The organism is Flavobacterium sp. Root901 (assembly GCF_001429765.1).
In the GTDB taxonomy this organism is placed as follows: Bacteria; Bacteroidota; Bacteroidia; order Flavobacteriales; family Flavobacteriaceae; genus Flavobacterium.
Map to the genome: position 1 here is coordinate 230,686 of NZ_LMJB01000001.1, position 57,671 is coordinate 288,356.

Here is a 57,671-nt window from a genome sequence, read left to right on the forward strand (position 1 = left end):
AACCTTGTATTCGTCTTCTAAGATTTGTTTTAAACGTTCAGCTAAAAAAATACCGCGAGGCTGAATTCCCACTAAAATAGTATTCGAAAAATCTAAGTGTTTCTCAATTAACTGACAAGCCAAACGATGGAGTATGATAGTAACTTCTTTTGAATTAAGTAATACTTTTTGGCTCATAATTTACTGACTTATTTAGTTGGGCAAATATACGGAATTGGAATTTATTTGTTGGGGTGTTAGATGGGGAAATATTATTTTGAAAAATTAACATTTAAAAAACTACATTTAAAAACATTAAATGAGAAATTTCAAGTTTATAATTTACATTACTAAAAATTAAAATATCTTACGTATAATTGTAGTATTAAATAAAAAATATGAACATTTTAGATTGGGTTAACTTTGGAAAAGTCTCAGCTGAGAGAGATGAAAATCTTGCTGAATATTTTTATGATAATGGTGTATTGAAAAATATAATTTCAAGTCCACTCTCATTTTTAATTTTGGGAAGAAAAGGTGCAGGTAAAACTGCAGTTTTTAAATATTTAACTGAGAAAAAAGAAGATTTTCTTTCAGAAAAAGACTTGTTAGTTTCCTTATCATTTGATGATTACAATTGGAATATACATTCGTTACTTCAAAATAATGAAAAAGCAGATTCTCTCTCATATAGACAATCTTGGAAATTCATAATCCTAATAGAAACAATTAAGGCAATTAGAAATTGGTACATTAAAAATAATAAATCTGCTCCAAAAGAAATTGAAAAAGCACATAAGCTTCTTGAAAAACTGTTTGATTCCCCTGTCCCATCAATTTATCAGATTATTGGAAACAAATTGCTTTCATTATCAGGATTAAAACTTCCTAAAGCTGGTCTTGATTTAGAGGATGGCTCATTTGATTCTATAGAATTAAATGGCGGGGAAGTTTCTTTTGAAGACGTAAAAAAGAATGAAACTCTTCAACAACACCTTTCGGAAAACATTCAAAATATTATAAATAGCTTAGAAAAAGCATTACAATCACAAAAAGAAAGTGATCTAAAAGTTTTTATTTGTTTTGATAGAGTTGACGAAGCTTGGGATGATGTTTCATTTGATAGTTCACGAAGAGTTATTGCTGGACTCATAAGTGCATGCGATGCTTTAACAAGTCAATATAAAGGTTTTGTACGTCCAATAGTTTTCCTACGCGAAGATATTTTTGAAGTTTTAAGTTTAAATGATTCAAATAAATTGAGAGAAGATTGTGGTCAATTACTTCATTGGAATAAAATATCTATTCAAAAGATGGTTCTTTCTCGAGTAAATTACTTTGCTACTACTAATCAAGAAAATACATATAGTAGCTTAGAGGAGATTTTTGAAAACAGAGAAATGCGTCAACGTGCCAAGCCATTAAACTATATTATAAAAAGAACTATGATGCGTCCACGAGACCTTATAGCTTTTTTAAATCAGATAATTAGCTCAATGCGAGATAAGCAAGAAGATCCTTTTTCAGATACCGAGTATACTTCCGAAGTGATAGATTCTGAATGCATATATGAAGCAGAGCCTGGTTATTCCGATTACTTAAAGAAAGAAATTATTGACGAATGGGGTGTTCAAAATCCAATGATTACTGATTTATTAAATAGTTTACAGAATAATTCATCAACTAATTTTACTCAAGATGACTTGTACAACGAATTAAAAAAGTTGAAGCCCGAATTAACTGAAACAGAAATGATTGAACATTTACGTTTTTTATTTGAAAATTCAATTATCGGATTTAAATTAGGACAATCTACAGAATGGAAATTCAAATGTTTTTACCCTGCACAGGGATTTATTAGTTCACCTGAATATCGAGTACACGAGGGACTTGTAAGAGGATTAAATCTAAAAGAAAACAGAGAATAAAAATCCAAATCCTAAAACATTTCCAAAAAATTCTATAACACATTTTCCTGATTCGTGAAGTAATTTTATTATGGAAATTTAAAAACTCAGAATCATGCAAAATAAAATTACAAGATTGTTAATGGTATTCGTAATACTGTTTTCATTTACAAGCTGTGAAGTTATAGGAGACATTTTTAAAGCCGGAATGGGATTCGGGATATTTATCGTAATCTTTATTATTGCGATTGTAATCTGGATCTTTGCCAAAATGTTCGGCAGTAAATAGTTATCAATTATCAATAAAAAAAATCCCAAATTCCAATTAAACTTGGAGTTTGGGATTTTTTTATGGATGTGAAAAACTTTGTCAAAATTGTAAAGTCAAAGATTGTAAATTGGAATTTGGAATTTCAATTATTGGAATTTAAAATATTAAAGATTATACATCTTCTTTCTTTGTTCCTGAATCTTTTCATCATCAAGATATTCGTCAAATGTCATGTAACGGTCGATTACTCCGTTTGGCGTCAACTCTACAATTCGGTTACCTACGGTTTGTGCAAACTCGTGGTCATGCGTTGTGAAAATTACAGAACCTTTAAAGTTTTTCAACGAGTTATTAAAAGCTGTAATAGACTCCAAATCTAAGTGGTTTGTTGGTTCGTCCAGCATTAAAACGTTTGCACGCTCCATCATCATTCTGGAAAGCATACAACGTACTTTTTCTCCTCCAGATAAAACTCTAGATGTTTTTAAAGCTTCTTCTCCTGAGAAAATCATTTTCCCTAAGAAACCTCTAATGAAAACCTCGTCACGCTCTTCTTCCGTTTTAGCATACTGACGCAGCCAGTCAACTAAAGTTAAATCATTTTCAAAGAAAGAATGGTTTTCAGCAGGAAGATAAGCCTGGTTCGTTGTAATTCCCCAGTCAAAATTTCCTGAATCTGCTTTTTGATTTCCATTTAAAATTTCGTAGAAAGCTGTTGTAGCACGAGAATCTTTAGAGAAAAGAACGATTTTGTCGCCTTTTGCCATATTCAAATCTACATCTTTAAACAGAACTTCACCATCTACAGAAGCAGATAAGTTTTCTACATTTAAGATCTGATCTCCTGCTTCACGATCCTGATCGAAGATGATTGCAGGATAACGACGGCTGGAAGGTTTGATTTCGGCAATATTCAATTTCGAAATCATTTTTTTACGGGAAGTTGCCTGTTTCGATTTCGCTACGTTTGCGCTAAAACGACGAATAAATTCTTCAAGCTCCTGTTTCTTCTCTTCTGCTTTTTTGTTTTGCTGTGCACGCTGTTTCGCCGCTAATTGGCTGGACTCGTACCAGAAAGTATAGTTTCCTGAATAGTGATTGATTTTTCCGAAATCAATATCAGAAATATGTGTACAAACCGCATCTAAAAAGTGACGGTCGTGAGATACCACGATTACCGTATTTTCATAGTTTGCCAGGAAATTTTCTAACCAGGCAATGGTTTCAAAATCCAAATCGTTGGTAGGCTCATCCATAATCAATACATCAGGATTTCCGAAAAGTGCCTGCGCCAAAAGCACACGTACTTTCATTTTTCCTTCCATATCACCCATCAAAGTATAGTGCTGGTCTTCGTTGATTCCTAAGTTAGACAACATTGCAGCAGCATCAGAATCGGCATTCCATCCGTTCATTTCTTCAAACTGAACCTGAAGCTCCCCTATTCTGTCCGCATTTTTGTCGTTGTAGTCTAAATAAAGTTCATCCATCTCTTTTTTAACAGCATACAAAACTTTATTTCCCATCAAAACGGTTTCCAAAACGGTATGCTCGTCAAACATATTATGGTTCTGGTTTAAAACCGACATACGTTTTCCCGGCTCCAAATGAATGTGGCCAGAAGTTGGGTCCATATCGCCCGAAATGATTTTTAAAAAAGTTGATTTTCCAGCACCATTGGCTCCAATAACGCCGTAAATATTTCCGTGAGTGAATGTGGTATTTACTTCGTCAAACAAAATTCGTTTGCCAAATTGAACTGATAAATTATTGACTGTTAACATGAATGTCTTTTTAATTAATTTGGTGCAAAAGTAGTGAAAAAGGTTCAGAGTTGCAAAGATGCTGAGGCGCTAAGTTTTTTTGGAGTTTTGTTTTACGCAGATGATTATTACGGCTTAGTGACTTTGCGAGATTAATTCAACTACAACTTACTTTCTTTAGCCAGCGCTACTTCTAAGCTTTCGAAATTTGGCAGGACTTTAGAAATTAATCCTTCTTTATTTAAAATAAAATGTGTTGGGAATGAATTTAACTGCAAAGATTCATTCATATATGCTTTCATATCCGGAATTACAGAATATGATAAAGGTTTTCGGGCTAAAAATGCTTTTAATTGATCTGATGAATCTTCTGCCAAACTTATAAAAACAATATCTTTCCTGTCTTTGTATTCGTCCGTTAGTTTATTTACCTGCGGAAATTCTCTTATGCATGGCGTACAATGTATATACCAGCATTTTATCACGATTATTTTTCCTTTCATTGATTCGTTTGTAACCAGATTTCCATCTAAATCTTTAAATGAAAAAGGAGGAAAAACAGTTCCTTCCATCTTATAATTTTTAAAAGCATCGAAACCAATTTGATTGATTGTTGCTTTTATACTGGTATCGGTTTTTGGTTGAATTTTGAAGAGTTTATAACCATAAATTCCATCCTCAGATTTTAATCTAATTGGAATAAAGTTTCCGTTTGCCAGCTGATCTAAAAAAGTTTCTTTTGAGATTTCTTTTGAAAAAACATCTAATGCCGTAAAATCTCTGGAAAGCATAATATTTTTACTTTGATAAGAAGACCAGCCGTCAAAAGTTTTTTGAATCTGAATTGGATCTACTTCCGGATCTCCAAATTTATTTTGGGCCGAACTTATCAAAAAAGTGAAAAGAAATACAATAAGACTGAAAGTTTTCTGCATGGAATCTGAAACAATTTTTATTTGATTCCAAAAGTAGTGAAAGTTTTTTTTCATTTCTCCTTTCGCCGAAATGAAAAACTTTATAAATAAAAAAACCTGATAATAAAATTACCAGGTTCATAATGCGATCCTCAAGGAGAAAACCAAATAACAAATCTCCTTAATTCAATGCATTTATTCGAAATAAAAATAGATTAAAAAATAAATAACCAAACTCAATTTTAACCGTCCCAATTTTTTTATTTCTAATTTTCAATTTCTTTATTCTAGTTTAAAAAGTTCATTACTTTAAAAGATTTTTTGTTTCCTGATTTGTCTGTTACCACCACTAAAAACAATTGTTTAGTTGAGAAACTCTGACTCTGAAGCAATACTTCTTTATTGTTCTGAACATTTTTATGACTTACTAAATTTTGTCCTAATATGTTGAATACATCAACCTGAGCAATGTCTTCGTTTTCATTTGAAACGGATAGTGCATTGTTTTTAAAATACGCTATTGTTGCATTGCTTTTTGCCGAAATATCACCAAGAGCCAATGTTTTTGATGCTGACTGAGATGCAAAATAAGCTGCATACGCTTTCGACAATTCAGATGAATTACCACAAGAAGAAGCATCCCAGTTTACAGACCAGGTCATTAAACCTCTCAAAGCAGGATAAGGTCCTCCAGGCTGCATCGTGTACGTTCTTCCTGAAAAAGTAGTTCCTGTTCTTAAATAATTCAAAGCACTAATTCCTTCAGCCGGAGTAATATAACCACTACCCGCAGCACTTGGACAAGCAGGTAATCCTATTAGGATTTTTGATGGCGGTAAACCATCAAAATGCATTCCGGTTGTACCAATGTTATACCCTTTTACAAGCATATCTGTTAAAGCAGTCACCATATTTGCTCTCTTAGCTGAACCATAATACTGACCATCCAATGCGTTTTCTCCACCTGTATTATACAATTGCACCGCTAACAAATCCAATTCATTACGTAAGTTTTGAATGATTGGCAGGAAGGAACCAAAAGTATCTGTATAGGTTGAATATCCACCTTGTACATATTGTGTTTCCGGAGCCGCAGTTAATAAAAATCCGGTTCCGTAATATGTTTTTAATTCTTTACAGGCATCTACTATGTTTTTTAATCTTGGATAAGCAGAGATTCCCGTATAAGAAATATCCCTTAAATTTCCTGCGTTAAAATTCATCGACCCGCCTTCAAAATCTAAATCAACTCCATCAAACTGATACTCGTCAATGATTGCTTTCAGACCGTTAACAAAAATATTTTTCTGAGTTACATTGTCTAAAACAACATGTCCATTTTGTCCCCCAATAGAGACAATAACAGGAACGCCGCTGTCTCTTAAGGATTTAATATCATTTTTCAATAACTGCTTATTGAAAACGCCATTAGTCAAATACCTTGTATCGTTTGTAGTTAATACAGGTGTATAACCGTCACGATTAACTGTTTCTATAAAAGCATAATCAACTACGTTAAATTTGCTGCCAACTATTTGAGAAAAATATAAAAATGGAGCAGAAGAATTTTCCCAAGAGTGAGCATATCCTAAAATTACTTTTGAAGGAAGTGGAATAAACCTATTATTGCTGATTGGAGCAATTTTAATGGTATTGTTTAATGTCGTCACAGCAGATTTATTATCGGTTGCCTTGATAACAACTGGATAATCCTGATAAGCAGATGGTGTAAAATTATACGTATAAGTATTATTTGTACCTGCTGTCATATTAAATGTGCCTCCATTAATTGTAATTGTAACACCAGAAACAGATCCGTCACTATCAACAGCTGTAACTGAAATTGGCACAACCTGGAAAGAACTTTGGTTCACAGTAGTATTCGATGGTGAATTCCAAGTAATTACAGGCAGTGAATTAGGGCAGTTTGCACCTGAACAAGTTAATGTAAAACTATATGTTTTTGAATCTGTTGTTCCGTTTGATGCAGTAGCCGTAACGGTTAATGTATGAGAAAGCGAAAACTGATTTGCTGCCGGTGTCCAAACCGCTGTGTAAGTTCCCGAAGAATTTGAAGCACTAATGCTTTGTCCATCTAAACTAAATACAACAGATGATATTGTAGTAGCATCAGCAGCACTTAATCCAACAGTTGCAACAAAATTAATTGATGATCCTAAATTTATAGCAATCGCCGAAGCTGTTGGCGCTGTAATAGCAACCACCGGCTTAGTGGCCACTACCGCCTGTCTATTGAAATTATAAACGGTTGGAGTTGTTGGAACTGCAAAGTTGGCTAAGTTATTTGGATAATAAGTCACTTCTCCATTTTCCCATGTATTTAATTTCAAACTCAAAATTTGTGTATAACCTGCTACAACTGAATTATCAAAAGTATAATTTCCTGATGCATCTGTTGTCGCTAAAACACTTTTCCAGTTATGTGTATTATCTGTCCATGGTAAAACTATCTCTACTTTTGCACCAGCAACCGGAGTGGTTCCGTTTTTAACTGTTCCGCTGATTAGGTTTGCCAGAACTTGTGCTGATTTTGCTGTAGAACTTGTATTGAAATTATAAACCGTTGGGTTTGCAGGAACTGGGAAGTTTGCCAGATTATTTGGAAAATAAGCTGTTTCACCGTTTTCCCAAGAGTTTAATTTTAAACTTGTAACTGTTGTATAACCTGCTACAACTGAATTATCAAAGCTGTATTTTCCTTGCGAATCTGTTGTTGCCAAGACACTTTTCCAGTTGTGTGTATTATCTGTCCATGGTAAAACTATCTCTACTTTTGCACCAGCAACCGGCGTTGTTCCGTTTTTAACTGTTCCGCTGATTTTATTTGAAGTTGATACAACATCCTGAGCAAAGTTTAATGTTTTATTGGCATTCAAATTAGAATAAACCGTTGACGCCGGAGTAAAAGTTTGTCCAGTTAAGGCAGCTGTTACGGTATAATTTCCGCCAGAAGCCAAAGTCAAAGTATATGCTCCGCTTGAATTAGTCGTTGCAGTAACATTTCCTGCTGTAGAAGCTGCTGTAATTGTTACGCCAGAAACTGCAGTACTTCCGTTAAGAACTGTTCCGCTTACTGTGTAAGTTACAACTGCTGCTCCCTGGCTAAAATTCAATGTTTTGTTTGAATCTATTGCATTGTAAACTGTAGAAGCCGGCGTGTATGAAAATCCAGTTTTTGCAGCAGTAACTGTATAATTTAATCCAGCTGTTAAACCTGCAATGCTGTAAACTCCGCTTGCGTTTGAAACTGCTGTTAATGTTGAACTTCCTGAAACTGCAGAAACTGTAACACCAGAAACTCCTGTACTTCCGTTAAGAACTGTTCCGCTTACTGTGTAAGTTGGCTGTGTTCCGTTAATGACAACTCCTGTTTGGTTCACTACAACATTGGTCAAAGTTACCGGAGTAAAAGTATAAGTCGCTTTTAAAGCTGAAACTGTATAGTTTTGTCCAGAAGTTAAGCTGTTGAATGTGAAATTTCCTGTAGCAGAAACTATTGTTTGAATTACGACATTACTTGCATTACGTAATTCAACTGTAACATCTGTAACTAAAGCTGATCCGTTTTTTGCAGAACCGGAAATACTTACTGTTCCCGGAACAACGCTTCCGAAAGAAGTATCAACCTGAGTTAATAATGAATTCGGGATAGAGCCTCTTGTATCCTGAGATAATTCCCAAATCATACCTCCGGCCAGATTTTTTGATTTTATATATTGTACTTTTAAATCCATGGATTGTTTATCTTCATAAGAGATAAACTCTTTTGTTGTAGCATTATATAAATAAGGAACTTTTGTGGTATTGTCAAAATATCTTACCCATCCGGCTGAAGCTGCAGATGGCGTTACTAACATCGTATTTGGATCTAAATAAGCATGTGAATTTGTAACCGGATTTCCGACTAAATCGCAAATTTCGATACTTCCAGATTTTTCACAAGCTCCAGAACCATCCCATGTTCCTGTTGGGTTTTGCGGATTGGTGCATCCCGGAACTATATCTCTTGGCGCTGCAACAAATAATCCGTTTGTTGAATTAGTTGCAACATGATCGAATTTTTTTCCGTAGAAAGGTAATCCCATGATTAGTTTATTTGCAGGGAAGCCAATTACGTTTAAATATTGATTTGTTAATTCATCTAATGATTCAGACTGTGTTGCGCCATATAACGGATCATTTGGATTTCCGCTTGCATATAAAGGAGCATTGTAGCATGTTTTATCATACCAGTTTCCACCAAAATCATATCCAAAATACGTGATATAATCACAATAAGTAGAAATGTCTTCTGTCATTCCGTATTGAGATCTGTTGTTTGGTCCAAGATATTGCTGAGCCACTTTTCTAACATTGTTTCCGGCTGCAATAGTGATTAATTTATTTGGCATAGCCTGACGCATTGCTTTCAATAAAAGCACTAAATTTTTGTTGTCGTCCGGGCTGTATTTTTGCGGAGGAACAGGCGAACCGTTAACGATTTCTGTACCATCAGTTCCGCCGGAAAGAGGATATTCCCAATCGATATCAAAACCATCAATAAAAGGATAAGTTACAATGAAGTTTGCCATATCTGCAGCCAATGCGGCTCTTGCTACACTACTCGCAGCAATTGGAGATAAATCCTGGCCTTTTGTCCAGCCTCCTACAGAAATTAAAACTTTTAAATGAGGATACTTTTCCTTTAACTTTTTCAAGTCATAAAAGTTTCCTTTTACCGGAGCATCCCATGGGATTCCACCTTCCATATGCTCAAAATCAGCATAGGTATCCAAACACTTTAATTTTGTATTCTCCGGATGGGCAGGATCATAAGTTGTCCCATAAAAAGAATAATTTAAATGCGTCAATTTACTTCCATCAATTTTCGGGACATTGAAATCCCGGGCATAAATAGACCATTGTGCATAATATCCCACTACTTTTTTTCCGTGGGCAGGTTGTGCCAACGCAAGCAGGGGAAACAGTAACAAAAAGAGCAATCTGTAATAATGTTTCATAATTAATAAATATTGGTTAATAGAAAATAAATAATTGGGCCGCAGCAGTGCTACCGCTGGGTTTCGCTCAACACAGGTTGGAAGGCTGTGCCGATTGGAAATAAACTCAAATTAAATTCTATAGATAAATATTACTATTACTGATTCTTCATAATCATTAGCCAATAGTAGTGATTGATATTTATTTATAATTTTTAAAAAATTAATATTAAATACAAATGATAAATTTGGGACTACTCATCAATCTATACTCTTTTTTTGTCATGTTTGTGTTATTCTTTTTATTTGGTTTTTAAAAGGTTAATACTCCGTTAGTGGTTATTTTTTTATTTTATTCTGAAGATTCGAAAATGAATTAGTTTAATTTAATTACCTCTGCCAGAATGATCTGGCAGAGACAATCAACACTTTTAAAACAATAGTGGTAACTTAAACTTACTAAATACTAATTCAAACCAAACCTTTAAATTAATTTCTTTAAACTCTCATAAACTGACAACTCTACATCAGCATGATCTTTTGTATTGCATTGTTCTATCAGATTTTTCAAATCTTCTGATTTTAAAGTCGATTTTTTATCTAAAACAAGCAGTAATTCCTGAGATGCATCACTTAGTTTTTTTGACAACGGAAGAATTGGCTGTACTAAAGGCGCATTGGAACTCAACTCAATTAAACCTTTATTTATACTGATCCATTTGTTAAAAAATGATGCGACTTTTACTTTATTATCTTCTGATTTATTGTCCAGATATTGAGTTACTGCATCATTAAATGCCAGCGACTCTTTTGCATCCGGTGTACACGCATCGGCAAAAAGTGTAAACGGAGAATACATTTGATATTCTGTCCCGCCTTTATTTCTGGTGTATCCTTTTAATGGTTCGCAGACATTTGAAAACTCAGTAATAGATGCAATATTCTGATTATTGGTAATATTTCTCAGAATAACATCTTTGTTTTTAATATGAGTTATTCCTAGTTCTTCTAATCTAAAAGATACATTTTCAAGACGTTTGCGCATGCTGGCAAGATCTGTAACATTCTCTGCAGACCAAAGTCTTTCTGCAATAGCAGCTGTTCTTGGCCAGACTCTGGAATCGATTGTTGCAGGAGTTGCAAGTTCTGTCCACATTGTTGCTTCTCCGCCTAATATCCTGGCTTTTTCCTCAGCAGATAAATCTGCATTTTTTGGCATCGGATCATTTAAATAATGACTTGCAACCGGATACATTAAATCAATATAATATCCGTTTGACAAAACTGTTTTATATCCTTTTTTAACGGCATCAACTAATGATTGTCCGGCTGTCATTCCTTCATTTGGACCTCTCCAAGAATGTACAATAGCTTCTTTTGAAAGATCTTTAGTCAAAATTTCTTCCCAGCCCATTAATTGTTTTCCGTGTTTTTTAAGCATTGGGGCAAGCTCCATTGTAAAATAAGTCTGCAGCTCGTGATTTGTTTTTAAATTATGTTTCTTTTTGAACTCCTGGATTTTCGGATTGGCATCCCAATCTTTCCCTTCGTTCTCATCTCCCCCAATATGAAAATAAGCTCCGGGAAATAATGGGCATACCTCATCAAAAAGTTCACTTAAAATTTTATACGTTTTAGGATTTGAAGGATCTAATGTTGGCGAAAAAATACCCGCATTTCTTTCAATTCCATAGGTGGCGATTGCCGTACCCTGAATATTTTTTTCAGAAGTTCCTCCAGTCAGTGTAATCACTTTGCTTCCTATTTCCGGATAAGCGGTAAGTATTGCAGATCCATGACCCGGAACATCTATTTCTGGAACTATCAAAATACCGCGGTCATCAGCATATTTTACGATATTTTTAATTTCCTCTTGTGTGTAATACAATCCATCCGAAGCTAATTCGATTAATTTGGGATGTTTTTTGGTTTCAATTCTCCAGCCCTGGTCATCTACTAAATGCCAGTGAAAAACATTCATTTTCATGGCGGCCAATGCATCAATATTTCTTTTAATAACATCTACAGGCTGAAAATGTCTTGCGGCATCAATCATTAAACCTCTCCATGTAAATCTTGGAAAATCTGAAATTTGCGAAACCGGAAAGTAAAATGATTTGCTGTCATTCTGCAGTAACTGTAATAAAGTTTCCAATCCATGCAAAGCTCCTAAATCACTTGTTGCATGTATTGTTATTTTATTTGATTTTATATCTAAGCTGTAACTTTCATCTTCATATAAACCAATTTTTCCGCTTTTATCACAGTCAATCTGTAATTCAGCATTTGGAAATTCATTTAGTTTTGTAATAAAACCCTGTTCGAAAAACATACCTGTTCTACCATCCAGACGACGCAGAAAACGAGTCACTCCTCCAAAAATTCTTTGATTTGGATTTCCGGAAATATTAACTTTAAAATTTTTGGTTAAAGTAAAATTTCCATCGTTAACAACAACGTTTTGAGGCCAGGGCATAAGGTTTAACTGCTCTTTTTTTACCTGAGCACCCGCTGTTACACCCGCTAATAGTAAGAAAAATAAATATTTCATTTTTATTCTTTTTGTTCAGATGTTTTTCTCAAACATCCATTTAAATTAAAAAAAACAAAACTCAGAAAGACTTTTCTGCTTACCTCACTTATTGCTTTGAGGTCTATCTGAATTTTGCAATTTGATTCGCTCTCACCCGAATCTTAAAAAAACAACTTTAATAATCAAATCGTTTAAAAGCTTCAATAGCTTCGTATTCTGCTAAACCTAATTCGTCGTACAGAATAGCTGTATTTTTGTTGCGGTCTTCTGCCCTAACCCAGAATTCTCGCGAATCATTTCCCTGAAACATAACCCTGTCTTTTTGAGACTGGTGATATAAAATAGCATGACGTTTTAACAATACTTCTGACGGAGAAAGCGGAACTGCCATATCTATTTCATGAATATCCCACTCGTGCCAAGCTCCTCTGTACAGCCAGAGCCAGCAATCATCCATATATTTTTCTGATTTTAATTGTTTCATCGCAGCAAAAATAGCATTCAGGCAGACTTCATGCGTTCCGTGCGGATCTGCCAAATCTCCTGCAGCAAATACCTGATGCGGCTTTATTCTGGCGATAATTTCTTTTACAATAGCAATATCTTCCGGCCCTAACGGATTCTTTTTAACTTGCCCAGTTTCATAAAATGGAAGGTCTAAAAAGTGTGTGTTTTCATCTTTTAAGCCAATATATCTTGTTGCTGCGTAAGATTCTCTTCTTCTGATTAATCCTTTTAGTTTTCTGACTTCCAGAGAATCAATTTGATTTTCTGATTTGTTATTTAAAAATTCAATTACAGATTTGAAATTGATATCTTTTGGAAGATTTCCGCCAGTAAAATCATTACAAACCTCAGCAAATTTCAATGCTTCGTCATCTGTAACTGCTATATTTCCGGAGGTTTGATATACAACATGTACATCGTGACCTTGTTTTATCAATTTTGAAAACGTTCCTCCCATCGAAATCACGTCATCATCAGGATGCGGACTAAAAAGGATTACTCGTTTTTTTGCAGGATTTGCTCTTTCCGGACGATGTGAATCATCTGTATTTGGTTTTCCACCCGGCCATCCTGTAATGGTGTGCTGTAATACATTAAACATATTGATGTTTAAATCGTAAGCAGAACCTTCTTGTGCCAATAAGTCAGACATTCCGTTATTATTATAGTCACGGTCTGTAAGCTTTAAAATAGATTGGTTTGTTTTTTGACAAAGCCAGACAATCGCTTTACTTTTTAATTCTTGCGTCCAGATACATTCCCCAACAAGCCAAGGCGTTTTAAAACGTGTTAACTCTGATGCTGCAGACTGATCCAGTACAAAAGTTGCATTAGGATGATTTTGTAAAAATGTTGCGGGAACTTCAGAACTAATATCACCCTGAATGGTTCTTTTGATAATATCAGCTTTGTTTTGCCCCCAAGCCATTAATACGATTCTTTTAGATCTCATAATGGTAGAAACTCCCATGGTAATGGCTCTTTTGGGAACGTTATCTATACCATTAAAGTCTGATGAAGCATCTACTCTTGTAATATGGTCAAGTGTAATAATTCTTGTTCCGGAATTGATGTGCGAACCCGGTTCGTTAAAACCAACGTGTCCGGTACGTCCAATTCCTAATAACTGAAAGTCAAGCCCTCCAGCTTGTTTAATATTCATTTCATAGTCGATACAATATTGATTTAATTCATCAATAGAAACTGTACCATCAGGAATATTTACATTTTCAGGTTTAATATCAATATGATTAAAAAGATGCTGATGCATGAAATAATGATAGCTCTGATTGTTCTCTTTATTCATTGGATAATATTCATCCAGATTAAAAGTGATTACATTGCTAAAACTCAGTCCTTCCTCTCTGTGCATTCTCACTAATTCCTCATATACTTTTATAGGAGAAGATCCTGTTGCCAAACCAAGCACGCAAGATTTATTTTTTTCCTGCTTAGATCTAATTAACTGAGCGATTTCCTGCGCTACAATTACCGATGCTTCAGCAGAACTTTTGAAGATTTCGTTATGAATTTTTTCAAATCGTGTTTCTTCAAATTTTCCGGCGCTTTTATAGCTGATATCAGGTTTTATTTCTAAAGCACTTTTCATTTCTTTTTCTTTTTTTGGTATGTACAATTTTGGTTTTTGAAATGGTATAAGCATTTTCACTGCTTATACCATTTACTAACCAAACTTAAAATCTTATATTCTTTTATTTTTTTTAGAAGTTAGGGGCTGCTTTATCCCACCAAACTCTTGTTCCTCCATTGTCAAGGCCGCCAAGTTTAGTAACTCCTGAAGCAACACCGCCAGGGTTTCCGGCTTTTTCTGACTGAACGTAGTTAATTCTTCTTACTCCTAATGCAGTTGAAATTGTATTACCGCTGTAATTTTTAAGTACAGGGAATAATTTTGGATAACCTGTTCTTCTGTAATCAGACCATGCTTCTTGCCCTTCAGGAAAACCAGCAATCCATTTTTGAGTAATGATTTTTTGAAGTTTCACCTCATTTGTTGCTGCGGCATCCCAAGCAATTGTAACATTATTCACAGCTGCAGAATTGTTTACCGGGAAATTAGGATCAACATATGCTTTTGCCGTTTTTACATTATCAGCAATGTAAGCTGCCGCTCCTGACGCACCTCTTTGCTCGAACGACGCTGCTATCCCTGCTTCATATAAAGACTTAGCATCTCCACCCATATTCCATCCTCTTAATGCTCCTTCAGCTCTTAAGAAATAAGCCTCTGCTGTAGTAAATAAAACTACTTCTTTTGATCTTACAACAGAACCAATTCCTGAAAAATCCTGATGATCTGATTTTGCTGCTATATCAATACCTGTACGAACTCCTTTGTATTGTCCTGGAAATTGAGTTGAAGTATCAAAATAAGCGGCTAATCTCGGATCATTATATCCACCCATAATAGATTCCATATCTGCAGACATACGAATATCTAACCATGCACCACTAATTGTAGAAATAGGATTGTTGTAAACTGGTGATACAACTTTGAATAAATCAGCATTTGTTGTGAATACACCAAATTTGTGTGCTACAGCTTTTTCTGCTTGTGTTTTTGCCAATGCCGGGTTTATTTTAACAATACGCATTGCCAATCTTAAACGTAAACTATTTGCAAATTTTACCCATGCTTTGTAATTTCCACCATAACCAGACATATCTGTTGTTGCAAATGTCGAAGCTTCTCCGGCATCTTCTCTTTTAGTCAATTCTGCTACAGCAAAATCTAACTCACTAAACATTTGGTTGTAAACCTCTTCCTGAGAATCATATTCTATTGTTGATTCAGTTGATCCAAATTTAGAATATATGATAGGTCCAAAAGTATCTGTTAATCTATGCATTCCTTCTACTTTCAGAATTAATGACAAAGCATAAAACTGATCGTATTTTCCTTTAGATTTTTGAGCGATATCATACGCATTAAACATTACATTACTATAAGCATAATCCCATATGAATCCGTTCCACCCATCAACTAATGAATAGGTTGTATTATTGATTCCTCCTGCAAAACCAGTTGGAGTCGCCATATAACCAGACCAAATATCACTATTTAAGTTTTGCTGTAACTGATAAACCCACTCTGGAGTAAATACATAAATGTTATTAAACATTGGAGCAAAACCTCCTTTAATATGATTGAAGTCTTGTTGAAAAAGATCTGGTGTAATACCATTTGGATTGGTATTAATATCTTCAAAATCACCTGTACAACCTACTGCCGCAAGCAATGACATACAGATAGCCGCTTTTGTTATTTTATTTAGTTTCATGTTTTTAGTATTAGAAAGTTACATTTAAATTAAGACCGATACTTCTTGTAGATGGTTGTCCGTAAATATCAACACCTTGTAAACCTTCGCCTGTACTTAATGCAATATTTGGATCAAACGGTGCATCTTTGTAGATAAAGAATAAGTTTCTTGCTATTAATGAAACACTTGCTGTCTGAATAAATGGTAATCTTTTTGCGTTAAAATTATATCCAATAGAAATCTCTCTTACGCTAACATTCGTTGCATCATAAACATACTCTCCAGTTATACCGGCTCTACCACCAACCTGAGTGTAGTAAAGCTGGGCATCCATTGTAGAAACCGGAGTTCCGTCGCTGGCTCTAACTGCATTTACTTTTACACCACCAGCATTTCTTGCATCACCAGTTGCTTTTGATACACCAAAAGAATCATTTTGAGCCTGAGTTAAACTCATTACTTCACCTCCAAAACGACCGTCAATTAAAACATTTGCAAAGAATGACCCCACTTTGAATGAGTTAGAGAAACCAATCATATAGTCTGGATTAGAATTACCAACTTCCTGGAAATCTGTTTTTTGAATTGTTCCGTCATCATTTAACAACATTCTTCCCTGAGCATCTTTTTTGATGTTAATACCTTCAATAACCCCAAATGGTCTTCCTTCGATCAAAGCATATCTGTAGCTGTTTACTCCAGCTTCAGTTAAGTTAACTCTACCTCCTAATTCAGTAGGGATTTCTTTTACTTTATTTTTATTTTGTGAAAAGTTAACACTTGTATCCCATGAAAATTTGTCTCCTCTGAAAATTCCTGCAGTAACTACTGCTTCGAAACCTTTATTTTCTATACTACCAGCATTAATTCCATAAAAATCAACTCCTTGAGAGTTTCCTTTTGGAGCTACAACTTGTAAGTATTGATTTTTAGTTTCAGAATTATAGTATGATAATTCAAATGCGAATCTGTTATTAAACATTCTCCATTCAGTTCCAAGCTCATACTCTGATTTTAATTCAGGTTTTAGTGAAGTTCCTTCTTTTGGAGCAACTTTTGGTTTTGGATCTGTAACTCCAGGAGTATAGTAATATGTTGGAGTTGTTACGAATGGATAAACATCATTACCAACTTCTGCATAAGTAGCACGAACTTTACCATAGTTAATAAATTCTGGCATTGTCATCATTTCGCTAAGAATAGCTGTCAAACCTACAGATGGATAAAAATATCCAGCACTATCTGTATTTGCCAAAGTTGATGACCAGTCATTTCTTGCTGCAACATCTAAGAATAACATATCTCTATATCCAAAAGTTGTAGCTGCAAATACAGACTGAACTTCTTTTCTTGTATCGATAGTCTGATAATTTCCTGAATTGTTGTTGAAGTTTTGTAATGTAAACCAGTTAGCATATTTTAATCCTCCTCCAATTCCGGAATCAAGAATTGTTTTTTGATTTCCTAATGTATTTGTAATACTTGTACCAATGTTTGCATTAAAACTAAAATCCTCACTGAATTTTGTATTAATTGTAGCAATTAAATCAGCATAACGTTGTGTGCTTAAAGCATCTTCTACATAATATCTACCATTTATGTGAGAGATTGTTCCTTGTGTAGTAGCATAGATTTTTTTATCAAATCCGCTTTCTATTCTGTTATAGCTGTATCTACCAGCAATGCTTAACCAGTTATTAGCTTTATAAGTTAAAGATAATGCTCCGTTAAAGAAATTGTTTTTATCTTCAGATTTATTTCTGTTGATTCCCCAGAATGGGTTTTGCATAATATCTCTGTTTGTCATCCAGTTTTGAGCCATTAAATTTCTGTTTGGATCAAAAACTTCAAAATTATTTCTGTAATAATCAAAATCATTTCCTCTTGGCATTAAGTAAACTCCCGTAAGCGGGTTGAAATAAAAACCATTCACAGGTTTGTTGATGATGTTTTGAGAAGTATAGTTTGCATTTGCAGCAAAAAGAAGTTTATCATCAAAGAATTTAGCAGTCTGGCGAATACCAAAGTTGTTTTTCTTAATACTATTACCCGGCATGATACCTGATCCAGATGTATTAGAATAAGTAAATGCAGTAGAAGAATTTTCAGCAGCAGTTGAATACCCTACTGAAGTGATTTGAGTATTCCCAACCTGAAAAAAGTCTTTTACGTGATCTTTTGATTTTCCTGCAGCACCCCATGATTCGTCTGCTCCAGGAGCAGCAACATAATCAGTTTGGAATTTAGGCAGATAAGCTGCAGATTCAAATGTAGTTACTGATGAAACAGTAAGTGTTGGTTTTCCAGCTTTAGCTTTTTTAGAAGATAATAAGATAACTCCATTTGCTCCCTGGCTACCATATAATACAGATGCAGCAGCACCTTTTAATACCGTCATACCTTCGTAATCATCTGGATTAATAAGCGATACAACATCACCTCCGTCACGGTTTCCTGTAGAAGTACTACCAAAACTATCATTTGGCTGTCCTGAAGAACCATTATATAACGGAATACCATCGATAACATACAATGGCTGATTATTTGAAACTGAAGAGTTACCTCTAATTACTACTTTTGTAGAACCACCAGTACCACTTGAACTTTTAGTTACAGCAACACCCGCGATTTTTCCGGCAATTGTATTGATAAGGTTGGCATCTCTTACTCTTGTTAACTCTTCTCCTTTAAGTTCCTGAGCTGCATAAGTTAAAGATTTTCTTGTTTTCTTGATACCTAAAGATGTTACCACAACTTCAGTAAGCGCATTTGATGCCGCAATCTGCATTTTTACATTAATTGTAGCAGCATCGCCTACAACTATATTTTGTGTTTCAAGACCAACATAGCTGAAAACTAATGTTTGTCCTTTTTGAACCTCGATTGAGTACAGTCCGTCAAAATCGGTGGTCGCACCTTTTTGACCTCCCTGTACAGCAACAGATGCACCCGGTAATGGCATCCCATCAGAATCTGTAATCACACCTTTAACATTTTTTACCTGAGCAAGCGTAACCTGCGCAGTAAAAACAATCATAAAGATTAAGAAAATTTTTTTCATGTTTATTTATTTTGTTAGTTATGAGGTAAAATTATTCTTAAGGGATTGTTAAAAAAAATATATTATACAAACTGCACAAAATTTTAAACCAACGACATAAAACAATCAATAATCCGTTACGCGAAAACGTATTCGTTTCTATAAAAAGCAGAAAATTTCCCATTTACGACTATTTTATTCTAAAAATTTTACAATTCTTTAAGAAATTTTTAAATAAAGTAATTATCTAGTAACGTGGAATTTATATATAAAAAATCGCTTCTTCATAATTTTATCAATTAAAAAGAAGCGAAAAGTCATTAATTTAAAATACTGAAAGTGTGAATTTTAATTCCCGCACATACCCGAGGTCTTAAATTTTAAACTTGTATATTTTTTATGAATTACATCTAGCAACGAATAATCACCAAAGGAATCTTGTGCCAATTCCCAAATCATTATGCCGCCGGTATATTCTGATGCGAATTCAACTTTTTTGGAAATAGTTGGTCTTCCATTATAATATATTTTTCCTATTTCATCCTGATCTGCAAATTGTGATCCTGCTTCAACGATTTGCCCAAATGTAGAACTCGTTACTTCTGAATAAGTAAAATTATATCCATAAAAAGGAACTCCTAAGGTTAATTTTTCGCTTGGAACGTTTTGCTGTTTATGCCAGAAATCGATTCCGCTTTTCGCAAATTCAAAAGAACTGTGCTGTTCCACTTTCGTCGGACTCCACGGTCCTGTACTATCATACGCCATTATGTTTATAAAATCAAATGCATTTAGTGCGGATGCATTTATATTTGTAAATCTCGTATTATTGGGCAATGCGGCTGTTAATAGTTTTTTGTTATCCATTAAACTCTTTTTTAATTCTACCACAAAACCACTGTATCCTGTTGTGACTGCATCCCATTCGAGATCGACATCAACCCCGTCTAAATTATGATCGGTTACAAATTTTAGAATATTTTGTATAAATGCCGTACGGTTCTCAGGTTTATCAATCAATAGCGACCAATTGGCTGCCTGTTCTTCTGAAATGACTCCGCCTGCGAGCGAAATACTTACAACAAGATTTGGATTTACTGATTTTGCATATTTGACTACAGCATCAATATCACCAGCAAAAACTATATTTCCGTTTTTATCCGGATTTGCAAATGCAATATTCAAATGGGTCAATTTGCAAAACTGAATAGAAGTTATTTTGCTAAAACTATCTGTCGATAAATAACCAACTACTCTTGCAGTTTTAGTTTTTGAATATTCAGGATCATGTTCTTTCTCATTGGTACAGCTGTAAACGGAGAAAAGTGAACTTATATAAAAAAGGATGCCTAATAAGGCTTTATTTTTTATCATAATTTTTTGAATTGAATTAGAATGAAAATATGACCTTATCAGGCATAACTTATATATTTAGGATTTTATTTAGTTTGCATCCCACCAAACTTTATTCAGCCAGTCATTTGTTCCTCCCATTCTTGATAAAGCTTCGAGATAGTTTTTCTCATTTTTCTGCATCTCATCATTAGGATAATACAAACGTTTTGGTGTAACGCCGCCTGTTTCAGAATCCGGATTTGTTATCGGTATTAATACCGGGAATCCTGTTCTTCTCCAGTTTGAATAAGCTTCAATACTATTAAAAATATAAGTGATCCAAAGCTGTGTTGAAATCTGTTTCATTTCTTGTCCTGCAGCAAGAGGTTTAGCATTTAAATACGTATCGATCGCAGCCTGAGTTGCCGGTGCCGCTCCATAAATTTCTAATTGTCTGATTCCTGCTTCAACTCCTTTTTTGTAATAATCTGCAGCAGAACCTGAAACCCAGCCTCTAAATGCAGCTTCAGCAAGCAATAACTGTGATTCAGAATAACTTACATGTAAGAAAGGGGTTGTTTTTTGCTTGAAGTAAGACTGAATACCAGACGTTGAACTTGCTCCCATTGGAACTTCCCATTGAAAAAGACCTGGTTTTACTCCTTCATAAGGGGTTTCTCCTGGCTGTAATGGCGCACCCCAGGCAAGACTGCTTGTTGTTTTAGGAGTTGCATACATTGATAATCTTGGGTCTCCGTTATCTCTCAAAAAGTCAATAACCAAAGTACTAAAGTGATCTCCGTTTTCATTCCCGACAAGAGCATACGCTAATCCGTTTCCTCTAAAATCAATCGATGCCGGGTCATCATTAAATGTGGCATCTAAATGACGCATAATACAATTGTCTGCATTGCTTGTAAAAACACCTGCCGCTAAAGCAGCTTTTACTTGTTTTTCAGCTTCTGCCGGTTTAACCTCAGAAATTCTCATTCCAAGACGTAATCGTAATGTATTAGCTAATTTTTTCCACTTAGTAATATCTCCGCCATAGAACAAATCGCCTTTTACAGATCCGCCATTTGCATTCAGTTGATTATTGGCTTCTTCCAAATCATGAAAGAATGAAGTATAAATTTCTTCCTGAGTATCGTATCTCGGTGTTACAATTCCTTTTGAGAAACCTAATCCGGCCTCTGAATACGGAATATCTCCATAAATATCTGTAATACGCTGTGCAACCATTACTCTCATAATTTTAGCAACAGCATTCATATTTACAGCAGTTGGATCTCCATTTGTTTTTTCAAGAATATCGACTACATTTTTTAATTCATTTTGGTAACCATTTCTCCAAAGAGCAGTTGCATAACCGTCATCTTTTTTGAATTTGCTTCCAAATTCGGTAACGTTCCATGCACCAGCGTAATGCTGCACAAAACCTCCTGAATAAATTAGATTGGTTCTCCACTGATAGAATCCGTCACCGGACATACACAATTGCGTAAACGTAAGCTGACCAGCCGGATTTGCAGATAACGCAACCGGATCTTTTTCCAGTTCGTCAAAATTTTCGGTACAGCCTACTGAAGTAAACAATGTGAGTGCGGCTATAATTATTTGTTTAAATTTCATAATTTCTTTTTTTAGAATGCAACTTTAATATTAAAACCGTACGATTGTCTAAATGGCAATGAACCATATTCAAAACCTTGTCCGTTTCCAGAAGTATACATTGATTCCGGGTCAATATTTGGAAGATCTTTATTGAAAGTCAACAGGTTCCTCGCAAATGCCGAAACATAAATTGAACTTATTTTAGAATCTCCAAAAACACTTGATGGAATTGTATATCCTAAACTCACCTCTCTTAATTTCACATAAGATGCATCGTAAACAAATGGCGCTGGTGAGTTGTTGAATACTGTATTCCAGTAATCCTGAGGATTAATTGGTTTTGTATTTTTAACATAAACCGGATTTGCAGCTGTACCTGTGTTTACCACACCTTCGGCAACATAACCCGCTGTCGGAACCCATGTAGACTGGCTAAAGTTTGGATCGTTTGCAATTGCTTCTGCTCTTGCATGGTTGTAAGCATCTCTTCCATCTGTGGTGACATCTAAAAGTCCTTTTGTAGCCGCTAATGAATTGGTCATAGAATATACATCCATTCCAAATTTCATATCGATCAGGAATTGAAGTGTAATACCTTTGTATGTAAATCTGTTTGTTAAACCGGCAGCCCAGTCAGGAAGTCCTTTTCCTAATGCTACTTTTTCATCTGTAAATAATGGCAAACCATTTGCTGCCACTACTTTATCTCCATTTTCATTTCTTAAGAAATCTCTACCCATAATAGTTCCGTACTGACCGCCAACCTGAGCCACAACAGCTGCTCCGGCCCAACGAGCTTCAGAAATAGTATAAGTATTAATATCCGGATGCAATGAGATAATTGAGTTTTTGTTTTTGGAGAAGTTCAAATCAATTCCCCATTCAAAATTATTTGTTTTTATTGGAGTACCGGTTAAGAATACCTCAATACCTTCGTTACGTAATTTTCCGGCATTTACAGAAATAAATTCATATCCGGATGTTGCAGATGAAGGTAAATCAAGTGTCTGATCTGATGTATCTTCACGATATACTGTAATATCAGCTCTTAATCTGTTTTTGAAGAAAGCCGTTTCAACTCCAAACTCAATTCCTGTTTTAGACTGATAAGTTAAATTAGGATTTGGTGCTGCAGTGTTTTTAATGTTTACCACACTCTGTCCGTCGTAGGAAGAAAATGTCGTATAATTTAATCTATTTTTATATGCTCCCGGTGAGTTTGAAACCTGTGCCCACGATGCTCTCAATTTTCCGTAAGAGAAAGTATCATTTTGAATATTAAGCGCATCAGAGAATACAAAACCTAATGAACCGGCAGGATAAAAAGCACTTTCATCTCCACTGTAGATCACACTAAACCAGTCATTTCTTCCGGTAAACTCTGCATATAAATAACCTTTATAATCTAGTTTTGCAGATCCGTAAACTGAATTAGTTCTTGTTTTAGTTTCAACAGGCGCATTTTCAGTCTTATTAACAAAATTGCTGATATATTCTGTACCCGGTTCGATAATTTTTGTTCCAAATCGTGAGTTTTGTTCTCTTCTGAAATCTCTTCGGGCGGTACCTAATATTCCTGAAAAAGTCAAGTCGTCTGCCAGTTTAATATCGCTCAAAGTAGCAATGATATCAGTATTCATTTCTGAAACATTGATATTGTTTAAACCAAGATAACCTTCATCTCTTCCCGGCCATGTACTTCCGGCTGCCATAAAATCTTTTGAGCTGAAAGTATATGTATCTAAACCAGTTCTAAACGTTAATGCCAGCCATTTTTTCAGCTGATACGTTCCTGTAACATTTCCTATAAAACGATTTTTTACCGAGGTGTTATGATTTTCTTCTGTTACAAAATACGGGTTCAATAAATAAACATTGCTGTTCCAGGGATAAATCTGTCCTGTTTCTTCATTTTTATAATTTTTCAGCCAGGCCTGATCAATGTTTGGAGCTAAACCACTTAATGAATATCCAACGTTGTTAGGAGAATCTCCTAAAGCTGGTCTGTTATTTGTGTTTTCAGCGATATAATTCACATTGGCATCTAATGTAAATTTTTCTGCTTTTAATGTCGCATTCAAAGTAGCATCATTTCTTTCTAATCCGGATCCCGGAACAACGTCATCATTTTTAAGGTTATTGAAACCAAAACGAACAAATCCGCTGTCATTTCCTCCGGAAACAGCAACTCCGTTTGTTGTTGTAAATCCGGTTCTGAAGAAATCCTGAATATTGTTTTCTACTCTTGCATAAGGTCTCATTGAGCCATCAAATATTTTTACCTGCTGTCCTGCTGATTCAGAAAATTTAGGTCCCCATGCATTTGTGGTATAACCATAAATTTCTGTTGGCGCTTTTGAAGGATCCGGCAGAGCACCATTTGAACCCGTTCCATATTCTGTTTGATAATCAGAATATTTCGCGTTCACTCTGTCAAAATTTACTCCGCTTGTTAATTCTACACGAAGTTTACCTTTACTTCCTTTTTTAGTAGTTATTAAAATTACACCATTCAAAGCTCTTGAACCATACAAAGCCGCGGCAGCTGCTCCTTTAAGTACCGTTAAACTTTCAATATTGTTTGGGTTGATGCTGGAAATACCATCTCCGTTATCACGGCCGTCAAACCATTTACTTGTTGCTGCCTGGTCATTGTTTAAACCAGAGTTGTCAATAGGAACACCGTCTACAATGTAAAGGGGCTGATTGCTTTCGCCAATACTGGAAATCCCTCTAATAATAACTCTCGTACTTCCGGCCACACCCGTTGAAGGTATAGAGACATCAACACCGGCAACTCTTCCTGATAAGGCGGAAGTTACATTGGTTGTAATAGCTTTATTTAACTGATCTCCTTTTACATCCTGAACGGCATAACCCAGTTCTTTTTTCTGTCTCTTAATCCCTAATGCGGTAACAACAACTTCATTTAAATTTTGTGCATCCTGAGCAAGCACAACATTTACAGTAGCAGAAGATCCAACTGTTACGCTCTTAGTTTTAATACCTATATACGAAAACAAAAGAACATCTCCCGGAGATGCCTGAATCGTATATATACCGTCATAATCCGTTTGACTTGCCGTTTTTGTACCCTGAATAAGAATACTTACTCCCGGAAGCGGCAATCCATTTTGATCGCTTACCAAACCTTTGACTGTCTTTACCTGCGCAACAGACAACTGCGCCGTAAACACAACCATAAGGATTAACATAATTTGTTTCATTTTTATCATGGTTTTGATTGGTTAAGCGATAAATTTATTGTTAAGGTACTGTTAAAAAAAATATTTTATACAAACGGTCTTATTTTTTAAACAAACGACATAAAACATTCAACATTATGTTTTACGAAAACGTTATCCTTTTAAAATAAAATATTAATTGTCTTTTTTTTCAATTTTTTTTTCAAAAGAATTGCGATTTAGCCAGTAATTGTGTAAAGTTGCACAGTAATTACAATGCTTTCCAAATAATAATAAAAAGTTAAATAAAAGTTGAACGAAATTCGAAAACTAAAATTTGATATAAAACTTCAAAATCATATTTGGTTTTGGGGCTCTTATTTCACTCTCAACTTTTTACGATGGGGAGCATACTTCAATGATTATCCCTATTCTTTTAAATCTAATTTAATTGAGTTTTCGCTGCATATCCCTTTAGTCTATTTCAATCTTTTTGTTTTGGTACCTAAATATGTATTAAAACAAAAATATATTACATACACTTTTTCACTGCTGGTAAGTCTTTTTGCGATATATTTATTAAAAACAGCGCTTACCTATTATATAGTTTCTGAAAATATCTGGCCCGAGGCAAATCGCGAATATCATCCTTTCGAAATAAATCATATCGTTGCCGTCTGCATTGGCGAATTGTATGTTCTGGCAATGGCTTCATCGGTTTACCTAACCCTGACCTGGCTTCGCGAAAGAGAAAGAAACAGATCGCTGAGAGAAAATCAATTCAAAATCAAGCTGAAATATCTTGAAAATCAAATTCAGCCGCATTTTTTTTTCAATACATTAAATAATCTTTATGCCTTATCTCTAGAGTCTTCAGATAAAGTTCCGGATGTTATCATCAAACTTTCAAACCTGATGGAATATGTTTTGTATGATGTAAAAGGAACTAAGTTTGTCCCGCTTATAAAGGAAATTGATTATATTCAGAATTATATTGAAATTGAAAAACTCCGATTTGAAAATGTAGAAGTTACCATCAATTTAGAATCTAATATTGAAGATGTTGTAGTGCCGCCTTTAATCTTTATTTCATTGGTCGAAAATGCCTTTAAACATGGCGGAGTCAATAATAATAACTTTAAAATTAAAATCAATTGTAAAGTTATTGATAATAAAATGTTAGACTTTGAAATCTTAAATAATTTTGTAATTTCACAAAATGTTAAGTCAAAAGGAGGCATTGGTTTAGTGAACACTAAGAAAAGACTAAAATTAATTTACAAAAATAATTTCAGCTTAAAAGACAAAATAAAACTGAATTACTATATAATTCGTTTGCAAATACCTATTCATAATGAAAATTAAATGTGTATTGATTGATGATGAGCCTCTGGCAATCAAAGTTCTGCAAAATTATTTTAACAATTTTACAGATTTTGAAGTAATCGGCACATTCAATAATTCTCTGGAAGCACTGGATTTTATAAACAGTACTGCTGTAGATGCCGTTTTTTTAGACATTAATATGCCCATGATGACAGGTTTTGAATTAATAAGTTTAATCGAAAACAAAACCAAAGTTATCATTACAACCGCATTTAGAGAATTTGCAGCCGAAAGTTACGATCTTGATGTTTTGGATTATTTGGTAAAGCCTATTCCGCTGCCGAGATTTATAAAATGCATCAATAAAATTACTACCGAATACAATTTAAAAAACAATATTAAAATTGATGTAACAAAAGGAGATTCTCATATTTTTATTAAAGTTGATAAAAAGATGATGAAAATTAATATTGAAGAAATTCTTTTTATCGAAGGAATGAAAGAATATATAAAAGTTGTAACTCCCGATAAAACTTATATTACACACAAATCTTTAACATCATTATCTGAAGAATTACCGGGTGACCGCTTCCTGCGCATACATAAATCGTATGTAATTGCTTTAAATAAAGTAAAATCCATTGAAGGAAATCGTATTCAGATCCAGTCCTATACTATTCCAATTGGGAGAAATTACAGTAAAGACGTAAAAAACAGGATTCTCGAATAAAACTTTAACATTTCTAACTCCATATAAATTAACACATTGTTGAATAAATAAGGTTGTTCGTTTAAATTTAACATTATTTTCGATCAATAATTTTTTTTTGATTCATGTAACAAATATATTTACGGTCTTCAAAAAACAATTTATTAAAAAATTAACCTTAATTACAATTATGAGTTCAGAAAATGTTCAAACCAAATGGGGACAGTTTATCCCACTAGTTATCGTGTTCTTCTTTTGGGGTTTTGTTGCTGCCAGTAACGATATCTTAATTCCTGTATTTAAAACAGCTTTTAATTTATCTCAAGGAGAAAGTCAATTAGTTTCGCTGGCATTCTATATTGCTTATACAGTAGGATCCTTAATATACATGGGAATTTCAGTTTTAATCAAAGAAGATTTAGTTAACAAAATTGGTTACAAAAACGGTCTGTCATTAGGTTTACTTATTTCTGCAATCGGAACATTATTATTTTACCCTGCAGCAAATACAGGTTCATTTCCTTTAATGCTTTCAGGTTTATTCATAGTAGCTTTAGGATTCTCATTACAGCAAACTGTTGCTAATCCGTTAGCAATTGCTTTAGGGCCAATATCTACAGGCTCTCAGCGTTTAACATTAGCAGGTGGAATTAACAACTTAGGAACTACAATTGGGCCGCTAATCGTAAGTTTTGCGATCTTCGGATCAAGTACAGGATCATCAACTTTAAGTATTGAAAGTGTAAAAATCCCTTATTTAATTTTAGGACTTGCTTTCTTATTAGTTGCTATATTACTTAAATTTTCATCTTTGCCAGACAAACCGGCTCTTATCGAAGAAGAAATTGCTGCTGACGGTGCTAATGCAAAAAAATCAGCTTTACAATATCCTCAATTAATAATGGGAATGATTGCAATCTTCCTGTATGTTGGTGTAGAAGTTTCTACAGCCAGTAATTTACCAGCATATATGGAAAGCAAATTAGGATTCTTAACTCAGGAAGTTGCTCCATATATCTCTTTATACTGGGCAAGTTTAATGATTGGACGTTGGACAGGTGCAATTGAAGCTTTTACAGATAAAGCAAGCTTACAGCAAATTTTACGTTTCGTAGCTCCTTATTTAGCTTTTGGTGTATTCTTAGCGGTAAATGCAATTGCAAAACACGACTTAACTCCATTTTATATTTACGGATTAATCATTTTAGTATTGATTGCTGCTGATATTGCAAGTAAAGGAAACCCAGCAAGAATGTTATTAATCTTTTCTTCTTTAGGTATTGTTGCAATCGCTATCGGAATGGCTACAAGTGGAATTGTAAGTGTTTATGCTTTCACAAGTGTTGGTTTATTCTGCAGTACTCTATGGCCATGTATCTTTACACTTGCTGTAAGCGGATTAGGAAAAAACACAAGCCAGGGAAGCAGCTTCTTAATCATGATGATTATGGGTGGTGGAGTTATCAGCTGGTTACAAGGTTTTGTATCTGAATTCATTGGTATCCAGGCAAGTTATATTGTGGGTATCGTATGTTTCTCTTACCTTGCATTTTATGCCTGGAGTGTAAGCGGAATCCTTAGAAAACAAGGAATCAATTTCGACAAAAAATTATCTGGAGGTCACTAAAATTTCAGAAATACCCATATAAAAATCCAAATTCCAATTTTACAATAGGAATTTGGATTTTTTATTTACAAAAGAAAACTCAATATCTCAGTATCTCAGCAACTCAGAACCTTAGCAACTTTACTTAGCATTAATAATATTGCTCAGATTCTTTTTAAAAACTGCTTTATTCTGAGCTTCTAACTGATACACAACATCTTTATCAGCATGAACGACGACTTTATCAATATTTGCCTTTAAAAGCGCCTGCGGATCTTTTATTTTCAACGTACACGCTCCGTCAAAAAAGCCGTCATCTTCAATAATTTTTCTGCCTTCGATAACAGTTCCATCACTTAAAATGGCAGAAATAGTCATTTCTTTATTTAAAGTATTAGAATAAAACCCATCCATAACCAAAAGCAGTCGGTATGAATTCTTCATTTCCGACCCTTTAAACTCATGCCGGGTTATATTGTACCGAAGCCCTTTTGCCAAAGTCTGGAATTTCTCCGAACAATCTAATTCATACGCTGCAACATCACCAGCTTCGTTTATAGAAGTAATAATTTTTGCCTGGGCATTAATTGAAAAACTGGCAATAAAAAAAGACACCAAAATCAATATCACTTTCATAATCAACAACTTAAACTTTATATAAAAGTAAAAAAAATCGCCTTTCCTCAATAGAAAAAAGACGATTTAAATTTTGTAAGTATCTAAGGATTATTTGTTTCCTTTTTCAAAATCAGCTACAAACTGAGCTAAACCGATATCAGTTAACGGGTGTTTCAATAATCCGTAAATTGCAGAAAGTGGTCCTGTCATAACATCGGCACCAATTTTAGCACAGTTTACAATATGCATTGTATGACGTACAGAAGCTGCTAAAATTTGAGTTTCGTAACCATAGTTATCGTAGATTTCTCTAATTTCCTGAATCAGGTTTAAACCATCAACAGAAACATCATCTAAACGACCAATAAAAGGAGAAACATAAGTTGCTCCCGCTTTTGCAGCCAAAATAGCCTGACCTGCAGAAAACACAAGAGTTACATTAGTTTTAATTCCTTTATCAGAAAAATATTTTGCTGCCATAACTCCTTCTTTAGTCATAGGCAGTTTTACAACGATTTGGTCATGTAATTCAGCTAATTCTTCACCTTCTTTGATCATTCCGTCATAATCAAGAGCATTTACTTCAGCACTTACATCCCCTTCAACAAGGTTGCAAATATCTACATAATGCTTTAAAATATTATTTTTTCCGGTGATTCCTTCTTTAGCCATTAATGATGGATTAGTTGTTACTCCATCTAAAACACCTAAAGCTTGTGCTTCTTTAATTTGAGCCAGATTAGCTGTGTCAATAAAAAATTTCATAATTTATTTAATTAAAATTGGTTTTATATTTTGAGCGTGTCCATTGAGACGAATGTATTTATTTTTGTAAAAATACAATCAATCACGCCATCTAGCTGCAAAATTACAAAATCAATATCAATAACCTTTTCAAAATCAAAACCATTTTGAAATTATATGTTATAAATAAATGTAAATATTACATTTATTTATAGTTTATAGTGATTCATCAGCATTTTCTCATAAACTTTATCCGGAAGTGCGCGTTTCAAAACAATCGAAAATTTCTGCATGAATACACCAACTTTGTAATGTACTTTTGGTTTTTCTTTTTGTATAATTTTAAAAATAGCCTCGGCCATTTCCGTTGGATTACTTCCTGCATCAACATGTTCGTTCATTGTTGCAAGTGTATCGCCATATACTTTTTCATAAGCAGAACCTTTTACAACCGGAGCATGATAACGTCCGGAAGCAATATTGGTAGCAAAATCTCCCGGAGCAACATTGGTAATTTCAATTCCAAATTGCTTCACTTCCATTCTCAAAGCTTCCGTAATTAATTCTAAAGCACCTTTTGAAGCCGAATAAACACTTCTGTACGGAAGTCCCATATAAGCCGCAATAGAAGTTATATTAATAATCAGTCCTGATTTTTGTTTACGCATTTGCGGCAAAACAGCTTTCATCACTTCTATTGGTCCAAAGAAATTGGTTTCAAAATTGTTTTTAATTTCTTCCATCGGAATTTCTTCCAAAGGTCCTGTAATACCTACCCCCGCATTATTAATTACAATATCTAACCTTCCGGATGCTTCAATAATTTTAGCAACAGCCGTTTTGATGGAATCTGCATTTCGAACATCTAAAGCGACTAATGGAAAAACCGAATTTAAAACTTTCTCCGGATTCCTGCTTGTTCCGTAAACAACGAAACCTTTTTCATGCAAAAATTCACCAATTGATTTTCCAATTCCCGAAGATCCTCCTGTAATTAAAACGACTTTACTCATTTTTTTAAGTTATAAGTTATAGATTATGAGTTATGAGTTTTTGGAATTAGGTGTATTTTGAGCTGCATATTGCATTCAATTTTAAACTTTTAACCAATAACATCTAACTTCAGACAGGGTCAAAAATAAAAAAATCCTCCCGAAGGAAGACTACTTTTATATAAATTCTAAAAAATAAAAAGTGGCAAGCGACCTACATCGCACCGCTCAACCGCGTACCCTTGCTATGTTCCCATCCTGGGGGAGTCTGCAGGAGCTGGTCGTGTAGGACTTGCCGGTGCAAATATACAATCTTTTTATATTTTTGCAAGAGCTTTGCTGCTATAAAAATATCGTTGTATATTGGCTTATTCAAATTTTAAACTATGAAAAAATATAACTTCCTAACTTTCATTTTATTAGGAATTACATTAATTGGATGTAACGGCACAAAAAAAGGTGAAAATTCTTTATTTACTATCGATGATTCTGCTTTTCCTGCCCATTTTTTACCTCAGGAATCAGTTTCTATTGGAATTTTAAACCCAAATTCGAAAGAAATTGACAGCGTCGTTTACTTTGTTAACGACAAAAAAGTGGGAAGTACAAAAGGAGCTGAAAAATTTAAATTTGAATTAAAAAATCAAAAATTAGGCTATCAATATTTAAAAGCGACGGCGTATTTTGGAGGAGACTCATCTGATGCAACTCATAGAATTGAATTGGTTTCTAATGTTGAACCTAAATTATTAAAATATAAAGTTGTTAATACTTATCCTCATGATAAAAAATCATTTACGGAAGGTTTAGAATTTCATAATGATGTTTTATTTGAAAGTACCGGCCAAAAAGGAGATTCTTATTTTAGATCTGTCGATTACAAAACCGGAAAAGTGATTCAACAGGTTAATCTTCCAAATGAATATTTTGGAGAAGGAATTACTTTCATCAATGGAAAATTATACCAATTGAGCTGGCAGGAAAAAACAGGTTTTATTTATGATGCCAATACTTTAAAACTGGAAAAAAAATTCTCTTATGATAAAGATATCGAAGGCTGGGGAATGACAAATGACGGGAAATATATCTATCAGTCTGACGGAACAGAAAAAATCTGGAAAATGGATCCTGCAAACCAAAAAATGATCGATTATATTAATGTATATTCTGGCACTTCAAAAATAAAAGCCATCAATGAATTAGAATTAATCGATGGCAAGTTTTATGTAAACGTTTGGCAAAAAGATGCGATTGCAGTTGTAAATCCAACTTCTGGTGCTGTTGAAGGTATTCTTAATATGGCAGATTTACGTAAATCGATGAGCGATATTACTGCCGACGATGTTTTAAACGGAATTGCTTACAATCCTAAAACTAAAACCATTTTTGTAACGGGTAAAAACTGGACCAAAATATTTGAAATAACGGTTTCAGAATAAAAGGAAGAATATTCAATTTTAAATTCCAAATTCCAATCTGATATAAATTTCACGAGTTTTCACAATTCATTAGTGAAAATTCGTGAAATTTGTGTTTTATAACAATATCAAAAATGATCACATTAATAAAAAACATACAAGAACTGCTGCAAGTCCGCGAAACTTCAGTTTCTAAAGTTTCCGGGGCAGAAATGGCAGTGCTTCCTACAATTAAAAATGCTTTTTTAATTATAAAAGGTAATCTTATCGCTGATTTTGGCCCGATGGAAAATCTTCCTGAAATCAATGCGGATAAAATTATTGATGCAGCGGGGAAAGTTGTACTTCCGGCCTGGTGTGACAGTCATACGCATATTGTTTACGCCGGAAATCGTGAACAGGAATTTGTAGACCGCATTAACGGATTTACGTATGAAGAAATCGCCAACCGCGGCGGCGGGATTTTAAACTCGGCTAAAAAATTAAATGAAACTTCTGAAGAACAAATTTACGAAGAGTCCAAACTTCGGCTGGAAGAAGTAATGCATTTAGGAACCGGAGCAGTCGAAATAAAATCAGGATACGGCTTAACTGTGGAAGGTGAATTAAAAATGCTGCGTGTTATTAAAAAACTGGCTGAAAATTATCCGGTTTCAATAAAAGCTACTTTTTTGGGTGCACACGCTTTTCCGATTTCTTACAAAGAAAATAAAGCGGGTTATATTGATGAAATTATAACTAAAATGCTTCCTGAAATTGCCCAAAATAAATTGGCTGATTATATAGATGTTTTCTGCGAAAGCGGCTATTTTTCTGTAGAAGAAACAGAAAAAATTATGCAGGCGGGAATTGAATTCGGCTTAAAGCCAAAAATCCACGTAAATCAGTTTAATTCTATTGGCGGAATTCAGGCTGGCGTTAAATTTAATGCACTTTCTGTCGATCATCTTGAAATTATGAATCCTGAAGATATTGAAGCCTTAAAAAACACAGAAACAATGCCGGTTGCATTACCTTCCTGTTCTTATTTTTTAAGTATTCCTTATACACCTGCTCGCGAAATGATAAAAGCCGGTTTGCCGCTTGCCCTTGCAACAGATTTTAATCCTGGCTCTACTCCATCCGGAAATATGAATTTTGTTATTGCAACGGCTTGTATTAAGATGAAAATGACCCCTGAAGAAGCGATAAATGCCGGAACAATAAACGGAGCTTATGCAATGGGACTTTCTGAAACTCACGGCAGCATTACAAAAGGAAAAAAAGCCAATTTAATCCTGACAAAACCCATTTCATCTTATTACCAGATTCCGTATGCTTTTGGCAGTAATTTAATTGACAGTGTTTTTATTGAAGGTCAAATTATATAATAAATAATAAAAAAAGGTCTGTGAAAAATCACAGACCTTTAATATCTAAGTGGTATTTATCCCTTGCGGCAGATTATCTTAAGCTGAAACTAGTTTTAGAAACTAATTCATCATTATCAAAAACATTGATAAAGTAAGTTCCTTTAGCAAAATCTTTTCCAGGAAGATCTTCAGTTACATTTACAGTTTTGTTTTCATACTTTACAGTAGTTTTAAAGCTGTAAGTTAAAGAGTTATCTCCAAAACTTTCTGTTTTTTTCTCCCCTAATACGTTATTTTTTGCATCGATAACTTGTACATAATATGTTTTGTCACCTGATTTTGCAATTTGGTTTTCAGCAATTGTAAAACTAATTTTTAAAACATCAGCACGGCTTGCTTTATCTGTTTCAATTTGTTTTCCGGAGCTTCTTAATTTATAAGCTGCAGTTTTAGTGTTCGTAATTGATAATTTAGAACCTCTTTCAACTGTTTTTGCAAGCTCTTCGTTTTGACCTACAAGTACTTCGTTATATTTTTTAGATTCTCCTAAAACGACAATTGTACTATCTCTCTGAGTTGTTAAAACACCATTTTGTTTTTTCAATTCATCGTTTTCAGCAACCAGAGTTTTCATTTTGCCCTGCATTGCCTGAACCTGAGATCTGAATTTAGATACATCTCCTTTAGATTTATTTAAATCTGCCATTAAAGCGACAACTTTATCTCTTTCCTGAATTAGTTCATCAGACATTGATGTGTTTTCAGCAATTGCAGCATCATACGTTGCTTTTAATTCCTGCAAATCTTTCATAACAGATTCTTTTTCTGTCATTGACGTTGTCAATTCTGTTTTAACTACTTCAGTATCAGAAGAAAGTTTAAAAATATACACTAAGCTACCAATCAGTAGGACTGCTAAAACCGCTATTACCGCTTTTAGACTTGAATTGTTGTTGTTCTTTGGGTTTTCCATATTGAATAATTTTCTTTAATAACAAATTTAAGAATTAATATATGTTAATAACGTAAGTTGTAACAATTATATTATTTTTGGAAAATAAATTTTTTTCATGGAGAAATTAGTTCCTTTTACTGTCAATGATTTGGCAAAAGTCACAAATCATCGTAGTGGTGAAATAAAATTCGGAGAAAAAATGATTGTTATTCCTAAGGGAGTAGACAAAATCAAGTTTTTGCAAGAATCGGAGGCAAAATATGTTCTGTTAGGAATACCGGAAGATATTGGTGTGCGTGCCAATTACGGAAGACCCGGTGCTGCATCTGCCTGGGAGAATGCTATTAAAAGTATTGCAAATATTCAGCATAACCGTTTTTCTAAAGGGAGCCAGATTATTGTACTTGGTCAATTAGATGTTGCCCAGGAAATGCGTGATGTAGAAAATTTAGATTTTAATGATATTGATGATCGTTCTAAATTAAGTCAGTTAGTTGAAAAAATTGATAAAGAGGTTTCTCATATTATCTTTACCATCATTAAATCCGGAAAAACACCCATTATTATTGGAGGCGGCCACAATAATGCGTACGGAAATATTAAAGGAACGGCTTTAGCCAAAGGAAAACCAATCAACGCCGTAAATTTTGATGCTCATTCTGATTTTAGGATTCTTGAAGGACGCCACAGCGGGAATGGTTTTTCATATGCTTACGAAGAAGGTTTCCTGAAAAAATACTTCATTTTTGGGCTTCACGAAAATTATACCTCTAAAAGTGTTTTGGATATTATTAAAAAGCTGGAAGACCGCGTTCGTTATAATACCTATGACAGTGTAAATATTCGAAAAGAAAAAGACTTTGAAAGAGAAATGGCACTTGCGCTTGAATTTATAAAAACAGATTCATTTGGAATTGAAATTGATTTAGACGCTATTCCAAACATTGCCAGCAGCGCCATGACAATCAGCGGATTTTCAGTAGAAGAATTAAGACAGTTTATTTCGTTTTTTGCGCAGCATAAAAACGCTGCCTATCTGCATATTTGCGAAGGTGCGCCGGATTTAGCAGATTCTCCTAACAATAATTTAATTGGAAAATTAATTGGCTATTTAGTAACTGATTTTATCAAAGCCAATAACGAAAAAGAAAAAACTCAATGAAGTGCAAGCGGTCTAAAACCGCACATTTCCCAAATAATCAAAGATTCAAATAAACGATTGGCTGAATAAACCTATCTTTGCACAGATTTTAGTACTTAAAACTAAAATTCTTAATTGTTTAAGATATGTTATTCGAAGATTTATCACTTTCAAAAAGTATACAAAAAGCCGTATTTGAAGAAGGCTACCTTAATCCCACTCCTATTCAGGAAAAATCAATTCCGATTGTTTTAGCCGGACGTGATTTAATTGGATGCGCGCAGACGGGAACAGGAAAAACAGCCGCATTTGCTATCCCAATTATACATCAGTTACATCGAATTGTAGGTTCATCAAAAAAAGCCAAACAAATTCGTGCCCTTATAGTAACTCCAACGCGTGAATTAGCCGTACAAATTGGACAGAGTTTTGACACTTATTCTAAATATACCAATTTAACGCAATTGACTATTTTTGGCGGAGTTTCTCAAAACCCTCAGGTTGACGCATTAAAAAATGGTGTTGACGTTTTGGTTGCAACTCCCGGCCGATTACTGGATTTACACAAACAAGGTTTTCTTGATTTGGATCATCTGCACACCTTAGTTTTAGACGAAGCCGATCAAATGCTGGATATGGGTTTTATAAACGATGTAAAAAAGATCGTAAAACTTACACCAAAAAACAGACAAACTTTGTTGTTTTCTGCAACGATGCCGCTTGCCATTCGTGAATTGGCAGAAATGTTTTTGCAGGATCCTGAAAAAGTAGAAGTTTCACCGGTTTCATCAACTGCTGAGAATGTTGAGCAGCGTATTTATTTTGTAGACAAAACAGAAAAAAGAAACCTTTTATATCATTTAATTAAAGAAGAAAATTTATCCAATGTGCTTGTTTTTTCGAGAACCAAACACGGAGCAGATAATGTTGTAAAAGCACTTCGCAAAAAAGATATTCCGGCAGAAGCAATTCACGGAGACAAATCGCAAAATGCGAGACAACGTGTTCTGGATGCTTTTAAAAACAAAGAAGTAGGCGTTCTTGTTGCTACAGATATTGCAGCAAGAGGAATTGATATTGAGCAGCTGCCTTATGTTATCAATTTTGATTTGCCTAATATTCCTGAAACCTATGTTCATAGAATTGGCCGTACTGGCCGTGCAGGAAATGGCGGAATTGCAATTTCTTTCTGCGGAAAAGATGAACATCCGTATTGGAAAGAGATACAAAAACTAATTAAAGTAGATGTAAAAACCATTACAGATCACCCATATCAATGGCATGCAGGAAGTCCTGAAGCCGGAGAAAAACCTAAAAACTCTAACAGAAGCGGCGGTGCGCATAAATCGAGAAAATCGAGTGCATCCAAACAAAATAAAAAACGCTGGTACTAACCAGCGTTTTTTGCTTCATTTATAAGGTAATTTAAAATCTTAAAGAGTTTAACCGGTTCAAAAGGTTTAACAATAATATCGTTCATTCCGGCTGAAATAGCTTCATCTGTAATTTCATCTTTGTCAAAAGCGGTCAAAGCCACAACCGGTGTTTTTACTCCAAGCTGGCGAATTCTCTTTGTGGTTTCAAAACCATTCATTAACGGCATATTTATATCCATCAAAATAAGGTCAAATTGTTCTTTTTCTAATATTGTCAGGGCAGCAAAACCATCATCAACAACCTGACAAACAAAATTATTCTTCTCGATAATTTTCTTAGTAACCAATTGATTAATAAGATTATCTTCGACAATAAGAATCTTATAAATATCGCTAGATGTTAAATCAACTTCTATATTTTCAATAATTTTCTTTGTTTTTAAAGGATCATATTCAAAAGGAATTACAAATGAAAATGAGGTTCCTGCACCAAGGTCACTTTCTAAAGTAATTGAACTTCCAAAAAGTCCTAAAAGTCTCTTCACAATGCTAAGCCCCAGCCCTGTTCCCTGATAATCTTCATCTTTTCTTCCTACCTGAACAAATTTTTCAAATATTTTATTCTGATCAACGGCGGCAATTCCAACTCCATTATCTTTTATTAAAAAATGCAGATAATAAAACCTGCCTTCTATTTTGTCCAGTTTTACAATAATTTCCACTTCTCCATCTTTAGTAAATTTTAGGGCATTACTCACTAAGTTCATTAAAATTTGAGCAAGGCGAAGCTTATCTCCAATTAAATATTCAGGAATATCAGCATCAATTGCAACATTAATTTTATTGTTATTTTTTTGAGACAGAAAGGAAAGAGAGTTTTTAATTACCATAATCTCATCGGAAATATTAAAAGTCAGACTCTCCAGCACTACTTTATTTTCCTCTATTTTATTAATTTGAAGTATGTCATTTACCAGCGACAGCAAGTAACGGGCAGAAAACTTCAAAGCACTTAAATGCTGACTTTGAGATAATTCTTTATGTTCTTCTAAAAGCATGTTTGTTATTCCGACAACTCCGTATAACGGAGTACGCAATTCATGGCTTATCGTTGAAATAAATTGGGTTTTGAGTACTGAAGCTTCTTCAGCAATTTCTTTAGCTTTTAGAAGCTCTAAATTATGTTTTTTCTTAAGGCCGATATTTTTAATTAAAGTAACGATCAGGAAAAGAAGTATAAACGAAATCAGAATAAACAGAATTACAATTATTCTTGATTTTTTAAGGCTTTGTGATTGTGAGGTTTTTTCGTTTTCGATTTTCTCGATCTGCCTTTTGTATTCATCCAGCTCTAAATTTAAGCCAGCTACCGAAGCGTTTTTAAGCTTTTCCTCGCTGTACATTTCATTCGTAAGCTGGTTATAAATAACGAGGTTATTATAGGCCTCTTTATGTTTTCCTATTTTACTTAAAAATTTCGAGTATTCTAAATGTGCATAAGCCAGATCCGGTTTGTCATCTTTTGATTTACTTGAAATTGCTTTTACAAAAAAGCGGTTTGCCTTAACGATATCATTTACACTGGCATAATACATTCCGTTTAAAAAATTTAAAGCAATATCATCTGATTTTCCTTTTAAATCATTTTGATGTTCATTAATATATTGTAAGTAAGGCAGTCCTGCTTTATAATTTTCAATTTTAAAATACGACCATACTATATTCAGATTTGTAATGGCGATTTCTTTCAGATATTTTTCCTGCTTCCCAAACTTTAATGATTCCTTGTAATAAGTGATTCCGGTACTGTACATTTTCTTTTCGAAAAAATATAAATTACCCAAATTACTGGTTATCATCATTCTTAGACTCACTATATTCGACCGCTGTGCATAAAAAAGAGCTTTTTTATAAAAGAATATCGCTTTGTTAATTTCGCCTAAATCATGAAAATTGATTCCTATAATATTGTAGTTTCTCGAAATAAGGGTGTCATTTTTAAGATCAAATGCGTATTGGAGTGCAATCCCAGATTTTTTTAGTGATTTTTCGTAATTGGTTTCATCTAAATAATCACAAGCTTCCTGCGTTAATTTTTTAACTTTTTCAACTGATATCGCGTGGTTCTGAGCACTTAACTCAATACAAAATATATTTAGAAAAATTAAAATTAAAAAACTAAATCTGTAACGAGGCATAATTTGGTTATGTTTATTCAAATATACATTTTTATAGCAATACACAGTTATAGTATTTACCTTATAATGTAAAGTTTTTCGTGTTTTAATTCTGTGATATTAAATATTCGCGAATTAATGAATGCCGCAGAATTATGTCAGAACAAATAACATTTTTTTAAAATGTCATAAAACTACACAGAAATATAATTTCAGTTTTAAGTTATTTATTTATAATAAATCAAAGAAAAAATTCTTTTGATAAAAAATAATACTATTTTTAACAAAATTAAAAAACATAAGCCCCAAGTGTTTACAAGATTGGAGCACTAAAACCAAAAAACTATGTCAGAGAAATTTTTACAATTTACAGAAACAGAAAAATTGACTAAAAAACAGCAAAAAACAATTCACGGAGGCGATGCACCTGCAGCCGAAAGTGATGCGGACAGAAAAGGAAAAGTAGCTGCAAAATAATTTTAGAGCACTATTTTGTAAAACTAAAAACCGTAACAAACAAAAGTCTGTTACGGTTTTTTTATTGATGAGAAGATAAAATTAATTTTCTTCTAACGTATTCAAATTATTTTCTTTATTATTTTCCCATTGCCCTACAACTGAAGTGGCTAAAGCATTTCCTAATACATTGGTAGCGCTTCTGAACATATCACAAAAATGGTCAATTGGCAAGATTAAAGCAATTCCTTCAACAGGAATATCAAACATTCCGCATGTTGCAGCAACAACAACTAAACTTGCTCTCGGTACACCTGCAATTCCTTTGCTTGTAAGCATTAAAACCAAAAGCATGGCCATCTGAGTTCCTAAATCTAAATGTACATTATAAAACTGGGCAATAAAAATACTGGCAAAGGTCATGTACATCATACTTCCGTCCAGATTAAAAGAATATCCCAGCGGCAGCATAAAAGATACAATTCTGTCTTTTACACCAAAGCTTTCTAATTCTTCTGTTAATTTAGGGAAAACTGCTTCTGAACTTGTTGTTCCAAAGGCAATTGCCAAAGGCCCAATAATTCGTCTCAAAAGTTCGACCATTCTTCCTCTTAAGAAAATAAATCCAACCGCAATTAAAACGACCCACAAAGTACCAATTCCCAATAAGAAGGAACCGAAAAACTTAAAATAAGTAATTAATAATTCTTCTGCATCGCGTACGGCAAAAACGGCTGCAATGGCACCAAAAACTCCAATTGGAGCAAAGTTCATTACATAATTTACCATTTTTAACACGATGTGCGAAATTTTATCTAAAGCTCCAATAACTGGTTTTACAGTATTTCCTAAAGATGCGGCGGCTAATCCGAAGAATATAGAAAAAATTACAATTTGTAAAATTTCATTGGTTGCCATTGCTTCGATAATACTTTTTGGAACAATATGTTCAACGAAGTTTTCGAAAGACAGATTTTGTGTTTTGGCTGTTACTTCAGAAGCCGAAGCCATATCAACATGTCCCAATTTCAGCCCAACTCCGGGCTCTAAAATATTTACATAAAACAATCCAATTAAAAGCGATATAAATGAAGCCGTAAAAAACCATCCCAGTGCCTTTCCTCCAATTCTCCCTACTGTTTTTATATCTCCCAGTTTTGCGATTCCTACAACAAGTGTCGTAAAAACCAATGGAGAAATAATCATTTGCACCAAACGGATAAAAACAGTTGCAAGCATTTTTATTTTAGTACTAAATGACTGCGCTGACTCGGGAGAAATATAATGATGCAGTATTATTCCAAGGGTTGCCCCAAGTAACATTGCAATTAAAATCTGCCCCGTTAATCCTTTAATAAATGATTTCTTTTTAGTTTCTGTAATTTGCATTAATTTACGTTTTAATTATTAAAATATAAGACCCTCACTGCCTTATTTTTACTAATATGTTTTGTTGATTAAATAAAAATCAGCCAAAACAATTGCAGCCATCGCTTCTACGATTGGCACTGCACGAGGCACAACGCACGGATCATGACGTCCTTTTCCGGTCATTGGTGTAATGTTTCCTTTATTATCTAACGAATCCTGAGTCTGCATAGTAGTGGCAACCGGTTTAAAAGCCACTCTGAAATAAATATCCATTCCGTTGCTTATTCCACCCTGAATTCCTCCCGAAAGATTTGTTTTTGTAGTTCCGTCTGGATTATATAAATCGTTGTGTTCACTTCCTTTCATCTCAGAACCGGAGAAACCGCTTCCGTATTCAAAACCTTTTACAGCATTGATTGAAAGCATTGCTTTTCCTAATTCAGCATGTAATTTATCAAAAACAGGTTCGCCTAAACCAACCGGAACATTCTGGATTACACACGAAACCACACCTCCAACAGTATCTCCCTGCTTGCGGATGTCCCGGATATATTCTTCCATAATTGCTGCCGATTTTTCATCAGGACAGCGAACCGGATTGCTTTCTATTTTAGAAAAATCCAGTTCCTGATAAGGTGTATCTAAATGAATTGGACCAACAGAAGATACGTAAGCATTAATTTTAATTTCAGGAAGCATTTGTTTTGCAATGGCTCCTGCTACTACTCTGCTGGCTGTTTCGCGGGCAGAACTTCTTCCTCCTCCGCGATAATCACGAAAACCATATTTTTGATCATACACATAATCAGCATGACTTGGCCTGTAATTGTCTTTTATATGTGAATAATCATCTGATTTTTGATTGGTATTTGGAATGATAAATCCAATTGGGGTTCCGGTTGTTTTTCCTTCAAATATCCCGGATAAAAACTGAACGCTGTCTGGTTCTTTTCTCTGCGTCACGATAGCCGACTGTCCTGGCTTTCTTCGTGACATTTCAACTTCAATTGCTTCGAAATCAAGTTCAATTCCTGATGGACAACCATCTATAATTCCGCCTAAAGCTTCACCATGAGATTCTCCAAATGTAGTAACTTTATATAGGGTGCCGTAGCTGTTTCCTGCCATTGTATTTAGTTTTGAGCAAATGTAAGTTTTATGAATTAAATTAAAAAATTAAAAATTGGTAATATTAATTAAAGATTAAACACTTTAAAAATCACAATTTATTAAAATTGCCTTCGAATTAGTAACCTTTTGATAAAATAAATTGAGTTGGATTTTCTTTCATTTGTGGAACTTCAAAACAGGAAAAATTGAAAAAACGAAACGTCGAATTGGTCATTATCTCTGATGTCCATTTGGGAACTTACGGAAGTCACGCTAAAGAACTAAACAACTATTTATCAACTATTAAACCTAAAACTTTGGTTTTAAATGGTGACATAATTGATGCCTGGCAGTTTAGAAAATCTTATTTTCCTAAAGCGCATTTAAGAGTTATCCAGCGTATAATAGGGATGGCTTCAAAAGGAACCAAAGTGTATTACATTACCGGAAACCACGACGAGATACTTCGAAAATTCAGCGACATGAACATGGGTAATTTTTCACTGGTTGATAAACTGGTTTTAGAATTAGATGACAAAAAAGCATGGATTTTTCACGGAGACGTTTTTGATGCTTCAGTACAGCATTCTAAGTGGATTGCAAAACTGGGCGGATTGGGATATGATTATTTGATTTTAATGAATCGTTTAGCCAATTGGTGCCTTGCAAAATTAGGGCGCGAACCTTACTCTTTTTCTAAAAAAATAAAAGCAAGTGTAAAAAAGGCCGTAAAATTTATTTCAGACTTTGAAACTACTGCAACCGATTTGGCTATCGAAAAAAATTACGACTATGTAATCTGCGGGCACATTCATGAACCAAAAATCCTTACTAAGGAGAATAAGCACGGTTCTACCTTATACTTAAATTCTGGTGACTGGGTTGAAAATCTTACTGCTCTGGAATACCATAAAAAGCGCTGGAAATTATATTCATACACTCACAGTAACTTTACAGAAGAAGAAAATCTATTTGAAATGGAAGATATCCTGACTTCTCAAATGTTATCGAATATAATTCTAAAAAAATAACAAACCTGCTTTTAAAGCCCTGTACGCATTGTTTTTAACTTTTAGATGCATCGAAAATTCATAAAAATGTGAATTATATAACAATTTCTAAAAATATTATACGTTATTCATAAACAAGGAAATCTAAATTTGACAAAAATTAATTAACCATTTTATGAAGAAGATAATAGTATCTGCCATTATGCTTTTTGGATTTGCATTTACGGCACAATCACAAGAAATTTCAAAACACGCTTTAGGATTACGTTTAGGAGACAATAACGGATTTGGAGGTGAAGTATCATACCAGTTAGGTCTGAATCAAAAAAACAGACTTGAATTTGATTTAGGCTGGAGAAACAGCAGTGATGTTGATGCCATCAAAGGAGTTGCTCTTTACCAATGGGTTTGGAACATCGATGGAGGATTCAACTGGTACGCTGGTGTCGGTGGAGGTTTAGCTGCCTGGGATCACGATTATTACAATAATAATTCCAGATTCAATGACAGCGGAACTTATGTTTTTGCTGCCGGAGACATCGGTATCGAATATAGATTTAAAGAAGTGCCAATTACACTATCATTAGATGCAAGACCTGAAATTGGTTCTGGATACTATGATGACGATAACTTTGGATTTGACGTTGGTTTAGGCGTAAAATTCAGATTCTAATTAAAAATAAAAAATAATTGTAAGAAGAAACCTGTCGTTTTATGCTACAGGTTTTTTTTTATGTTTTTTAGAACAAAAAAAGGGCCTCGACTTCGCTCAGTCTGACATGCTGATGCTAAAATAATAATATTGCAAAGTTTGTCAGGCTGAGCGAAGTCGAAGCCCCGCTTCTTTTTATTTAACAATAATCTCTTTTTTAGAATGCACTTTTACAACTGTATAAGGATATGTAACAACCTGCATTACCATTGCATCTGGTGCCGGGCTTTTCTCTTTTACCGTAATAATGATATTTTTATCGGTTTCTTCAACACTTTCAACTCCAATAGAATATCCTCCGGTGTTTTTTTCGCCCATATTAAGAATTACATAATTAGAGTTATTAATATCGGCCTGCTTCATCTTACTGGCGAGATGCGGATCGTTTTGAAGCATTTTGATTTCATTAGGCTCCGTTAAAATCTCAAAGAATTTGATATTGCCGCCGCCATCAGACTGCTCAGTTAAAACTTCGTATAAAGCAGTTGAACCCGTTGTTTTTTTTGCTCCACAGGAAACTAAGACAAAAATTACCAAAACCGAAATTACTTTTTTCATCCCATTCAAATTTTAAAAATTAATGCTTTTACTCTTTATAATCGTCAATTGCTCTTTGATACAACGCTTCATATTTAGGCAGAATATTTTTGATGTCAAATTTTCTGGCAACTTCTAATGCATTTGTTTTAAACTCTTTTAAAATAACATCCTCTTTAAGAATTTTAATAGCATTGGCGGCCATTTCATCTACATTTCCTACATTACTTAAATAACCGGAAATTCCATCAAAATTAACTTCAGGCAAACCTCCTGAATTACTTGAAATTACGGGAACACCACAAGCCATTGCTTCTAATGCGGCCAGACCAAAACTTTCTGTTTCTGACGGAAGTAAAAACAAATCGGTCATGCATAAAATTTTATCGATTTCATTACTGTTGCCAAAGAAAATTACTTTATCGTAAATTCCCAGTTCCATACATAAAACCTCGGCTCTTTCTTTTTCAGGTCCGTCGCCAACCATCATCAATTTGGCCGGCATTTCTTTCTGAATATTATAGAAAATCTTAATAATATCCGGAATACGTTTTACTTTTCTAAAGTTACTGATATGCGTTACGATTCGTTCGTTTTCCTTAGCCATTACATATCTGTGGCAAGGTTCTGCCGGATCTTTTCTAACTTTATCCAGTTCGATAAAGTTTGGGATTACTTTAATCTTATTCTTGATTTTGAATAATTTCAAAGTATCGTCTTTCAAACTTTGCGAAACCGAAGTCACATAATCTGATTTATTAATACTAAAAGTTACTGCTGGCTTATAAAAAGGATGATTTCCCACCAGTGTAATATCGGTTCCGTGAAGCGTTGTAATCATTGGAAGATTAATTCCTTCATTCTTCAGCATTTGTTTTGCCATATAACCTGCATAGGCGTGCGGAATAGCATAATGCACGTGAAGAACTTCGATTTTATATAATTTTACCATATCAACCAGCTTGCTTGACAAAGCCAATTCGTAAGGCTGATAATGAAATAAAGGATATTCAGGAACGTTTACTTCGTGATAATGTACATTTGGATTTAAAAGTGCCAATCTTACTGGCTGACTGTAAGTTATAAAATGTATTTCGTGTCCGCGTCTGGCTAATTCAAGGCCTAGTTCTGTAGCAACTACACCACTCCCGCCAAATGTCGGATAACAAACTATTGCTATTTTCATGTATTAAATTTAATTCTACGAAAGTACTCAAAAATCACGTTTAATTAGGCTTTTAAATTGTTAGATTTTCGACAAAATTAGATTAAATCCGGTTGATAAATATTTTTAGAAGCAGAACAGTATTTGCAAAAAAGATCCATAGTTCCGCTGTTTGCTATATCTTTTATGACGAACATCACCATAAAATATTACCGCTTCCATCAGAGTTGGATTTGACATTTTTGCTTTTACAAGAAAATTTTTATTTTAATACTTTTAATTTTAAACATCGATAGTAAAAGTCAATTCATTAAAGTTTGGAATTTTATTCATAATGCCATCGTTCAAACTCCTAAAAACAAAACTCTCAACTTCCTGAAGATTACTAATCACAATATCTGTTTCTTTTGTAAAAGCCAAAATCCCAGTATAACCTAGAATTGTTGCATTTGTATCCAAATATGATGCACAAAACCCGTTTATCCTAATAGTCCAAAAATCAGAACTGTGTGAAAGGGCAAATTCAAGCCCATTTCTCAGTCCGGTTTTCCAAGTATTGAAACCTTGATGTCTTACATCCATCAAATCGTTAGAATATTTGTAACCCGAATAATCTTCTATAATTTCATTCGCAGTTTCATTCTTTTCAATATGTAAGTTTACAATTGCAAAATGTAATAAACCATTTTTAATTGTGCGCCATCTAAAATTCAGATCAGGGTTTATCATTATTAATACTATTAGCTGTTTATTTATAATTTAGGTTTTTATTATGCATCAATTAATATCTTTACCTCACGGTCTTCGTTGAATTTCAGGCGGAATGACAAATTTTGGTTAAAAACTTAACTTGAAACAAATAACTAAAAAAAGCGCAAAATATTAAATTTTGCGCTTTTTAAACATCTTTTAAATTTCTCTTAGAAAAATCTGCTGTGCCAGCTGTCGGCAGCAGAAACTTCCCAGGATTCGTTGAATTCTTCAATATTGTTTACCAGATTATTGAAAACAATTGTATTTTCAGAAACTGATTTATCTTTTACCATTTTTTTGAAATCAATTAATGGTTTGTGTGCAATGTGTTCTCCAAGTTTGAAAGTAACATTCATTTTGTCTAATAAATCGACATTATACTTTTTCTCCAAACCTTGAATAAATTCTACCGAACTATCAATAGAACAGCCTGTAGCAGCCTGAACATCCTGATTTACAGCTAATATTATAAAGCGATTGTATTTAAGCAAAAATGAAGCTTCAAGGCTTGTTCCATGTGCAGCCCATTGTTCTACAAAAGCTTTTAAATCTGTTTCGATTTCAGAAAACTCTTCCTCAGAAAATTTTCTGTTCGATTGGTAAATCCAGACTCTTGATTCACCAGGTAAATTTTCAAAAGGTATATACATTTTTAATTTTAGATTATAGATTGTTGATTATTGATTTACGAGGTTTTAGATTTCACGTTTAAAAAACTTAGAACCTTAGCCTCTTAGAATCTTAGTATCTTAGATTACAAATCCTGCGCATTTGCAATTAATTCCGCAACATCCATTACTTTAACTTCACCTTCTTTATGTGCATGTTTAATTCCGTCAGTTAACATTGTATTGCAAAACGGACAACCCGCTGCAATAATATCCGGCTGAACTTCTAAAGCATCTTCTGTACGAAGAACATTTACTTCCTTATTTCCAGGTTCAGCATCTTTAAACATTTGCGCTCCACCTGCTCCGCAGCATAAACCATTTGCTTTAGAACGTTTCATTTCGACTAATTCAACATCCAATTTCTCAATCAAATCCCTTGGTGCCTCATAAACTTTATTGGCTCTGCCTAAATAACAAGGATCATGGAAAGTAATTTTCTTTCCTTTAAATTGTCCGCCTTCAACAGTAAGTCTTCCATCATCAATTAATGATTTTAAGAATTCTGTGTGATGAATAACTTCATAGTTTCCGCCTAATTCCGGATATTCATTTTTTAAAGTATTAAAACAATGCGGACAGGCAGTAACTATTTTTTTAGCTTCGTATGCATTTAGAACCTCGATATTCATCATGGCCTGCATTTGAAACAAAAATTCATTTCCGGCTCTTTTTGCAGGATCACCAGTACAGCTTTCTTCTGTTCCGAGTACCGCAAAAGAAACATTAGTACGGTTTAAAATACGTACAAATGCCTTTGTAATTTTTTTTGCTCTATCATCAAAACTTCCTGCACAACCCACCCAAAATAAAACTTCCGGCTGTTTTCCTTCGGCAAGCATTTCTGCCATTGTTGGCACTACTAAACTTTCTGACATCTCTCACTTTTGTTTAATCGGTTAATCTTTGAATTGTTTAATCGCTTTTTATCACTAAACAAAAACTAACACCAATATTATTTTAAAATCAATTAAGCGGTTAAACTAATAACCGATTAATCGATAATCTTAATTTTCGTTTTTCCAATTTAATCGATCCTGCTGGCTGTACTGCCATGGAGCTCCATTATTTTCGATATTGGTCATCATTGCATTCAATGACATTGGCGCAGCACTCTGCTCCATCACCAAATAGCGGCGCATATCCATAATAATAGACAAAGGACTAATATTTACAGGGCATTCTTCTACACAGGCATTACAAGATGTACAAGCCCATAATTCTTCCGGAGTAATGTAATCGTTCAATAATGTTTTATTGTCGGGAACAAAAACACCTTTATTGGCATCAATATTTTTTCCAACTTCCTGAAGACGATCTCTTGTATCCATCATAATTTTACGAGGAGACAATTTTTTACCAGTTTGATTTGCCGGACAAGATGATGTACAACGGCCGCATTCTGTACATGTATAAGCATTTAAAAGCTGTACCCAGTTTAAATCCTGAACATCGCTTGCTCCAAATTTAGACGGAGCTGCATTTTCATCAACAGGAGCTGCCGCAAAAGGATCAGCATTTGGGTCCATCATTAACTTCACTTCTTTGGTAACAGAAGCGAGATTATCAAACTGTCCTTCCGGTTTCAGGTTTGCAAAATAAGTATTTGGAAATGCTAAAAGTATGTGCAAATGTTTGGAGAAATACAAATAGTTCATAAATATCAAAATACCCACAATATGCATCCACCAAAATGTTTCAAACAGTATTACAACAGATTCATTTGACATTCCGTTAAAAACCGGTGCAATAAACTGGCTGATCGGAAAGCTTCCCGCTTTATGAAAAACTCCTCCCGGAACGTTTTGCAAATGAAGATCTGAAGCATTCATTAACAAAAACAAAATCATTAAAACCGTTTCGAAATACAAAATATAATTTGCATCGCTTTTAGGAAATCCTTTTAAGTCAGAATGAATAAAACGTTTCAGTCTGATGAAATTTCTTCTAAGCCAGAAAACTGTAACTGCAAAAATTACAAGTATTGCTAAAATTTCAAATGAAGCTATTAAAACATCATAAACTACACCTAAATATGGTGCAAAAACTCTATGAGTGCCTATTAATCCATCGATAATTATTTCTAGCAGTTCAATGTTTATAATAATAAAACCTACATATACAAAAATATGCAGGATCCCGGCAACAGGACGTCTTACCATTTTTGACTGCCCAAGAGCAATCAATGCCATATTTTTCCAACGAGCTTTAGGATTATCTTTTCTATCTACGTCAACTCCTAAATTGATGTTGCGGATGATTTTTTTTACGCTCGCTGTAAAAAAAACAAATCCTGCTACTAGAAGTATGGCGAATAAAATATTATCTAAATAACTCATTACAATTATTTTTTATCAGTTGATTTTGTGTCTTCAGCAGGTGCTACATAAGGCTTGTTTTTCTTTCCAAAAAGAGAAACATTTACATAACGGGTTGGGTACAAACGAACATCCTGCAGTAATAATTCAAGCTCTTTTGAAGTTTTTGCAAGGTTGTTATAAAGTGCGTCGTCGTTTAATAATTTACCAGCTGTTCCTTTTCCGGAATTTAAATTAGCCATAATACCATCAACTTTTGCCAGAGTCTGATTTAGATTACGAACTGTTTTCCCAAGATCTGCCTTATTTAAAGAATCAGATATTTTATTGAAGTTACTTGACATTTTATTAAAGTTGGATACAACTCCGTTAATCTGACCTTTGTTTGTATCTAAAATAGTATTAAGCGTTCCTGATGCTCTGTGAAACTGCTCCATTGTCTGGCTCAATTCGGCTAAACTTTTCTTTAAATCTTCCTGTCCTTTTTTGTCTAAAACATTATTTAAACCTGTAACCAGGGTGTTAATATTAAGCAGCATTGCGTTCAGCTTTTCTTCGATTGGCTCAAGTTTACCGCCTAAAGATTCAGTCAGCCCTAATTTTACTTCAGACTGAAGTGTTTGTCCGTCTTCTGCAGGTTCTTTATCTGCCAGATTAGGAATAATGGCGATTTGCTTTCCTCCAATTAAACTAGCGGAATATAAAGATGCTTTACTGGTTTTAGAAATAGGAAAATCTGTTTTTAATTGAAGTTCAACTAATAATTTACCTGTTGTTTCATTGATTGTAATTTTATTTACCTTACCAACTACAAGTCCGTTTATGGTAACTGGCGCTGATTGTGCTAACTCTTCAACATTATCATATTCAGCGTATAATGTTTTATAGTTTGTAAAAAGGTCTTTTCCTTTTAAAAAACTATATCCCCAGATAAATAGTAAAATAGACGCGATGACTAATACAGCCGTTTTAATTTCTCTTGTTAGTTTCAAAATTCTAAGTGTTTGTTACAAAATTAGTATAAATATTCGAACTTGTGGCTATTATTTGACTGCGTCTTCAATGCTGATTTTCTGTCCATCTTTGTTTGCAACCAAAAAAGCTGCGCCATATCCTTTATTCTTAGCTTCTTCCAGATATTTTTTGGCAGTTTCATAATTTGGTGTTTCCTGATAGAAATATTTATAAATATTGTTTTCGTAGATCATAGTCACATTTTTTAAACCCTTAAAATTTTTAGGTTCTAATGGTGTTTTTTTAATACTCGCAATAAGCTGAACCTTAAAAAATGTTCCTTTTGGAGCTGCAGGTGCTTCAGCTTTTACTTTCTTTGGTGTTGATGTATCCTTTACCGGTTTGGCTTCGACTTCTGGAGTTCCTGAGCCAAAATATTCTCTTTTATAACTCAAAATAGCTTCGGCAATAGCTTTTGCAATATCGTCCTGTCCTTCTTCTGAATTTAAAATATTTCCTTCCGTAGGATTCGATACAAATCCGGTCTCGACTAAAACTCTTGGCATATAAGCTTTATGAAGTACCATAAATGGTGCTTGTTTTACACCGCCTTGTCTGATTTTTTTTCCAAGTCTTTCAAAATTGTCTTCGATTTTACTTGCTAATGAAATACTGTTATCCAGATATTCCTCCTGCATTAAAGTCATTCCGATCATAGATTCTGGTGAATTTGGATCAAAACCTTCGTATTTGCGTTTATAATCTTTCTCCAGAGTAATAACCGAGTTCTCTTTCTTTGCAGCCTCAAGATTTGATGAAACTTTACTTAAACCCATTACATAAGTTTCTGTACCATCAGCCGCTGTATTTTTATTGGCATTACAATGTATTGAAACAAATATATTTGAATTAGCTCTGTTGGCAATATTGGCTCTTTCGACCAAATCAATAAAAACATCTGTTTTACGGGTATAAATTACATTTACATTTGGATTAAGCTCTAAAATTTTCCCCACTTTTAAAACAATAGCCAAGGCAATATTTTTTTCAATCCGGCCGCTGTAAACTGCACCAAAGTCGTGATCACCATGACCGGCATCAAGTGTTACTTTAAAAACATTTGACTGACTATATGTGCAAAATGACGCTATTGTTAGAAAAAAAGTAAAGATTACCTTAATTTTGTTTAATCTATTCATAAATCTAAAAGTTAATTTTAATAAAACGCAGCTATTATAATTTTTACAATTGATTATTTTTGCCAAAAAATTATATGTAAGTTTGACATGTCAAAAAACAAGCCATAATTTTACAAAAATAGCATTTAAACCTTTGCAGACAAACTTATTTAATATCGTTTTAATATCATTTTTCCTAACAATGGGATGTGGTAATTTATATTCGCAAGAGATAAAATCTAAAAAAAAGCCTTTACCAGCTGCAAAACAAACAGATAAGCCTCAAATAACTCCAAATGACACTATAAAATTAGATACTGTCAGGCCAACGAAGACTTTTTTGGATGGCAAGGTAAGGTACAAGGCAAAAGATTATGCAAAGATTGATCAGAAGAAAAAGCTGATCACTTTATATAACGAAGCCGAATTATACTATAAAGATGTTGAATTAAAATCTGGTATTATTGTCCTGAATTATGAAAAAGACGAAGTTTATGCCGGAAGAATAAAAGATTCCGCCGGAGCTTTAGTGCAGTTTCCTAATTTTAAACAAGGGGCCAGCGAAGTTCAGCCCGACTCTATTCGTTTTAATTTTAAAACAAAAAAAGCCTTAATCTATAATTCAAGAACAAAACAGGGCGAATTAAATATTAAAGCTGCCATTACAAAAAAAGAAAACGATTCTGTCTACTACCTGCAGGGCGCACGTATTACAACAGCTCAGGATATTGACAATCCGGAATATTATTTTAGAACCAGCAAAATTAAATTTGTTCCCGGAAAAAAAATCGTTACCGGCTTAACTCAAATGGTTATTGCCGATGTTCCGACTCCTTTGGCACTGCCTTACGGGTATTTCCCTTTAAGCCAGGAAAAAAGTGTTTCAGGGATTATTATTCCAAGTTACAATGATTCTAATACCAGGGGTTTTTCTTTGCAAAATGGAGGTTATTATTTTGCTTTAAGTGATAATTATGATTTGACTGTTTTAGGAGATTATTATACCAATGGAAGTTACGCTATGCGTTTCGAATCTGCTTATGCTACAAGATACAAGTACAGGGGAAATGTAAACATCCGATTCGAGAATTTAATTAGCAGCGAAAGAGGTTACCCTGATTATTCAAAACAAAATATTTACAATATTCAGTGGTCGCATTCAAAAGACACTAAATCTAATCCAAATTCAAGTTTTTCTGCATCTGTAAACATGGGTAGCAGTAAATACTTTAAGCAGTCTATCAATCAGGCCAACATTGGATCAAACCTGAACAATACATTAAGTTCGTCTATTTCGTATAACAAAACCTTTAATACGATTCCGGGTTCTCGCATTTCGTTAACAGCTACACATCAGCAAAATACGCAAACTGAGCAAATCCAGATGAGTCTTCCTAATCTTCAGGGAAGTATCGATCGTGTTTATCCTTTTGTTGGGAAAGACGGCGTTAAAAAAGGCTTGATTAAGAACATCAACTTACAATATAACGTAACGGGTAAAAACAATATCGTTACGTACGATTCTTTATTCTTTAAGCCGCAAATGTTTAGAGATGCACAAATTGGGATGCAGCATACTATTCCGATCAGTACCAACTTTAAAATCTTTAAATATTTTAGTGCCGGAGCATCGACTAACTATCAGGAAACCTGGGTTACTAAAACTATTGAAAAGAACTACGATGCATCGGAAGGAAAAGTTATAGACAAAACGATAAACGGATTCGACTCTTACAGAACTTATAATTTAAGCACCAATTTAGGAACTACTATTTACGGTACATTTAATTTTGGTGAAGACAAAAGAATTCAGGCCATTCGTCACGTTATGAGGCCGAGTATAACCTATTCTTATACTCCAAGTTTTGAACGATATTATGATAAATATACCGTAGATGCGGCCGGCCGAATTTCTACAGACGAGTATTCAAGGTTCGCAAACGGAGTTTATGGTGCGCCAGGACAAAGCAATTCTAATATAGTCGGATTTGCATTGAGCAACACTTTTGAAGCCAAAGTAAGGGATCGGGACAGCACAAAAACCGAACCTAAGAAAATAATGCTGCTAAACAATTTGAACTTCAACACAAGTTATAATTTTAGTGCAGACGGAAAAAAGACTTTAGCATGGCAGCCAGTTGTGGTAAGTGGAGGAACACAATTTTTTGACAATAAAATGAATGTCAATTTTGGAGCCGTTTTAAATCCATATGCTATTGACAATGCCGGAAATGTAATCAACAAATATAATATTGATAATGGTGGAAGTTTGTTTAGAATGACAAGTGCAAACCTTACAATGAACTATTCTTTTTCAAATAAAGGAACCGGAAAAGAAAAGAACAATCAAAGCCAGCGAAATGGTGGTCGTAATGATGATTTATTTGGTACCAATACCGACTTAAACGACAGCAGAAATAGTCAGTTTGCCAATGAGCCGGAACGCGATGAAGATGTTGTAAGCGAATTTTTTAGTTCTAAAATTCCTTGGGACATGACTATGGCCTACTCTTTAACCTATACAAATGCCAGCCGCGAAAATAAAATTTCAGGAAACTCCATCATGATTTCTGCCAATATGGATATTACGCCCAAATGGAAAGGCGGGGTTTCTACCGGTTATGATTTTGTTCAGAAAGGAGTTACTTTTACTCAATTCCGTTTTGAAAGGGATTTGTTAAGCTGGAGAATGGCTTTTAACTGGAATCCGATGGGACCAAATGCTAACTGGAATTTCTTTATTGGAATTAAATCCGGTATGCTGAGTGACATTAAATGGAACAAAAGAAGCACTTCTAATCGATAATTCTTCGACTTAAAATAATTTTATCATGAAAAAAATAATCTTTACAGAAAAGGCTCCTGCGCCTATTGGCCCTTATAACCAGGCTGTTTTATCAGGAAATACACTTTACGCTTCCGGACAAATCGCCATCAATCCGGCTTCCGGAGAACTGGTAACGGATACAATCAATAATGAAACTACTCAGGTAATGGAAAATATTGCAGCCATTTTAGAAGCTGCAAATATGACTTTTGAAAATGTAGTTAAGGCTACCATTTTCATTATGGACATGAACAATTTTGGTGCAATTAACACCGTTTACGGTTCTTATTTTAATGAAAAAACCGCTCCAGCACGTGAAACGGTTCAAGTGGCATGTCTGCCAAAAAATGTAAATGTTGAGATCTCTATAATTGCTGTGCAATAGCATCTAATAATAATTGTGCCGTTGCTTCATTTGTTGCCAGCGGCACATTATGCACATCGCAAACCCGAATCAGCATATTAATATCTGCTTCATGCGGGTGACTGGACAACGGATCTTTAAAAAAGAAAACCATATTTGTTATCCCTTCTGCAACTCTTCCTGCAATCTGCGCATCACCACCTAAAGGTCCTGACAGCATTCTTTGGGTTTTAAATCCCGCAGCTTCTGCTTTTCCTCCGGTAGTTCCGGTACCAATTAACCTGATTTTTTCATTATGAAGAATAGCTTCATTTTTAATCAAAAAATCAATTAAATCGGCTTTTTTACCATCATGTGCAATGATCGCAATTTCCATAAACCCGGAACTATTGATTAGCGACATGATAAGCAATTAAACCATCAATTGGTCTTCTTAATACATTCCCTAATTTAAGTTCGTATTTATCGAAAGTTTCCTGTAATTCATCTTTCAGATAAAATGCAATAGAACCAACAAAATGCACAGGAACTTCTTTACAGTTATCAAATTGTTTGATATAGTTTTTAACGAAAGATTTCATTCCTTTAAAAATAATCTTTCTGCAGAATTCAGTGTCTTTATGTTTAATTAAAAACTTAGCAAAAGTCGCTAAATAAGCATTTGGATTTGGCTCTTTATATAATTTGTTTTTAATAAAATCAGGATCAACGTCGTACTCTTTTTCAAGCTCAACAGCCAATTCTTTAGGCATTTTATTAAAATAGTACTTTCTGATTAATTCTTTTCCAAAAACGTTTCCGCTGCAGTCGTCCATTACGATATAACCTAGTGACTGAACTTTTTGGTGCAATACTTTTCCATCAAAATAACTGCAGTTTGAACCTGTTCCTAAGATAGATACGATTGCCTCTTCACCTTTTGGCGTTGTAGCATAAACAGCAGCATAAGTATCTTCCTGAACATCAACAATTGCGTTAGTAAAGTACTCCTGAAAGATTTGTTTTAACCATTCTTTCATTCTGTCTGTTCCACAACCTGCTCCGTAAAAGAACAAATGTGTTGCATTCTTTTTATTTTGTAAAATATCAAAACGGTCGTTTAGTCTTGAAATGATTTCCGGTCCGTCCAGAATTTCAGGATTTAATCCTAAAGTTTGTGTCGTGAATAATACTTTTCCATTATCATCAATTGCAATCCAATCGGCTTTAGTAGATCCACTATCAACTATTAATTTCATTTTTTTTTGTTTTTTGGATTAGTTTTTCCTCAATAAGTGTATTTTTTACATTAATTAAAGACGTAACAAAATAAGAAAATCCCGTTACTTGGTGATAACGGGATTTTGCAAAAATATATAATATTATTTTAAACCTGCGATATGCACAGATAAATCGATCAATTTGCTTGAGTATCCGTACTCATTATCGTACCATGATACTAATTTGAAGAAAGTAGAATTTAATCCAATTCCGGCAGTAGCGTCGATGATAGAAGTTCTTTTATCAGAAATGAAATCCTGAGATACAACAGCATCTTCAGTGAATCCCATGATACCTTGTAATGAAGTTTCAGAAGCTTTTTTCAATACAGCCATGATTTCTTCGTAAGTAGTTTCTTTAGCTACTTTTACAGTTAAATCAACTACAGAAACGTCAGCAGTTGGTACACGGAAAGACATTCCAGTTAATTTTCCATTCAAAGAAGGGATTACTTTTCCAACCGCTTTAGCAGCACCTGTTGAAGAAGGAATAATGTTAATTGCAGCTGCACGTCCACCTCTCCAGTCTTTTCTTGAAGGTCCGTCAGCAGTCATTTGAGTTGAAGTAGTTGCGTGAACAGTTGTCATTAAACCTTCAACGATTTCAAAATTATCATGGATAACTTTAGCTAATGGAGCTAAACAGTTTGTAGTACAAGAAGCGTTAGAAACTACTAAATCAGAAGCTTTTGCAGTTTCGTGGTTCACTCCCATTACAAACATTGGAGCATCAGCAGAAGGTGCAGAAATGATAACTTTCTTAGCACCACCTTTTAAGTGCTCGCTTGCCGTTTCAATAGTTGTGAAGATACCAGTACATTCTGCTACTACATCAACATCAACTTCATTCCATTTTAAGTCAGCTGGATTTCTTTCTGCAGTGATACGGATATTTCTTCCGTTTACATAAAGTTTTCCTTCTTTAACTTCTACAGTTCCGTTGAAACGACCGTGAACTGAATCATATTTTAATAAGTAAGCTAAGTGATCAACGTCTAATAAATCGTTGATTGCTACCACCTCTACATTATCTCTATTGAAAGACTCTCTAAAAACGATTCTTCCGATACGTCCAAATCCGTTTATTCCTAATTTTACTTTTGACATTTTACTAAATTTTTGCTTTTGTTTTTATTACACTAATTCAAAGTCTAATTTCCTCACAATAAACTTCTTTCTCTTTTAAACTTTATCTATAATTATGTAGACATAATGTCTGACACTCTCAATAATTCTCTATCAA

At 34.1% G+C, this 57,671-nt stretch carries 44 protein-coding genes and 1 other RNA gene (2 of these 45 only partly in view); 14 read left to right on the plus strand and 31 right to left on the minus strand.

What is annotated here, in order from left to right; translation table 11 throughout:
• Positions 1–177: the start of a bifunctional pyr operon transcriptional regulator/uracil phosphoribosyltransferase PyrR gene (pyrR, locus tag ASE21_RS00850; protein WP_057120674.1), read on the minus strand. It extends 363 nt beyond the left edge of the window; only the first 177 of its 540 coding nucleotides appear in the window; the start codon lies at positions 175–177; its stop codon lies off the left edge, out of view.
• A 200-nt stretch (positions 178–377) separates the two neighbouring features.
• On the opposite strand from pyrR, the gene ASE21_RS00855 reads away from it, so the two are divergent.
• Together ASE21_RS00855 and ASE21_RS21905 are read left to right on the plus strand one after the other, a co-directional pair.
• Complete coding sequence (locus ASE21_RS00855) at positions 378–1,907, plus strand: P-loop ATPase, Sll1717 family (protein WP_057120675.1); 1,530 nt, start codon at positions 378–380, stop codon at positions 1,905–1,907.
• A 94-nt stretch (positions 1,908–2,001) separates the two neighbouring features.
• The gene (locus tag ASE21_RS21905) at positions 2,002–2,175 is read left to right on the plus strand and encodes a hypothetical protein (RefSeq protein ID WP_165871969.1); all 174 of its coding nucleotides are present in this window, start codon (positions 2,002–2,004) and stop codon (positions 2,173–2,175) included.
• Positions 2,176–2,321: 146 nt separating this feature from the next.
• On the opposite strand, the gene ASE21_RS00860 is transcribed toward ASE21_RS21905, so the two are convergent.
• From ASE21_RS00860 to ASE21_RS00905, 10 genes are all read right to left on the minus strand, one after another.
• A complete protein-coding gene (locus ASE21_RS00860; RefSeq protein WP_057120676.1) occupies positions 2,322–3,941 on the minus strand; it encodes an ABC-F family ATP-binding cassette domain-containing protein in 1,620 nt (539 codons plus the stop codon).
• Between the two features lie 140 nt (positions 3,942–4,081).
• A complete protein-coding gene (locus tag ASE21_RS00865) occupies positions 4,082–4,855 on the minus strand; it encodes a TlpA family protein disulfide reductase (RefSeq protein ID WP_057121148.1) in 774 nt (257 codons plus the stop codon).
• Between the two features lie 266 nt (positions 4,856–5,121).
• The gene (gene chiA / locus ASE21_RS00870; RefSeq protein ID WP_057120677.1) at positions 5,122–9,855 is read right to left on the minus strand and encodes a T9SS-translocated chitinase ChiA; all 4,734 of its coding nucleotides are present in this window, start codon (positions 9,853–9,855) and stop codon (positions 5,122–5,124) included.
• 463 nt (positions 9,856–10,318) lie between these two features.
• Positions 10,319–12,385: a beta-N-acetylhexosaminidase gene (locus ASE21_RS00875; RefSeq protein WP_057120678.1), complete on the minus strand. Its 2,067-nt coding sequence runs from the start codon at positions 12,383–12,385 to the stop codon at positions 10,319–10,321.
• A 157-nt stretch (positions 12,386–12,542) separates the two neighbouring features.
• Entirely contained in the window at positions 12,543–14,483 is a 1,941-nt protein-coding gene (gene nagB / locus ASE21_RS00880; protein WP_057121149.1) for a glucosamine-6-phosphate deaminase, read from the minus strand.
• Positions 14,484–14,595: 112 nt separating this feature from the next.
• A complete protein-coding gene (locus ASE21_RS00885) occupies positions 14,596–16,176 on the minus strand; it encodes a RagB/SusD family nutrient uptake outer membrane protein (RefSeq protein WP_057120679.1) in 1,581 nt (526 codons plus the stop codon).
• Positions 16,177–16,186: 10 nt separating this feature from the next.
• On the minus strand, positions 16,187–19,219 hold the full coding sequence (locus ASE21_RS00890; RefSeq protein WP_057120680.1) for a SusC/RagA family TonB-linked outer membrane protein: 3,033 nt from the start codon (positions 19,217–19,219) through the stop codon (positions 16,187–16,189).
• Between the two features lie 327 nt (positions 19,220–19,546).
• Positions 19,547–20,572: a glycosyl hydrolase family 18 protein gene (locus ASE21_RS00895; protein WP_057120681.1), complete on the minus strand. Its 1,026-nt coding sequence runs from the start codon at positions 20,570–20,572 to the stop codon at positions 19,547–19,549.
• A 69-nt stretch (positions 20,573–20,641) separates the two neighbouring features.
• Entirely contained in the window at positions 20,642–22,165 is a 1,524-nt protein-coding gene (locus tag ASE21_RS00900) for a SusD/RagB family nutrient-binding outer membrane lipoprotein (RefSeq protein WP_057120682.1), read from the minus strand.
• A gap of 11 nt (positions 22,166–22,176) precedes the next feature.
• Positions 22,177–25,374 (minus strand): SusC/RagA family TonB-linked outer membrane protein, encoded by a 3,198-nt coding sequence (locus tag ASE21_RS00905; protein ID WP_157848765.1) that lies wholly within the window; start codon positions 25,372–25,374, stop codon positions 22,177–22,179.
• Positions 25,375–25,644: 270 nt separating this feature from the next.
• Here ASE21_RS00905 and ASE21_RS00910 point away from each other — a divergent pair, with 270 nt between their 5' ends.
• From ASE21_RS00910 to ASE21_RS00920, 3 genes are all read left to right on the plus strand, one after another.
• The gene (locus tag ASE21_RS00910; protein WP_057120684.1) at positions 25,645–26,697 is read left to right on the plus strand and encodes a sensor histidine kinase; all 1,053 of its coding nucleotides are present in this window, start codon (positions 25,645–25,647) and stop codon (positions 26,695–26,697) included.
• A complete protein-coding gene (locus ASE21_RS00915; RefSeq protein ID WP_057120685.1) occupies positions 26,687–27,388 on the plus strand; it encodes a LytR/AlgR family response regulator transcription factor in 702 nt (233 codons plus the stop codon). Before ASE21_RS00910 ends, ASE21_RS00915 begins: the two co-directional genes overlap by 11 nt.
• A 169-nt stretch (positions 27,389–27,557) precedes the next feature.
• Positions 27,558–28,994: an MFS transporter gene (locus ASE21_RS00920; RefSeq protein ID WP_057121150.1), complete on the plus strand. Its 1,437-nt coding sequence runs from the start codon at positions 27,558–27,560 to the stop codon at positions 28,992–28,994.
• 120 nt (positions 28,995–29,114) lie between these two features.
• Here the strand turns inward: ASE21_RS00920 and ASE21_RS00925 are convergent, their stop codons facing one another.
• The 4 genes from ASE21_RS00925 to ffs form a co-directional block, all read right to left on the minus strand.
• Positions 29,115–29,609: a hypothetical protein gene (locus ASE21_RS00925; protein WP_057120686.1), complete on the minus strand. Its 495-nt coding sequence runs from the start codon at positions 29,607–29,609 to the stop codon at positions 29,115–29,117.
• Positions 29,610–29,699: 90 nt separating this feature from the next.
• The gene (gene fsa / locus ASE21_RS00930) at positions 29,700–30,356 is read right to left on the minus strand and encodes a fructose-6-phosphate aldolase (protein ID WP_057120687.1); all 657 of its coding nucleotides are present in this window, start codon (positions 30,354–30,356) and stop codon (positions 29,700–29,702) included.
• Between the two features lie 188 nt (positions 30,357–30,544).
• Positions 30,545–31,348: an SDR family oxidoreductase gene (locus ASE21_RS00935; RefSeq protein WP_057120688.1), complete on the minus strand. Its 804-nt coding sequence runs from the start codon at positions 31,346–31,348 to the stop codon at positions 30,545–30,547.
• A gap of 179 nt (positions 31,349–31,527) precedes the next feature.
• An RNA gene (gene ffs, locus ASE21_RS21520) (signal recognition particle sRNA small type) lies at positions 31,528–31,625 on the minus strand.
• Between the two features lie 88 nt (positions 31,626–31,713).
• On the opposite strand from ffs, the gene ASE21_RS00940 reads away from it, so the two are divergent.
• Positions 31,714–32,766, plus strand: coding sequence for a glutaminyl-peptide cyclotransferase (locus tag ASE21_RS00940; protein WP_057120689.1), 1,053 nt, complete (start codon positions 31,714–31,716; stop codon positions 32,764–32,766).
• A 113-nt stretch (positions 32,767–32,879) separates the two neighbouring features.
• Entirely contained in the window at positions 32,880–34,115 is a 1,236-nt protein-coding gene (hutI, locus tag ASE21_RS00945; protein WP_057120690.1) for an imidazolonepropionase, read from the plus strand.
• A gap of 73 nt (positions 34,116–34,188) precedes the next feature.
• Here the strand turns inward: hutI and ASE21_RS00950 are convergent, their stop codons facing one another.
• Positions 34,189–35,070 carry a hypothetical protein gene (locus ASE21_RS00950; protein ID WP_057120691.1) on the minus strand — a complete coding sequence of 294 codons (882 nt, stop codon included), beginning with the start codon at positions 35,068–35,070 and terminating at the stop codon, positions 34,189–34,191.
• 97 nt (positions 35,071–35,167) lie between these two features.
• Here ASE21_RS00950 and ASE21_RS00955 point away from each other — a divergent pair, with 97 nt between their 5' ends.
• Positions 35,168–36,214 carry a formimidoylglutamase gene (locus ASE21_RS00955; RefSeq protein WP_057120692.1) on the plus strand — a complete coding sequence of 349 codons (1,047 nt, stop codon included), beginning with the start codon at positions 35,168–35,170 and terminating at the stop codon, positions 36,212–36,214.
• Positions 36,215–36,339: 125 nt separating this feature from the next.
• On the plus strand, positions 36,340–37,587 hold the full coding sequence (locus ASE21_RS00960) for a DEAD/DEAH box helicase (RefSeq protein WP_057120693.1): 1,248 nt from the start codon (positions 36,340–36,342) through the stop codon (positions 37,585–37,587).
• Here the strand turns inward: ASE21_RS00960 and ASE21_RS00965 are convergent.
• Complete coding sequence (locus ASE21_RS00965; protein WP_242410203.1) at positions 37,584–39,788, minus strand: response regulator; 2,205 nt, start codon at positions 39,786–39,788, stop codon at positions 37,584–37,586. The genes ASE21_RS00960 and ASE21_RS00965 overlap by 4 nt on opposite strands.
• Before the next feature lie 303 nt (positions 39,789–40,091).
• Here ASE21_RS00965 and ASE21_RS22375 point away from each other — a divergent pair, with 303 nt between their 5' ends.
• Positions 40,092–40,223, plus strand: coding sequence for a hypothetical protein (locus ASE21_RS22375; RefSeq protein WP_262487394.1), 132 nt, complete (start codon positions 40,092–40,094; stop codon positions 40,221–40,223).
• Positions 40,224–40,304: 81 nt separating this feature from the next.
• On the opposite strand, the gene ASE21_RS00970 is transcribed toward ASE21_RS22375, so the two are convergent.
• Together ASE21_RS00970 and aroC are read right to left on the minus strand one after the other, a co-directional pair.
• Complete coding sequence (locus ASE21_RS00970; RefSeq protein ID WP_057120695.1) at positions 40,305–41,591, minus strand: dicarboxylate/amino acid:cation symporter; 1,287 nt, start codon at positions 41,589–41,591, stop codon at positions 40,305–40,307.
• Between the two features lie 51 nt (positions 41,592–41,642).
• Complete coding sequence (aroC, locus tag ASE21_RS00975; RefSeq protein ID WP_057120696.1) at positions 41,643–42,701, minus strand: chorismate synthase; 1,059 nt, start codon at positions 42,699–42,701, stop codon at positions 41,643–41,645.
• 188 nt (positions 42,702–42,889) lie between these two features.
• On the opposite strand from aroC, the gene ASE21_RS00980 reads away from it, so the two are divergent.
• A complete protein-coding gene (locus ASE21_RS00980; RefSeq protein WP_057120697.1) occupies positions 42,890–43,714 on the plus strand; it encodes a UDP-2,3-diacylglucosamine diphosphatase in 825 nt (274 codons plus the stop codon).
• A 154-nt stretch (positions 43,715–43,868) separates the two neighbouring features.
• On the plus strand, positions 43,869–44,366 hold the full coding sequence (locus ASE21_RS00985; RefSeq protein ID WP_057120698.1) for a hypothetical protein: 498 nt from the start codon (positions 43,869–43,871) through the stop codon (positions 44,364–44,366).
• A 174-nt stretch (positions 44,367–44,540) separates the two neighbouring features.
• Here ASE21_RS00985 and ASE21_RS00990 read toward each other — a convergent pair whose 3' ends face one another.
• The 8 genes from ASE21_RS00990 to ASE21_RS01025 form a co-directional block, all read right to left on the minus strand.
• Complete coding sequence (locus ASE21_RS00990) at positions 44,541–44,963, minus strand: protease complex subunit PrcB family protein (protein ID WP_057120699.1); 423 nt, start codon at positions 44,961–44,963, stop codon at positions 44,541–44,543.
• A 28-nt stretch (positions 44,964–44,991) separates the two neighbouring features.
• A complete protein-coding gene (bshA, locus tag ASE21_RS00995; RefSeq protein ID WP_057120700.1) occupies positions 44,992–46,128 on the minus strand; it encodes an N-acetyl-alpha-D-glucosaminyl L-malate synthase BshA in 1,137 nt (378 codons plus the stop codon).
• Positions 46,129–46,389: 261 nt separating this feature from the next.
• Complete coding sequence (locus ASE21_RS01000) at positions 46,390–46,836, minus strand: hypothetical protein (protein WP_057120701.1); 447 nt, start codon at positions 46,834–46,836, stop codon at positions 46,390–46,392.
• A gap of 191 nt (positions 46,837–47,027) precedes the next feature.
• Positions 47,028–47,510, minus strand: a complete 483-nt coding sequence (locus tag ASE21_RS01005; RefSeq protein WP_057120702.1) for a hypothetical protein — start codon at positions 47,508–47,510, stop codon at positions 47,028–47,030.
• Between the two features lie 104 nt (positions 47,511–47,614).
• Positions 47,615–48,406, minus strand: coding sequence for a (Fe-S)-binding protein (locus ASE21_RS01010; protein ID WP_057120703.1), 792 nt, complete (start codon positions 48,404–48,406; stop codon positions 47,615–47,617).
• Positions 48,407–48,535: 129 nt separating this feature from the next.
• On the minus strand, positions 48,536–49,867 hold the full coding sequence (locus ASE21_RS01015) for a (Fe-S)-binding protein (protein WP_057120704.1): 1,332 nt from the start codon (positions 49,865–49,867) through the stop codon (positions 48,536–48,538).
• 5 nt (positions 49,868–49,872) lie between these two features.
• Positions 49,873–50,838 (minus strand): MlaD family protein, encoded by a 966-nt coding sequence (locus ASE21_RS01020; RefSeq protein WP_057120705.1) that lies wholly within the window; start codon positions 50,836–50,838, stop codon positions 49,873–49,875.
• A 51-nt stretch (positions 50,839–50,889) separates the two neighbouring features.
• On the minus strand, positions 50,890–51,999 hold the full coding sequence (locus ASE21_RS01025) for an N-acetylmuramoyl-L-alanine amidase (protein ID WP_057121151.1): 1,110 nt from the start codon (positions 51,997–51,999) through the stop codon (positions 50,890–50,892).
• An 82-nt stretch (positions 52,000–52,081) separates the two neighbouring features.
• Between ASE21_RS01025 and ASE21_RS01030 the strand changes: the two genes are divergently transcribed.
• Entirely contained in the window at positions 52,082–54,784 is a 2,703-nt protein-coding gene (locus ASE21_RS01030) for a putative LPS assembly protein LptD (protein WP_057121152.1), read from the plus strand.
• Positions 54,785–54,809: 25 nt separating this feature from the next.
• Positions 54,810–55,190 carry a Rid family detoxifying hydrolase gene (locus ASE21_RS01035; RefSeq protein WP_057120706.1) on the plus strand — a complete coding sequence of 127 codons (381 nt, stop codon included), beginning with the start codon at positions 54,810–54,812 and terminating at the stop codon, positions 55,188–55,190.
• On the opposite strand, the gene ASE21_RS01040 is transcribed toward ASE21_RS01035, so the two are convergent.
• From ASE21_RS01040 to pfkA, 4 genes are all read right to left on the minus strand, one after another.
• The gene (locus ASE21_RS01040) at positions 55,171–55,545 is read right to left on the minus strand and encodes a methylglyoxal synthase (RefSeq protein WP_057120707.1); all 375 of its coding nucleotides are present in this window, start codon (positions 55,543–55,545) and stop codon (positions 55,171–55,173) included. The genes ASE21_RS01035 and ASE21_RS01040 overlap by 20 nt on opposite strands.
• 10 nt (positions 55,546–55,555) lie before the next feature.
• Complete coding sequence (locus tag ASE21_RS01045) at positions 55,556–56,407, minus strand: N-acetylglucosamine kinase (RefSeq protein ID WP_053470185.1); 852 nt, start codon at positions 56,405–56,407, stop codon at positions 55,556–55,558.
• Between the two features lie 123 nt (positions 56,408–56,530).
• Entirely contained in the window at positions 56,531–57,535 is a 1,005-nt protein-coding gene (gap, locus tag ASE21_RS01050; protein WP_057120708.1) for a type I glyceraldehyde-3-phosphate dehydrogenase, read from the minus strand.
• A gap of 92 nt (positions 57,536–57,627) precedes the next feature.
• Positions 57,628–57,671, minus strand: partial view of a 6-phosphofructokinase gene (pfkA, locus tag ASE21_RS01055; protein ID WP_053470187.1) — the 3' portion only. It continues 943 nt past the right edge of the window; the window shows 44 of its 987 coding nt (coding positions 944–987); its start codon lies off the right edge, out of view; its stop codon occupies positions 57,628–57,630.

Excerpts from the sequence above, each read along its gene's own strand:
- ASE21_RS01005 (WP_057120702.1), bottom strand. The coding sequence starts at position 47,510 with ATGTATATACCTTTTGAAAATTTACCTGGTGAATCAAGAGTCTGGATT.
- ASE21_RS00855 (WP_057120675.1), top strand. The coding sequence starts at position 378 with ATGAACATTTTAGATTGGGTTAACTTTGGAAAAGTCTCAGCTGAGAGA.
- ASE21_RS00860 (WP_057120676.1), bottom strand. The coding sequence starts at position 3,941 with ATGTTAACAGTCAATAATTTATCAGTTCAATTTGGCAAACGAATTTTG.
- ASE21_RS00890 (WP_057120680.1), bottom strand. The coding sequence starts at position 19,219 with ATGAAAAAAATTTTCTTAATCTTTATGATTGTTTTTACTGCGCAGGTT.
- ASE21_RS00985 (WP_057120698.1), top strand. The coding sequence starts at position 43,869 with ATGAAGAAGATAATAGTATCTGCCATTATGCTTTTTGGATTTGCATTT.
- ASE21_RS00960 (WP_057120693.1), top strand. The coding sequence starts at position 36,340 with ATGTTATTCGAAGATTTATCACTTTCAAAAAGTATACAAAAAGCCGTA.
- ASE21_RS00865 (WP_057121148.1), bottom strand. The coding sequence starts at position 4,855 with ATGCAGAAAACTTTCAGTCTTATTGTATTTCTTTTCACTTTTTTGATA.
- ASE21_RS01025 (WP_057121151.1), bottom strand. The coding sequence starts at position 51,999 with ATGAATAGATTAAACAAAATTAAGGTAATCTTTACTTTTTTTCTAACA.
- aroC (WP_057120696.1), bottom strand. The coding sequence starts at position 42,701 with ATGGCAGGAAACAGCTACGGCACCCTATATAAAGTTACTACATTTGGA.
- chiA (WP_057120677.1), bottom strand. The coding sequence starts at position 9,855 with ATGAAACATTATTACAGATTGCTCTTTTTGTTACTGTTTCCCCTGCTT.
- ASE21_RS00970 (WP_057120695.1), bottom strand. The coding sequence starts at position 41,591 with ATGCAAATTACAGAAACTAAAAAGAAATCATTTATTAAAGGATTAACG.
- ASE21_RS21905 (WP_165871969.1), top strand. The coding sequence starts at position 2,002 with ATGCAAAATAAAATTACAAGATTGTTAATGGTATTCGTAATACTGTTT.
- ASE21_RS00935 (WP_057120688.1), bottom strand. The coding sequence starts at position 31,348 with ATGAGTAAAGTCGTTTTAATTACAGGAGGATCTTCGGGAATTGGAAAA.
- ASE21_RS00915 (WP_057120685.1), top strand. The coding sequence starts at position 26,687 with ATGAAAATTAAATGTGTATTGATTGATGATGAGCCTCTGGCAATCAAA.
- ASE21_RS00875 (WP_057120678.1), bottom strand. The coding sequence starts at position 12,385 with ATGAAATATTTATTTTTCTTACTATTAGCGGGTGTAACAGCGGGTGCT.
- nagB (WP_057121149.1), bottom strand. The coding sequence starts at position 14,483 with ATGAAAAGTGCTTTAGAAATAAAACCTGATATCAGCTATAAAAGCGCC.
- ASE21_RS00950 (WP_057120691.1), bottom strand. The coding sequence starts at position 35,070 with ATGGAAAACCCAAAGAACAACAACAATTCAAGTCTAAAAGCGGTAATA.
- ASE21_RS00895 (WP_057120681.1), bottom strand. The coding sequence starts at position 20,572 with ATGATAAAAAATAAAGCCTTATTAGGCATCCTTTTTTATATAAGTTCA.
- ASE21_RS00990 (WP_057120699.1), bottom strand. The coding sequence starts at position 44,963 with ATGAAAAAAGTAATTTCGGTTTTGGTAATTTTTGTCTTAGTTTCCTGT.
- ASE21_RS22375 (WP_262487394.1), top strand. The coding sequence starts at position 40,092 with ATGTCAGAGAAATTTTTACAATTTACAGAAACAGAAAAATTGACTAAA.
- ASE21_RS00940 (WP_057120689.1), top strand. The coding sequence starts at position 31,714 with ATGAAAAAATATAACTTCCTAACTTTCATTTTATTAGGAATTACATTA.
- ASE21_RS00920 (WP_057121150.1), top strand. The coding sequence starts at position 27,558 with ATGAGTTCAGAAAATGTTCAAACCAAATGGGGACAGTTTATCCCACTA.
- ASE21_RS00905 (WP_157848765.1), bottom strand. The coding sequence starts at position 25,374 with ATGAAACAAATTATGTTAATCCTTATGGTTGTGTTTACGGCGCAGTTG.
- ASE21_RS01010 (WP_057120703.1), bottom strand. The coding sequence starts at position 48,406 with ATGTCAGAAAGTTTAGTAGTGCCAACAATGGCAGAAATGCTTGCCGAA.
- ASE21_RS01040 (WP_057120707.1), bottom strand. The coding sequence starts at position 55,545 with ATGGAAATTGCGATCATTGCACATGATGGTAAAAAAGCCGATTTAATT.
- ASE21_RS01035 (WP_057120706.1), top strand. The coding sequence starts at position 54,810 with ATGAAAAAAATAATCTTTACAGAAAAGGCTCCTGCGCCTATTGGCCCT.
- ASE21_RS00885 (WP_057120679.1), bottom strand. The coding sequence starts at position 16,176 with ATGAAACTAAATAAAATAACAAAAGCGGCTATCTGTATGTCATTGCTT.
- ASE21_RS00900 (WP_057120682.1), bottom strand. The coding sequence starts at position 22,165 with ATGAAATTTAAACAAATAATTATAGCCGCACTCACATTGTTTACTTCA.
- ASE21_RS01045 (WP_053470185.1), bottom strand. The coding sequence starts at position 56,407 with ATGAAATTAATAGTTGATAGTGGATCTACTAAAGCCGATTGGATTGCA.
- ASE21_RS01015 (WP_057120704.1), bottom strand. The coding sequence starts at position 49,867 with ATGAGTTATTTAGATAATATTTTATTCGCCATACTTCTAGTAGCAGGA.
- hutI (WP_057120690.1), top strand. The coding sequence starts at position 32,880 with ATGATCACATTAATAAAAAACATACAAGAACTGCTGCAAGTCCGCGAA.
- ASE21_RS00925 (WP_057120686.1), bottom strand. The coding sequence starts at position 29,609 with ATGAAAGTGATATTGATTTTGGTGTCTTTTTTTATTGCCAGTTTTTCA.
- gap (WP_057120708.1), bottom strand. The coding sequence starts at position 57,535 with ATGTCAAAAGTAAAATTAGGAATAAACGGATTTGGACGTATCGGAAGA.
- ASE21_RS01000 (WP_057120701.1), bottom strand. The coding sequence starts at position 46,836 with ATGATAAACCCTGATCTGAATTTTAGATGGCGCACAATTAAAAATGGT.
- bshA (WP_057120700.1), bottom strand. The coding sequence starts at position 46,128 with ATGAAAATAGCAATAGTTTGTTATCCGACATTTGGCGGGAGTGGTGTA.
- ASE21_RS00955 (WP_057120692.1), top strand. The coding sequence starts at position 35,168 with ATGGAGAAATTAGTTCCTTTTACTGTCAATGATTTGGCAAAAGTCACA.
- fsa (WP_057120687.1), bottom strand. The coding sequence starts at position 30,356 with ATGAAATTTTTTATTGACACAGCTAATCTGGCTCAAATTAAAGAAGCA.